This window comes from Mesorhizobium sp. M1A.T.Ca.IN.004.03.1.1, assembly GCF_003997555.1.
Taxonomy (GTDB): Bacteria; Pseudomonadota; Alphaproteobacteria; order Rhizobiales; family Rhizobiaceae; genus Mesorhizobium.
In genome coordinates, this window is record NZ_RZTV01000001.1 from 114,641 (window position 1) to 170,679 (window position 56,039).

Annotated in this window: 52 protein-coding genes and 2 tRNA genes (2 of these 54 running past the window's edge); 31 read left to right on the top strand and 23 right to left on the bottom strand. The window is 63.7% G+C overall.

Features of this window, described 5'->3' with window-relative positions; all coding sequences use genetic code 11:
- Window positions 1-1,159: the 5' portion of a cytochrome c peroxidase gene (locus tag EOD29_RS00560; RefSeq protein ID WP_127245687.1), read on the bottom strand. Its footprint begins 50 nt before the window's first position; the window shows 1,159 of its 1,209 coding nt (coding positions 1-1,159); it begins with the start codon at window positions 1,157-1,159; its stop codon lies beyond the left edge, outside the window.
- A 7-nt stretch (window positions 1,160-1,166) separates the two neighbouring features.
- A complete protein-coding gene (locus tag EOD29_RS00565) occupies window positions 1,167-1,610 on the bottom strand; it encodes a FixH family protein (RefSeq protein ID WP_095802017.1) in 444 nt (147 codons plus the stop codon).
- 154 nt (window positions 1,611-1,764) lie between these two features.
- On the opposite strand from EOD29_RS00565, the gene EOD29_RS00570 reads away from it, so the two are divergent.
- Window positions 1,765-2,685 (top strand): sugar kinase, encoded by a 921-nt coding sequence (locus EOD29_RS00570; protein ID WP_067329424.1) that lies wholly within the window; start codon window positions 1,765-1,767, stop codon window positions 2,683-2,685.
- Here EOD29_RS00570 and EOD29_RS00575 read toward each other — a convergent pair.
- The 3 genes from EOD29_RS00575 to EOD29_RS00585 form a co-directional block, all read right to left on the bottom strand.
- Entirely contained in the window at window positions 2,682-3,704 is a 1,023-nt protein-coding gene (locus tag EOD29_RS00575) for an aldose epimerase family protein (protein ID WP_127245688.1), read from the bottom strand. The two genes, EOD29_RS00570 and EOD29_RS00575, sit on opposite strands and share 4 nt — an antisense overlap.
- Before the next feature lie 95 nt (window positions 3,705-3,799).
- Window positions 3,800-5,257 (bottom strand): NAD-dependent succinate-semialdehyde dehydrogenase, encoded by a 1,458-nt coding sequence (locus EOD29_RS00580; protein WP_127245689.1) that lies wholly within the window; start codon window positions 5,255-5,257, stop codon window positions 3,800-3,802.
- Window positions 5,258-5,409: 152 nt separating this feature from the next.
- On the bottom strand, window positions 5,410-6,360 hold the full coding sequence (locus tag EOD29_RS00585; protein WP_127245690.1) for an AEC family transporter: 951 nt from the start codon (window positions 6,358-6,360) through the stop codon (window positions 5,410-5,412).
- A gap of 164 nt (window positions 6,361-6,524) precedes the next feature.
- Here EOD29_RS00585 and EOD29_RS00590 point away from each other — a divergent pair, with 164 nt between their 5' ends.
- The 9 genes from EOD29_RS00590 (at window position 6,525) to EOD29_RS00630 (ending at window position 13,979) form a co-directional block, all read left to right on the top strand.
- Window positions 6,525-7,073 carry a histidine phosphatase family protein gene (locus EOD29_RS00590; protein ID WP_066999807.1) on the top strand — a complete coding sequence of 183 codons (549 nt, stop codon included), beginning with the start codon at window positions 6,525-6,527 and terminating at the stop codon, window positions 7,071-7,073.
- A 220-nt stretch (window positions 7,074-7,293) separates the two neighbouring features.
- Window positions 7,294-7,364, top strand: a tRNA-OTHER gene (locus EOD29_RS00595).
- Window positions 7,365-7,433: transfer RNA gene (locus tag EOD29_RS00600), tRNA-Met, on the top strand.
- 354 nt (window positions 7,434-7,787) lie between these two features.
- On the top strand, window positions 7,788-8,933 hold the full coding sequence (locus EOD29_RS00605) for a slipin family protein (RefSeq protein WP_127245691.1): 1,146 nt from the start codon (window positions 7,788-7,790) through the stop codon (window positions 8,931-8,933).
- 177 nt (window positions 8,934-9,110) lie between these two features.
- Complete coding sequence (locus tag EOD29_RS00610; protein ID WP_066999801.1) at window positions 9,111-9,392, top strand: acyl carrier protein; 282 nt, start codon at window positions 9,111-9,113, stop codon at window positions 9,390-9,392.
- A gap of 46 nt (window positions 9,393-9,438) precedes the next feature.
- Window positions 9,439-10,629: a beta-ketoacyl-ACP synthase gene (locus tag EOD29_RS00615; RefSeq protein ID WP_127245692.1), complete on the top strand. Its 1,191-nt coding sequence runs from the start codon at window positions 9,439-9,441 to the stop codon at window positions 10,627-10,629.
- Window positions 10,630-10,646: 17 nt separating this feature from the next.
- Window positions 10,647-11,918, top strand: coding sequence for a beta-ketoacyl-ACP synthase (locus tag EOD29_RS00620; protein WP_066999795.1), 1,272 nt, complete (start codon window positions 10,647-10,649; stop codon window positions 11,916-11,918).
- Between the two features lie 39 nt (window positions 11,919-11,957).
- Window positions 11,958-12,986: a zinc-binding dehydrogenase gene (locus EOD29_RS00625; protein WP_127245693.1), complete on the top strand. Its 1,029-nt coding sequence runs from the start codon at window positions 11,958-11,960 to the stop codon at window positions 12,984-12,986.
- Window positions 12,987-12,992: 6 nt separating this feature from the next.
- On the top strand, window positions 12,993-13,979 hold the full coding sequence (locus tag EOD29_RS00630) for a lipid A biosynthesis lauroyl acyltransferase (RefSeq protein WP_127245694.1): 987 nt from the start codon (window positions 12,993-12,995) through the stop codon (window positions 13,977-13,979).
- 141 nt (window positions 13,980-14,120) lie between these two features.
- On the opposite strand, the gene EOD29_RS00635 is transcribed toward EOD29_RS00630, so the two are convergent.
- Entirely contained in the window at window positions 14,121-14,966 is an 846-nt protein-coding gene (locus tag EOD29_RS00635) for a hypothetical protein (protein WP_127245695.1), read from the bottom strand.
- Between the two features lie 188 nt (window positions 14,967-15,154).
- Entirely contained in the window at window positions 15,155-15,586 is a 432-nt protein-coding gene (locus EOD29_RS00640; RefSeq protein ID WP_127245696.1) for a L,D-transpeptidase, read from the bottom strand.
- A 255-nt stretch (window positions 15,587-15,841) separates the two neighbouring features.
- Between EOD29_RS00640 and EOD29_RS00645 the strand changes: the two genes are divergently transcribed.
- From EOD29_RS00645 to EOD29_RS00665, 5 genes are all read left to right on the top strand, one after another.
- On the top strand, window positions 15,842-17,119 hold the full coding sequence (locus tag EOD29_RS00645) for an acetylornithine deacetylase/succinyl-diaminopimelate desuccinylase family protein (protein WP_127245697.1): 1,278 nt from the start codon (window positions 15,842-15,844) through the stop codon (window positions 17,117-17,119).
- 115 nt (window positions 17,120-17,234) lie between these two features.
- Window positions 17,235-18,713 carry an ABC transporter substrate-binding protein gene (locus EOD29_RS00650; RefSeq protein WP_127245698.1) on the top strand — a complete coding sequence of 493 codons (1,479 nt, stop codon included), beginning with the start codon at window positions 17,235-17,237 and terminating at the stop codon, window positions 18,711-18,713.
- 29 nt (window positions 18,714-18,742) lie between these two features.
- On the top strand, window positions 18,743-19,690 hold the full coding sequence (locus EOD29_RS00655; protein ID WP_067329389.1) for an ABC transporter permease: 948 nt from the start codon (window positions 18,743-18,745) through the stop codon (window positions 19,688-19,690).
- Window positions 19,687-20,556, top strand: a complete 870-nt coding sequence (locus tag EOD29_RS00660) for an ABC transporter permease (RefSeq protein WP_095825655.1) — start codon at window positions 19,687-19,689, stop codon at window positions 20,554-20,556. Before EOD29_RS00655 ends, EOD29_RS00660 begins: the two co-directional genes overlap by 4 nt.
- Window positions 20,553-22,175, top strand: a complete 1,623-nt coding sequence (locus tag EOD29_RS00665; RefSeq protein WP_095825656.1) for a dipeptide ABC transporter ATP-binding protein — start codon at window positions 20,553-20,555, stop codon at window positions 22,173-22,175. The genes EOD29_RS00660 and EOD29_RS00665 overlap by 4 nt, the downstream gene beginning before the upstream one ends.
- Window positions 22,176-22,190: 15 nt before the next feature.
- Here the strand turns inward: EOD29_RS00665 and EOD29_RS00670 are convergent, their stop codons facing one another.
- On the bottom strand, window positions 22,191-22,616 hold the full coding sequence (locus tag EOD29_RS00670) for a TerB family tellurite resistance protein (RefSeq protein ID WP_066999766.1): 426 nt from the start codon (window positions 22,614-22,616) through the stop codon (window positions 22,191-22,193).
- 112 nt (window positions 22,617-22,728) lie between these two features.
- On the opposite strand from EOD29_RS00670, the gene EOD29_RS00675 reads away from it, so the two are divergent.
- From EOD29_RS00675 to EOD29_RS00690, 4 genes are all read left to right on the top strand, one after another.
- A complete protein-coding gene (locus EOD29_RS00675) occupies window positions 22,729-23,514 on the top strand; it encodes a TSUP family transporter (RefSeq protein WP_127245699.1) in 786 nt (261 codons plus the stop codon).
- Between the two features lie 52 nt (window positions 23,515-23,566).
- Window positions 23,567-23,737 carry a hypothetical protein gene (locus tag EOD29_RS00680; protein WP_082954093.1) on the top strand — a complete coding sequence of 57 codons (171 nt, stop codon included), beginning with the start codon at window positions 23,567-23,569 and terminating at the stop codon, window positions 23,735-23,737.
- 91 nt (window positions 23,738-23,828) lie between these two features.
- Window positions 23,829-24,662 carry a helix-turn-helix transcriptional regulator gene (locus EOD29_RS00685; protein WP_095825658.1) on the top strand — a complete coding sequence of 278 codons (834 nt, stop codon included), beginning with the start codon at window positions 23,829-23,831 and terminating at the stop codon, window positions 24,660-24,662.
- A gap of 86 nt (window positions 24,663-24,748) precedes the next feature.
- Entirely contained in the window at window positions 24,749-25,168 is a 420-nt protein-coding gene (locus EOD29_RS00690) for a VOC family protein (RefSeq protein ID WP_095801926.1), read from the top strand.
- 278 nt (window positions 25,169-25,446) lie between these two features.
- Here the strand turns inward: EOD29_RS00690 and EOD29_RS00695 are convergent, their stop codons facing one another.
- On the bottom strand, window positions 25,447-26,922 hold the full coding sequence (locus tag EOD29_RS00695) for a cobyric acid synthase (protein ID WP_095801927.1): 1,476 nt from the start codon (window positions 26,920-26,922) through the stop codon (window positions 25,447-25,449).
- Window positions 26,922-27,527, bottom strand: coding sequence for a dimethylsulfonioproprionate lyase family protein (locus EOD29_RS00700; protein ID WP_127245700.1), 606 nt, complete (start codon window positions 27,525-27,527; stop codon window positions 26,922-26,924). The genes EOD29_RS00695 and EOD29_RS00700 overlap by 1 nt, the downstream gene beginning before the upstream one ends.
- A gap of 138 nt (window positions 27,528-27,665) precedes the next feature.
- Here EOD29_RS00700 and EOD29_RS00705 point away from each other — a divergent pair, with 138 nt between their 5' ends.
- Together EOD29_RS00705 and mmsB are read left to right on the top strand one after the other, a co-directional pair.
- Window positions 27,666-28,832 carry an isobutyryl-CoA dehydrogenase gene (locus EOD29_RS00705; RefSeq protein ID WP_127245701.1) on the top strand — a complete coding sequence of 389 codons (1,167 nt, stop codon included), beginning with the start codon at window positions 27,666-27,668 and terminating at the stop codon, window positions 28,830-28,832.
- Between the two features lie 24 nt (window positions 28,833-28,856).
- Window positions 28,857-29,741, top strand: a complete 885-nt coding sequence (mmsB, locus tag EOD29_RS00710; protein ID WP_127245702.1) for a 3-hydroxyisobutyrate dehydrogenase — start codon at window positions 28,857-28,859, stop codon at window positions 29,739-29,741.
- Window positions 29,742-30,062: 321 nt separating this feature from the next.
- Here mmsB and EOD29_RS00715 read toward each other — a convergent pair whose 3' ends face one another.
- The 4 genes from EOD29_RS00715 to EOD29_RS00730 all read right to left on the bottom strand — a co-directional run bounded on the left by EOD29_RS00715 (window position 30,063) and on the right by EOD29_RS00730 (window position 34,967).
- Window positions 30,063-31,442, bottom strand: coding sequence for an aspartate aminotransferase family protein (locus tag EOD29_RS00715; protein WP_127245703.1), 1,380 nt, complete (start codon window positions 31,440-31,442; stop codon window positions 30,063-30,065).
- A 50-nt stretch (window positions 31,443-31,492) separates the two neighbouring features.
- Window positions 31,493-31,615 (bottom strand): capsid protein, encoded by a 123-nt coding sequence (locus EOD29_RS00720; RefSeq protein ID WP_066999731.1) that lies wholly within the window; start codon window positions 31,613-31,615, stop codon window positions 31,493-31,495.
- 32 nt (window positions 31,616-31,647) lie between these two features.
- Complete coding sequence (locus EOD29_RS00725; protein ID WP_127245704.1) at window positions 31,648-33,717, bottom strand: prolyl oligopeptidase family protein; 2,070 nt, start codon at window positions 33,715-33,717, stop codon at window positions 31,648-31,650.
- A gap of 89 nt (window positions 33,718-33,806) precedes the next feature.
- Entirely contained in the window at window positions 33,807-34,967 is a 1,161-nt protein-coding gene (locus EOD29_RS00730) for an MFS transporter (protein ID WP_067329632.1), read from the bottom strand.
- A 255-nt stretch (window positions 34,968-35,222) separates the two neighbouring features.
- Between EOD29_RS00730 and EOD29_RS00735 the strand changes: the two genes are divergently transcribed.
- The 4 genes from EOD29_RS00735 (at window position 35,223) to EOD29_RS00750 (ending at window position 42,390) form a co-directional block, all read left to right on the top strand.
- Window positions 35,223-36,800, top strand: a complete 1,578-nt coding sequence (locus tag EOD29_RS00735; protein WP_127245705.1) for a trimethylamine methyltransferase family protein — start codon at window positions 35,223-35,225, stop codon at window positions 36,798-36,800.
- A gap of 53 nt (window positions 36,801-36,853) precedes the next feature.
- Entirely contained in the window at window positions 36,854-39,424 is a 2,571-nt protein-coding gene (locus EOD29_RS00740) for an FAD-dependent oxidoreductase (protein WP_127245706.1), read from the top strand.
- Between the two features lie 92 nt (window positions 39,425-39,516).
- Window positions 39,517-41,025: a glycosyltransferase family 39 protein gene (locus tag EOD29_RS00745; RefSeq protein WP_164763675.1), complete on the top strand. Its 1,509-nt coding sequence runs from the start codon at window positions 39,517-39,519 to the stop codon at window positions 41,023-41,025.
- A gap of 18 nt (window positions 41,026-41,043) precedes the next feature.
- Window positions 41,044-42,390: a Xaa-Pro peptidase family protein gene (locus EOD29_RS00750; RefSeq protein WP_127245708.1), complete on the top strand. Its 1,347-nt coding sequence runs from the start codon at window positions 41,044-41,046 to the stop codon at window positions 42,388-42,390.
- On the opposite strand, the gene EOD29_RS00755 is transcribed toward EOD29_RS00750, so the two are convergent.
- Together EOD29_RS00755 and EOD29_RS00760 are read right to left on the bottom strand one after the other, a co-directional pair.
- On the bottom strand, window positions 42,352-43,197 hold the full coding sequence (locus EOD29_RS00755) for a PhnD/SsuA/transferrin family substrate-binding protein (protein WP_067329338.1): 846 nt from the start codon (window positions 43,195-43,197) through the stop codon (window positions 42,352-42,354). The two genes, EOD29_RS00750 and EOD29_RS00755, sit on opposite strands and share 39 nt — an antisense overlap.
- Window positions 43,198-43,272: 75 nt before the next feature.
- Entirely contained in the window at window positions 43,273-44,283 is a 1,011-nt protein-coding gene (locus tag EOD29_RS00760; RefSeq protein ID WP_095801937.1) for a fatty acid desaturase, read from the bottom strand.
- Between the two features lie 228 nt (window positions 44,284-44,511).
- On the opposite strand from EOD29_RS00760, the gene EOD29_RS00765 reads away from it, so the two are divergent.
- Complete coding sequence (locus tag EOD29_RS00765; protein WP_095778490.1) at window positions 44,512-45,369, top strand: helix-turn-helix transcriptional regulator; 858 nt, start codon at window positions 44,512-44,514, stop codon at window positions 45,367-45,369.
- Between the two features lie 152 nt (window positions 45,370-45,521).
- Window positions 45,522-46,538, top strand: coding sequence for a betaine--homocysteine S-methyltransferase (gene bmt, locus EOD29_RS00770; protein WP_066999705.1), 1,017 nt, complete (start codon window positions 45,522-45,524; stop codon window positions 46,536-46,538).
- Window positions 46,539-46,550: 12 nt separating this feature from the next.
- On the opposite strand, the gene EOD29_RS00775 is transcribed toward bmt, so the two are convergent.
- The 6 genes from EOD29_RS00775 to EOD29_RS00800 form a co-directional block, all read right to left on the bottom strand.
- The gene (locus EOD29_RS00775) at window positions 46,551-46,952 is read right to left on the bottom strand and encodes a hypothetical protein (protein ID WP_245433184.1); all 402 of its coding nucleotides are present in this window, start codon (window positions 46,950-46,952) and stop codon (window positions 46,551-46,553) included.
- 14 nt (window positions 46,953-46,966) lie between these two features.
- Entirely contained in the window at window positions 46,967-49,135 is a 2,169-nt protein-coding gene (locus EOD29_RS00780; protein WP_127245709.1) for a VWA domain-containing protein, read from the bottom strand.
- A 2-nt stretch (window positions 49,136-49,137) separates the two neighbouring features.
- Window positions 49,138-49,701, bottom strand: coding sequence for an RNA polymerase sigma factor (locus EOD29_RS00785; RefSeq protein ID WP_067329326.1), 564 nt, complete (start codon window positions 49,699-49,701; stop codon window positions 49,138-49,140).
- Between the two features lie 73 nt (window positions 49,702-49,774).
- Window positions 49,775-50,506 (bottom strand): dienelactone hydrolase family protein, encoded by a 732-nt coding sequence (locus EOD29_RS00790; protein WP_127245710.1) that lies wholly within the window; start codon window positions 50,504-50,506, stop codon window positions 49,775-49,777.
- Between the two features lie 104 nt (window positions 50,507-50,610).
- On the bottom strand, window positions 50,611-51,300 hold the full coding sequence (locus EOD29_RS00795) for a hypothetical protein (protein WP_127245711.1): 690 nt from the start codon (window positions 51,298-51,300) through the stop codon (window positions 50,611-50,613).
- Between the two features lie 89 nt (window positions 51,301-51,389).
- Entirely contained in the window at window positions 51,390-52,964 is a 1,575-nt protein-coding gene (locus EOD29_RS00800; RefSeq protein WP_127245712.1) for a trimethylamine methyltransferase family protein, read from the bottom strand.
- Window positions 52,965-53,245: 281 nt separating this feature from the next.
- Between EOD29_RS00800 and EOD29_RS00805 the strand changes: the two genes are divergently transcribed.
- Window positions 53,246-53,944, top strand: coding sequence for a B12-binding domain-containing protein (locus tag EOD29_RS00805; RefSeq protein WP_066999684.1), 699 nt, complete (start codon window positions 53,246-53,248; stop codon window positions 53,942-53,944).
- A gap of 83 nt (window positions 53,945-54,027) precedes the next feature.
- Here EOD29_RS00805 and EOD29_RS00810 read toward each other — a convergent pair whose 3' ends face one another.
- The gene (locus EOD29_RS00810; RefSeq protein WP_019858698.1) at window positions 54,028-54,165 is read right to left on the bottom strand and encodes an entericidin A/B family lipoprotein; all 138 of its coding nucleotides are present in this window, start codon (window positions 54,163-54,165) and stop codon (window positions 54,028-54,030) included.
- Between the two features lie 56 nt (window positions 54,166-54,221).
- Between EOD29_RS00810 and EOD29_RS00815 the strand changes: the two genes are divergently transcribed.
- The 3 genes from EOD29_RS00815 to EOD29_RS00825 form a co-directional block, all read left to right on the top strand.
- A complete protein-coding gene (locus EOD29_RS00815) occupies window positions 54,222-54,851 on the top strand; it encodes a DUF1638 domain-containing protein (protein ID WP_095801944.1) in 630 nt (209 codons plus the stop codon).
- Between the two features lie 167 nt (window positions 54,852-55,018).
- Window positions 55,019-55,594 carry a DUF4893 domain-containing protein gene (locus tag EOD29_RS00820; protein ID WP_095829808.1) on the top strand — a complete coding sequence of 192 codons (576 nt, stop codon included), beginning with the start codon at window positions 55,019-55,021 and terminating at the stop codon, window positions 55,592-55,594.
- Between the two features lie 114 nt (window positions 55,595-55,708).
- Window positions 55,709-56,039: the 5' end (the start) of a formyl transferase gene (locus tag EOD29_RS00825; RefSeq protein WP_127245713.1), read on the top strand. Its footprint extends 452 nt past the window's final position; the window shows 331 of its 783 coding nt (coding positions 1-331); it begins with the start codon at window positions 55,709-55,711; its stop codon lies beyond the right edge, outside the window.

Consider the following 56,039-nt stretch of genomic DNA (forward strand, 5'->3'; position numbering starts at 1 on the left):
CGGAGAGCTCGAGCGGGTGGATCTCCGAAACGCCTTCAACGCTGGACGCCGCTTTCGAATAATGCGCCACCACCTCGTCGAGGGTCGAGAACTGCCCGGCATGCATGTAGGGCGCACGCGTAGCTGCCCCCCTGAGCGACGGCGTCTTGTAGGCGCGCACGAGTTGCTGCCCGTCCTTCACCATGAAGCGCAATTCGCGGCAGGCGCTTTCATCGCCGTCGCGGAACTTGCCGAAGCAGTTGAACGGGTCCGCCTGCACTTGAGCCACGGCATCGACCCGGCCGCGGTCGGGCGGCAGATCCTTGACCGGCGGCACGCCGGTGTTGTGGAACGAATTGTCGGTGAAGCGCGGCCCGTTATGGCAGGTCACGCAATTGGCCTTGCCGATGAACAGCTTCAGCCCGAGGATCTCTTCCGGCGAGAAGGCAGCATCGCCTTGCGGCTTGGTGCCGGTCGCGAGGTCGATCGCGAAGCGGTCGAAACGCGTCTGCCCAGGTTCGATCGAGCGCTCGAAGGCCGCGATTGCCTTGCCGATATTGGCAAAGACGCGGTTGACGTCTTCGGCCTGCCTGGCGGGCATGGCGTTCCATGCCGCCTTTTCGGCCTCGGTGCCGAGCGGGCTGGCATTGGCCGGCACGGTGGAAAGATCGGGCAGCCGCCCGAAAATGCGCTCATAGCGCTCGCCGAACCGCTCCTTGATGTAATGCGCGAAGGCCGCGCGGTTGCCGGCCTGCTCCAGCGGGTTTTCGAGCGGCGTCAGCGCTTGCGCCCACAAACTGTCGCGGCGTCCGTCCCAGAAGAACCAAGGATCGCGCGCCACGCCGGCCAGCGGCATGGTTCGGCGATTGGTGTGGCCGACGCCGACCGCCCGCGGCAGGTCGTCCTGGAACTGACGGTCGATCTTGTGGCAGGTCGAGCAGGACACGGTGCCGCCGCGGCTCATACCGACATCGAAGAACAGCGTCGATCCGAGCGCCGCAGCGGCCGGCACATCGGCATACTGGTTCGTCGTGTCCGCTTTGAGAGCCGGCAGCGTGTTCAACGCCAGCGAGGCGATGGTCTTCTTCTCGGCGTCGCTGAGCTCGGGCTCGCCGCAACCGCCAAGCCAAGCGAGCGCAGCCAGAGCGGACAGGCTTGCCAGGCGGAGAAGACGCTTCATCGGCCGCTCACAACACGATGTTGAAGACGACGGAATCGGAACCCGCCGCCGCGGAGATCGCGAAGCGCAATTGCCACCAGCCGCTCATGGTGAATTTCACGCCGTCGATGCGGTAGCGTCCCGCCCCCATATAGTCGGTCGCCTGCGGGCTGGTCGGCAGGCCGTGATTGTGCTGCGGCATGCCGCCGGAAACGGTGATCGCGGCGCCCTCCACCGGAGCGCCGGCGGAGGTCTTCAGTGTCAGCAGCCAGGATTGCAGCTCGCCCTGCCGGATGACGCCGCGCTCCGGCTCGAAGCTCGCAACGAACAGGCCGCTCGCCGTCTTTTTCGAACGCGACGTATCGGGGCCCGGTGCCGAATGCGGCGCCGTCAGGTAGACGACAGTCAGAATGCCGACCAGCAGGGCAGCAAGACCGAGACCCGCAAGAATGTAACGCCATATCGATGCCAAACCGGCTCCTCTTCGGCTGATAACGTCACGGGCTGCGCGCAGCATCCCTCCCGCCTGTGGGAAATCGCTTCTGGCGCAAAAATCGGCCTGCGCCAAGCATGGCGCTGCCGGCTGCAAAAAGCTACAGCACCAAAGCTTTAGGAGGACAAGTCATATGGAAGCCAATGGTGTCGCGTCGATCGGCGAATGCATGCTCGAACTGTCGGGCCAGGCAGGACCGAACTGGCGTATGGGCTTTGCCGGCGACACCTTCAATACGCTATGGGCGCTGCATGCGCTCAGCCCCGGCCGGCCCGCGACCTATGTCTCGGCCTTCGGCGACGACCCTTTTTCCCGCGATCAGATCGCGTTCTTAGCCCAGAACGGCATCGGTATCGGCAGCAGCCCGGTCATTGCCGGCGCAAGACCGGGCCTTTACGCCATCACGCTCACTGGAGCCGAGCGCGCCTTCACTTACTGGCGAAGCGATGCTGCCGCGCGCCAGCTTGCCTCCGATGCAGCGGCACTGGCGAAAAGTCTTGAAAACCAGGCGCTTGTCTATTTTTCCGGAATCACTTTGGCAATTCTGGATGATGCCGCGCGCAAAACCCTGCTTTCGGCCGTCGCGACAGCACGCGCGGCGGGTTCGCTGGTCGCCTTTGACCCGAATTACCGTCCCAGGCTGTGGCCGAGCCGTGAAACCGCGCAGGCTGCGATCTTGGAAGCGCTCGCCGTCGCGGATATCGCATTGCCCACTTTTCCGGATGAGCAGATGCTGTTTGGCGATGAGGCGCCGGAAACAACTGCCAGGCGTCTCGGAGGAGTGGTCGGCGAGGTTGTCGTCAAGAACGGCGAGCAGCCGGCATTGATTGCCATGGACGGCGCCTCGGAAACAATCGAGGCAGTGCATGTCGCCTCGCCTGTCGATACAACCGGCGCCGGCGATTCCTTCAACGGCGGCTATCTCGCCGCCCGGCTTGCCGGTCACGCCCCAGTCGACGCGGTTCGGCGCGCGCATCGGGTGGCTGCGGCCGTCGTACAGGTGCGCGGCGCGCTCGCGCCGTTCGAGATTCTAAGAACAGCCTTTGGGATCTAGCTAGGGAGCCGGAACCTGTATTCCGTCACCTGATGGTAGATCTGGCCCGGCCAAAGCGTGGCCTGTGGGAAATAGGGCCGGTTCGGCGCGTCGGGCCAGGTCTGAGCTTCGAGGCAGAGGCCTGAAAAGGCTTTGTAGCCGCGCCCGTCCAGCCCAGGGGAGGACGGCGCGACATACTGGCCGATATAGAGCTGCAGGCCGGGCTCGGTGGTCCAGACTTCCATTTCGACGCCGGAACTGGCGCCCTGCACCCAGGCTGCCTGGTGCAGCGGTCCACGGCTGGAGGCGAGGCAGTAATTCAGATCGTAGGGAAGCTGCTCGCCTTCCGATTCCATGCGCAGCGGCCGCGCCTGGCGGAAGTCATAGGGCGTGCCGTCGACGGGCTTCACCGCGCCGGTCGGGATCATCTCTGCGTCGACGGGCGTATAAGCGCCGGCATTGAGCATCAGCCGGTGGTCGAGAGTGTCGCCCGCGCCCCCGTCGTCGAGATTGAAGTAGGAGTGCTGCGCAAGATTACAGAGCGTCGGCTCCTCGCATGTGGCGGTCAGTTCCATGCTGAGCGTGCCGGGGATCTTCAGCCGATAGGTGCAGGTGACGTCCAGCGCGCCTGGAAAGCCCATCGTGCCGTCGGGATCGTGCAGTGTCAGCGTCACGAAATCGCGCCCGTGCAGCGAGACCGACCATGGCCGGTGGAAATAGCCCTGCGAGCCGCCATGCAGCGTGTGTTTCCCTAGAAAATTGCGCTCGGTCTGGTAGCGCTTGCCGGCGATGGTGAAGCGACCGTCGCGAATGCGGTTGGCGAAGCGGCCGACGACGGCGCCGAAATAGGCGCGGTCGGTCTCATAGGGCTCGAACTGGTCGTAGCCCAACACCAGCGGCGCATCATGGCCGGCGAGCCGCAGATCCTGGATGATCGCGCCAACCCCGATGATGTTGGCCGTGAGACCACCGCCACGGATGGTGAAGCGGCGAACAGCCTCGCCCGCCTGCGTCGTGCCGAAGACCTCGCCGTCCTTCATCGCTGTGCCCGAAAACGTCAGTTCATGATCTGTGGACTACGCCGGCCGTCTCCGGCAAGGGCAGGCCTGATGCCTGCCTCACCAGTCGAGCGGTGTCAGAGGCCGAGGCCGCCGAGGCAGACATATTTGGTGTCGAGATAGTCCTCGATGCCCTGATGTCCGCCTTCCTTGCCGAGGCCCGATTCCTTGACGCCGCCGAACGGCGCCTCGGGCGTGGTGATCAGGCCTTCATTGACGCCGACCATGCCGTATTTCAGCCCTTCCATGACGCGGAAGGCGCGGCCGAGATCGCCGGTGTAGAAATAGCAGGCGAGGCCGAACTCGGTGTCGTTGGCCAATGCGATTGCTTCTTCCTCGGTCTCGAACTTGAACACGGGGGCGACCGGCCCGAAGATCTCTTCCTTCATGAAGCGCATCTTGGGCGTGGCGTCGGCGATGACCGTCGGCTGGAAGAACGAGCCGCCGAGCGCATGGCGATTGCCGCCGGCAACGACCTTGCCGCCCTTCGAGGTGGCATCGGCGATCAGTTCCTCGACCTTCTCGACCGCTTTCTCGTCGATCAGCGGCCCCTGCTGCACGCCTTCTTCCAGGCCGGAGCCGACCTTCAGACTGTTGCTGGCAGCGGCGAGCTTCTCGACGAACTTGTCATAGATACCCGCCTGGACGAGGAAGCGGTTGGTGCAGACGCAGGTCTGGCCGGAATTGCGGTACTTCGCGGTGATGGCGCCGGTGACGGCGCGATCGATGTCGGCATCGTCGAAGACCAGGAACGGCGCATTGCCGCCGAGTTCCATCGACACTTTCTTGACCGTCGTCGACGACTTCTGAATCAGGATCTTGCCGACCTCGGTCGAGCCGGTGAAAGTGATCTTCTTGACCAGCGGGTTGGCGCAGATCTCGTCGCCGATCTCGCCGGCCGAACCGGTCAGGATGTTGATGACGCCCTTGGGGAAGCCGACCTCTTCGGCGAGCGCGCCCCAGGCGAGACCCGAATAAGGCGTCTGCGAGGCCGGTTTGACCACGGCCGTGCAGCCCGCGGCCAGCGCCGGTCCGAGCTTGCGGGCGAGCATCGAGGACGGGAAGTTCCATGGCGTGATGGCGGCAATGACGCCGACCGGCTCCTTCGTCACCAGGATGCGGCGGTCGCCCCAGGGCGACGGCACGATGTCGCCATAGGTGCGGCGGCCTTCCTCGGCGAACCAGAGGATATAGCTCGCGGCCGAGCCGATCTCGCCCTTGGATTCGAACAGCGACTTGCCCTGCTCGATGGTGAGCAACTCGGCCAGCACGTCCTGATTGTCCATCATTGCGTCGTGCAGCTGGCGCAGAAGCTTCGAGCGCTCGAGCGCGGTGGTCTTGCGCCAGCTCTTGAAGGCTTCATCGGCGGCCTCGATGGCGCGGCGGGTTTCGGTCTTGCCGGCCTTCGGCACGGTGCCGATCTTCAGGCCGGTCGCCGGATTGTTGACGTCGATGGTCTGGCCGCTGTCGGCCTGCACCCATTCGCCGTTGATGAGATTGGCCTGGCGCATGAAATGACTGGTTTTCTGAAGCATGGTCTGGCCTCCGTTTCGGCGCGCTGATCGGCCGTTTTTCTGGATATTCGGGGGCGTGCAAGGCTGCACGCTGGCGCATTGCTCTTACCTAGGGAAAGCCCGGCAAGCAATCACAAGATGGCATATAGGGGTTGGGCCAGCAAAGACGAGCGCTAGCCGAACACATGCAGGACCACCGTCAGCCAGAAGGATGTGGTGAGCACCGCGCTGGCCGTGGCGATCGTCATCTGGTTGGACGCCAGCGCTTGTCCGGTGTTGAACTGAACGGCGATGAGATAGGAATTGATGCCGGAAGGCAGCGCCGCCACGACCACGGCGACCTTTGCCGTCAGCGGCGGCAGGTCGAGCAGCCAGACCGCGAGCAGCACCAAGGCCGGCATCAGGAAGAGTTTCAGCGCCGACAGCGCGAGCGCCGGGCGGATGTTGCCGGATATGCCGAAGCGGCACAGGCTGAGCCCCATCGCAAACAGCGCCACCGGCCCGGCCGTATCGGCCAGCGCGTCGACCAGCCGCCCGATCAGCGGCGGCATCGGCGCGCCGGTGAAGCGCCAGGCGAGCCCCGCGAGAATGCCAATGATAAGCGGGTTGACGAACAGCCGCCTGAGGAAATTCCGGATGACGCGCAACTGATGCACGGACTGCTCGCCGCGACGGCCGAACATCTCGAACAGCACGATTGACGCCATCATCATGACAGGCAGGTGGATCGAGACCAGCAGCGACAGCACCTCGAAGCCGCTGGTGCCGAATATGCCTAGGATGAAGGGCGCGCCAAGCAGCACGACATTGGAATAGGCCGAGGACACGCCGCCGACGATGCCGGCGCGGGCATCGCGGCCGAAGAGGCGCGTCATGACCAAGTGCCCGGCGGACCAGGTGACGGCAACCGCCGCAAAATAGGCGCTCCACAGCGACCACGGCGCCACGCCATGGAAATCGGAGTTCACCATCGTCTGGAACAAGAGCAGCGGCATAGCCACGTTGACGGCGAATTCGGATATGCCCTCACCACTTGCCGGCTTCAGATAGCCGGTAAGGCCGGCGAGATAGCCGAGCGCAACGAGACTGAAGACGAAGAGGACGGTTTCGGTGAGCGGCGTCATTGTTCGGGCGGAGACATCTTTACCGTGATAGGCAAGCCTCGAGCGCCGTGCAATCGGCCGTTCTCCGGCCGACCGTTGGTCCTCTGCTTGTTTTTCAGCCGGCTTTGCGGTCCCTATATGCCGATCATGGCCCCGGCCTCTCCCGGCCGCCATAAGGACTTCACATGCTGCGACTTGCCCTGGCGCTTTTCCTGCTTGCCGTTCCCACCCTCGCCCACGCAACCGACGCCGGCTGGGCGCTGCTGCGCGATGGCGGCCATATCGTCCTGCTTAGGCATGCCTTCGTCACCGGGACCACCGATCCGGCGAATTTCGACATCGGCAATTGCGCCACCCAGCTCAACCTGTCCGAGCGCGGCAAGCAGCAGTCAAGCCGCATCGGGGCGCTGTTTGCGGCGCGCGCGGCGCCCATCGAGCGTGTGCTCTCCAGCCGCTACTGCCGCTGCCTTGATACCGCCCGCATCGCTTTCGAGGCCGAACCGAAACCATTTGCGCCGCTCGACTTGCTCAAGACCGATTCGGCTGAGAAGGCCGCTCAGATGGAGGCGGTGATGAAGGAGATCCGGGGCTATTCCGGCTCTGACAATCTGGTGCTGGTCACGCATCTGGAAAACATCCAGGCGCTCACCGGCGTCTCGCCGCGCGAGGGCGAGGCCGTGGTCGTGGCGCCTAATGGAGACGGCCTCAAAGTGCTCGGCCGCGTCACCTTCTGACGGCATAGGTCTGCCCAGCTCAGCACTGTGTCCGAAATGCCACAGCCGCAAGAAGCCGCAAGCCCCCGCGATAATGCCGCTTGCGACAAGCCGTCGCAGGGTCTATAGGCGCGCTCCCGGTCACGAAAAACGAAGCGAGCACAACGGTTGGAGCTTTCGTCTCCGCCCGCGCAGCCGGCTTGCCGCGCTGTGTACGGCGCCGTTTCGGAGTGTTGGGATCGCCGATGTAGCTCAGAGGAAGAGCGCCGGATTTGGGTCCGGAGGTCAGGGGTTCGAGTCCCTTCATCAGCACGGATAGCTCAGTTTGGTTAGAGCGTCAGACTCATAATCTGATTGTCGAAGGTTCGATTCCTTCTCCAACGGCCTGTTAAGCCGACACCTTTGGGTGGTGTTATCCAAAACGGTCCGGGGACCGGAATGCAGAAGACCTGACAGAGGGCTAAGCCTTCGGGCCGAGGCCGTATCGAACGGTCCGATGCCATCGGCTCGCGGCCAGGCTCGCGGTGACGATCAAGGCGTGGCAATGCCGGCAAAGGAGCCTTCGGGCGCCGGCGCCCGCCTTGCCGCCCCGCGATCCGCTCCCGAAGGCCCGCCGCCTGGCGATGCCACCGGTCTCCGGATCATCCGTGCCGGGAAACGAAACGAGAAACGAAAGGACGATCGACGCATGACGTGACGCCTCGCACGGGGCCATGCCCGACAGGAGTAACGACAATGAAGACCATTCTCGAAAAGGTTCTGGGACGCCAGCGCGTCCTCGTGAAGGAAAATGAACGTGCCGTCGCCCTCTACAAGGGCGAGATCCAGGCTGTCCTGATGCCGGGCGAACATTGGCTCGACAACCGGCGCGGAAACCTGGAAATCTCCAGGCACGACCTGAAGAACCCGGAATTCGTTTCGGCCTACGAGAAGGCATTGTTCGACAAGCTCCCGGATGTGGCCGCGCGTCACTTCACCGTGGTTCGCACCGGGCGCACCGACATTGCCGTGATCGAGCGCGACGGCGCCCTTCATGCCGTTCTCGCTCCGGATCGCAAGCTCGTGCTGTGGACGGATGCCGGCCCGTGGGCGGTGACCTCCGTCGACGCGGCGGCCGATCTGGCCGTCGATCCGGCCTTGATGCGCTGGATCGGCCAGGCCCGAAAGACGGAACACATGTTCCTGCATCCGGTCGTGGACGGTCAGGTCGGTCTGCTGTTCGTGGACGGCGTCTACACCCGCACGCTTGCCGCGGGGCTGCACGCCTTCTGGAATGTCGGGCGCATGGTCCAGGTGAAGGTCGTCGATCTCAAGCGGCAGTCGCTTGATGTCGCCGGGCAGGAAGTGCTGACCAAGGATCGCGTGACGATCCGCGTCAACATCGCCGCCGAATACCGGGTCGTCGATCCGGTGACGGCGGTGGGCACGGTGAAGGACTTCTCCGAAGCCCTCTACCGCGCCCTGCAGTACGCCTTCCGGAAGACGCTCGGCGCGCTCACCCTCGACCAGATCCTCGACAAGAAGATCACGGTCGATGAGGAGGCAGCCGCCAAGGTGCGTTCCGACATGGCCGCGATCGGTCTCGAGGTCAGCGATATCGCGCTCAAGGATGTGATCCTGCCGGGCGAGATGCGCGAGATCCTCAACCAGGTGGTTTCGGCCGAGAAGCAGGCCGAAGCCAACGTCATCCGCCGCCGCGAGGAGACGAACGCCACGCGTTCGCTGCTCAACACGGCCAAGGTGATGGCCGAGAACCCGGTGATGCTGCGGCTGAAGGAACTCGAGGCTCTCGAGGCCATCGCCGGCAAGGTCGAGCGCCTGACTGTCCACAACGGGACGGGCGGGCTGCTCAACGATCTGGTCAAGCTCCGCGAAGGCTGAGCTTACGCCACGTAAAATGGGAAGGGCCGCCGGTTGCCCGGCGGCCCTTCTTGCGTCCACAAAGCCGGCATCCCATCTGCGCCCGGCGTGTCAGGCCTTTTCCTGCCCGGAAAAACCGATTAGACAGCGGCAAAACAAGATGCGGACAGATTCCGCCCGCAACCGAAGGAAGAGCCCTTGTCCACCACGTTCGAGAAAGTCGCCAAGATCATTGCCGACACCAGCGAGATCGATATCGACACCATCACGCCCGAAAGCCATACCATCGACGATCTCGGCATCGACAGCCTCGATTTCCTCGACATCGTCTTTGCCATCGACAAGGAATTCGGCATCAAGGTGCCGCTCGAGAAGTGGACGCAAGAGGTCAATGACGGCAAGGCTTCGACCGACGACTACTTCGTCATGCAGAACCTGTGCGCCAAGATCGACGCGCTGGTCGCGGCCAAGGCCGCCTGAAGAGCGCGACCTTGCCCCGCCTCCAGCCTGACCAGCAAAGCCGCTCATGAGCAGCCCGCGCGACGTCGTCATCACCGGCATCGGCCTTGTCTCTTCGCTGGGAGAAGGACCGGACGCGCATTGGCAGAAGCTGACCCGGCCGGGCGTTGAGCCGGTGCTCGATGCGACGCGCTTTGCGCCCTACACAATTCATCCCCTGCCCGAGATCGACTGGAACCTGCAGATCGCCAAGCGCGGCGACCAGCGCCAGATGGAGACCTGGCAGCGGCTCGGCACCTATGTCGCCGGCCTGGCGCTGGACGACGCCGGCATCAAGGGCAATGACGAGCTTTGCGCGACCATGGACATGGTTGTGGCGGCCGGCGGCGGCGAGCGCGACGAGGCCGTGGACAGCGCGATCCTGGCGGCGTCCGAGAGCCGCAACGACCGCGACGTGCTGCTCAACGAGAAGCTGACCACGGAATTGCGGCCGACGCTGTTCCTCGCCCAGCTTTCCAATCTGCTCGCCGGCAACATCTCCATCGTGCACAAGGTCACCGGCTCGTCTCGTACCTTCATGGGCGAGGAAGGCGCCGGCGTCTCTGCCGTTGAGACGGCCGCCGCGCGCATCCGCTCCGGCCAGTCGACCCATGTGCTGGTCGGCGGCGCCTTCCAGACCGAGCATTCAGACATGCTGCTCGGCTATGAGCTCGCCGGTTATCTGCATCGCGGCCCGTGGAGACCGGTCTGGCAAAGACAGGGCGCGGAAGGCGGCGGCGTGGTGACGGGCTCGGGCGGCGCTTTCTTGGTGCTCGAACAGCGCGAGCATGCGCAGAGCCGGGGTCGCAAGATCTATGCTGAGCTCGGTCCTGTGGTTTCCGGCCGGGCGAGGCGCCGGCGCGGCGAGCTGAATGCCGAAATCGCCGCTTCGCTGAAGCAGGCGGCGCTGCCCGCCGGCGAATTGCTGACGATTTCCGGTGCCTCCGGCGCCCATGCCGCCACGGCGGCCGAAAAGGCGGCACTCGATGCCGACCCGGCGCTTGCAGTGCGCGCCTTCTCGACGCTCACCGGCCACATGAAGGAAGCCCAGTTCCCCTTCGCCGTGGCGCTTGCCGCGCTCGCCGTCGACCGCAAGGCCCCCTACCCTGTCTTCGATGCCACAGTGGAGCAGCCATTCGTAGGCGTCCCCAGCTCCGTCCTTGCAACGGCGATCGGCTATCACCAATTCGAGGGCCTGGGGCTGATCAAGGCCGCTTAGAGCGAGACAGACAGAACATGGCCAATCTCCGCGATCACATGGGCAGGCCTATCGTCGCCGTGACCGGCATCGGCGTGGTGACTTCGCTTGGCGTCGGCAAGGCCGACAACTGGGCGGCGCTGACCTCAGGCAAATCCGGCATCCATCCGATCACCCGTTTTCCCGTCGATCATCTGAACACCCGCATCTCCGGCATGGTCGATTTCCTGCCGTCGAGCTCCAAGGGTGCCAGTCCCCTCACCTACGAGCTGGCCGAGACGGCCGCCCAGGAAGCGGTGTCGGAGGCCGGCCTCGATTCCGGCGATTTCGGCGGCCCGCTCTTTCTCGCCTCGCCGCCGGTCGAGCTCGATTGGGCCGACCGCTTCTCGCTCTACAATTCCGACAAGAAGGAAAGCGGTTCCGAGAGATTGCTGCGCGTGGCGCGCGGACTGAAGGAGCTCGGCATTTTCGAGACCACCCAGTTCGGCTCGATCGCCGATCGCCTGGCCGATCGTTTTGGCACGCGCGGCCTGCCGATCACGCTGTCGACAGCCTGCGCGTCAGGCGCCACCGCCATCCAGCTCGGTGTCGAGGCGATCCGCCGCGGCGAATGCGACAAGGCGCTGTCGATCGGCGCTGACGGCTCCGCCACGGCCGAAGCCCTGATCCGCTTCTCGCTGCTCTCGGCGCTTTCCACCCACAACGACATTCCCGAAAAGGCCTCGAAACCCTTCTCCAAGGACCGCGACGGTTTTGTCCTTGCCGAAGGTTCCGGCGCGCTGGTGCTGGAATCGCTGGAGGCGGCACTTACCCGGGGAGCCACCATCCTCGGCATCATGCGCGGCTGCGGCGAGCGCGCCGACGACTTCCACCGCACCCGCTCCAAGCCTGACGGTTCGCCGGCCATCGCCGCGGTACGCGCCGCCCTTGCGGATGCCGGCTTGAGCGAGGACGAGATCGACTACGTCAACGCGCACGGCACCTCGACGCCGGAAAACGACAAGATGGAGCATCTGTCGCTGTCGACCGTGTTCGGCGAGCGGATCGGCTCGATGCCGATCTCGTCGAACAAGTCGATGATCGGCCACACGCTGTCCGCTGCCGGCGCGGTCGAGGCCGCGTTCTCGCTGATGACCATGCGCGAAAGCGTCATCCCGCCGACCATCAATTACGACAATCCTGATCCGGCAATCGTGCTCGACGTGGTGCCAAACAAGAAGCGCAACGCAGAGGTCGGCACGGTTCTGTCGAATTCCTTCGGCTTCGGCGGCCAGAACACCTGCCTTGTCATGGCGCGGGAACCGGTCTAAGCGGACGTTTTTCCCGCTTCCAAAGTACCGACAGGCCAAATGCGCGCATTGCAACTTATCGAGGACCGCCGCCTTGAAACGGTGGACCTTCCGCCTCCCCCGCCGCCTTCGCAAGGTGAAGTGACGCTCCGCATCAAGGCGGTGGCGCTCAACCATATCGACGTCTGGGGCTGGCGCGGCATGGCCTTCGCCAAGCGCAAGCTGCCGCTGGTCGTCGGCGCCGAAGCCTCGGGCGAGGTCGAGGCTGTCGGGCCAGGCGTCTCCACCCTCCTGCCGGGGCAACTGGTGTCGATCTACGGCGCGCGAACCTGCGGGCTCTGCCGTGCCTGCCGCGAGGGCCGCGACAATCTTTGCGAGCACGTCTCCGGCGTCCACGGTTTTCATCTCGACGGCTTCGCGCAGGAAAAGATCAACCTGCCTGCCCGTCTCCTGGTGCCTGCGCCGCCCGGTGTCTCAGAGATCGGCGCTGCCGTCGCACCCGTCACCTTCGGCACGGTCGAGCATATGCTGTTCGACAACGCGAAACTGGAGCCCGGTGAGACCATCCTCGTCCATGCCGGCGGCTCCGGCATCGGCTCCGCAGCCATCCAATTGGCGAAGCGCATGGGCTGCACGGTCATCACTACGGTCGGCTCGAACGACAAGATCGACAAGGCGAAGGCGCTTGGCGCCGACCATGTCATCAACTATCGCGAGGATCGCTTCGAAGGCGTGGTGCGCAAGCTAACGAAGAAGAAGGGCGTCGATGTCGTGTTCGAACATGTCGGCGCCGACACTTTTGCAGGTTCGATGCTATGCCTGAAGCGCGGCGGCCGCCTCGTCACCTGCGGCTCGACCTCCGGCGTCTCGACGCAGGTCAACCTGATGCAGCTTTTCCAGCAACAGCTGAAGCTGCTCGGCTCCTTCGGCTGCCGCATGGAGAACATGGCCGATGCCATGCAGAAAATGGCGGCCGGTCTCGTCGCGCCCGTGATCGACACCGAAGTCGGCTTCGACGACATCGACGACGCGCTGAAGCGCATGGAAGGCCGCGACGTCTTCGGCAAGATCATTCTTCGCGTTTCCTAAGACAAGATGGTCGGCAAGGTGCTCAAGAAAGCCCGCCGGGACTTCATGTTCCGCTATGCCCGGCGGCTACGCCAAATGGAGCACTGGCTGGTGGCGCGGCTTGCCATGGCGGTCATCGGCCTGCTGCGCCTTTTGCCGCCTGACAGCGCGCTCAACTTCGCCGACCGCGTCGCCCGCCGCATCGGGCCGATGGTCGGACGGCACAGGGTAGCCGTCAACAATCTGCGCCTTGCCTATCCGCAAAAGAGCGATGCCGAAATCGAGGCCATCGCGTCCGACATGTGGGGCAACATGGCCCGGCTTGCCGCCGAATACATCTTCCTCGATGCACTCTTCGATTTTGATCCGAATGCCGCCAAGCCGGGCCGGGTCGAGGTCAGCGGTATCGAGCATTTCGTCGAAATCGCAGGCGAAAAGAAGCCGCACATCCTGTTCACCGGCCATCTCGGCAATTTCGAGCTTTTGCCGGTCGCCGCCGCCACCTTCGGCATGAACATCACGGCACTGTTCCGCCCGCCCAACAATCCCTACCTTGCCGACTACATCCACTCGACACGCCGCTCGAGCATGGGAGGCCTGCTGCCGTCCTCGACCGGCGCATCGTTCGCCCTTGCCGCCATCCTGGAAAACGGCGGCAATATCGGCGTGCTGGTCGATCAGAAATTCACGAACGGCGTCGAGACGACCTTCTTTGGTCGCCCCTGCCAGAGCAATCCCGTGCTGGGCATGCTCGCCCGCCACTATGACTGCGATGTCTATCCGGCGCGCTGCGTCAGGCTGCCGGGAAACCGTTTCCGATTGGAAATCGAAGACAAGCTCGACTTGCCGCGCACCGAAACCGGCAGCGTCGATGTTCACGCCACCACGCAGCTGCTCGCCGACGTCGTTGAGCGCTGGGTGCGCGAGGATCCCGGACAGTGGATGTGGTTCCACAAGCGCTGGGAGATGAGCGGCCGGCGACGTAAGCGGCGTGAGCGGGCCAAGATCAGCTAAAGCGGCCCAGAACGTTCAGATCGCTTTCGTCTGGATCAAACGCTAAACCGCTAGGAGATAGCTTTCTGCTGGCCGTGTTGCGTGCCATGCGCAACGAAGGGCCGCGAGGACTAAGTCCACGCGGCTCCAGGTTCTGCTGTCTCAAAGCGGAGCGGGGATGGTGAAGTTCGGCCGGAACGTATCCATCGTGGCACCGTTGCGATCCTCGGAAAGCAGTGTGTCCGAGCCGAAGCTTGCCCGCAGGCCAACCACGTATTTGTGGATGTTCACGGTGCCTGAAGCTTCCGAGAAGGTTAGGTGATCCAGCTGATAGCGGCCAAATACCGACCAAGGGGTCCCTGAGAACCGATAAGTAGCCTGCAAGGCCGCCGTTACCGTATCGAAATGTCCGCCAAAACCGGACAGCCGCGAGAAGCCGAGTTCACCGTCGAAGCGGAGATTGTCTTGCGCGAAATACCGCACGACACCCCGGCCGCCCCAATTGTCGAAATGTTCGGACTCGCCGCTGGCCCGCAACTGCCCGTAGTAGGCCTGCCCGTAGATCGTCACGTTGCCGAAATAGGCCTGAGCCTCTGGACCGACAGTGAAGGTATAAAGGTCTAAGTCACCGATGCCGTTATCGCCGCCAAATCCGTTTATCGTCGCAAATCCACCCAGCGCATATGAGCTCGGATCGCGCCAGTAACCGTGGATCGCACCGCCGTAGCTGTAGATGTTCGTGCCTTCGACCCAAAGCGAATCGATCACCCCGTCAGTCTGGATGTTCCAGCGGGCGTCGATCGGGAAATTCACCCGAACAGCGCCGCCGGCAGTCGTGCCATCCGAGTCGTCCCCAGGGGTCGCGAAATAGAGACCTCCGAGATAGATTTCGCCATAACCTGATATATGCGGCTGCGCGAGTTCCTGGTCCAGAAGAACGGGTGCATCGGCAGCAAAAGCCGAGGTTGCGGTTGCCGCGATCGCAGCGCTCAATAGAAATCGATACATTAAAGTCCCCAAGCAGCCAGAACAACGCTTCGTACTTACCACTGCGCCGTCATGCAAACCAGCTCCGGCGATGCTCACGCTAGTATAAGCTGCTTGTTTTTGAAGCATGTGCGGCATTGCTGCAACGCTCCGAGCAGGCGCAGCCATCAAATGCTGCCTGCGGCCTAGGCAGCCCTCTCCGGCCCGTTTCAATCGGTGACGACGATTCGCGTGTTGCCGTAGCCGGCTTCCTTCACCATCGAATAGAAAGTCGCGGCATTGGCCGTATGCAGGCGCACGCAGCCATGCGAGGCCGGACGCCCGAGATATTTCACGGCGCCGGTGCCGTGAATGGCGTAGCCGCCGCGGAAGAACACCGAATACGGCATCGGCGAATTGTCATACTTGCGCGAGTACCACATCCGCGCGGTCCATTGCGGCCGGTAGCTGCCGCGCGGTGTGAAGTAGCCCCTTCGGGCCGTCGATACATTCCAGCGATACAGCACCTGGCCGTATCTGCTGACGGTCATCGTCTGCGTCGAGACGTCGATATTGGCGACCAGCGAAGCCGCCCGGCTTGCGATCGACGTGCCGAGCAACGTGGTTGCCAGCACGGCCGCCATGAGGCTGGAGTTTTTCATGCGATGAACCCCTTCGATTGCCCCCTGCCATCACGTGGTCTCTTTTCCATCATTTTCGCCGGCAGGTGCGTTAAGTACCACACACTCCTTGACAAATTCGCCAATTCGATTTCGCGAATTTGAATGATTTCCCGTCATAGTTGCTGGGCCGCTGCCCACTCTCAACGGTTTAAGCGCGAGCCTGCCCTCAATCATTGTCCGGCAACCGCGAAAGGCAGCTTGCAAAAGCGCCGCGTTGCTTCTTCAATCAGCAGGATGAATGAACGACTCCTCCGGGCCGTCGATGACCGGGTCGACGACCTGATCGCGCTGACCGCCGAGCTCATCCGCTTTCCGACCGTCAATCCGCCCGGCGAGGCCTACCGGCCATGTGCCGAGTATCTTGGCGCACGCCTCAAGAAGCTCGGCTTCGAAACCGAATTCATTCGCGCAGAAGGCACGCCCGGCGACACCGACCGCTACCCGCGCGTCAATGTCGTCGCCCGCTTCGACGGCCGCTCGCCCGGTGCCTGCGTCCATTTCAACTCGCATATCGACGTGGTCGAGGCCGGCGAAGGCTGGACCGTCGATCCTTTCGCCGGCCTGGTGAAGGAAGGTAAGGTCTACGGCCGCGGCGCCTGCGACATGAAAGGCGGGCTGGCGGCTTCTGTCATTGCCGCCGAAGCCTTCATGGAGGTCTATCCCGACTTTCCCGGCACCATAGAGATATCCGGCACGGTCGACGAGGAATCCGGCGGGTTCGGCGGCGTCGCCCATCTGGCGAAGCTCGGCTATTTCTCGAAGCCGAAGGTCGACCACGTCATCATTCCCGAGCCGCTGAACAAGGACCGCATCTGCCTTGGCCATCGCGGGGTCTGGTGGGCCGAGATCGAGACCAAGGGCGAGATCGCGCATGGCTCGATGCCGTTCCTCGGCGACAACGCGGTGCGCCATATGGGTGCCGTCGTGCAGGCCTTCGAGGACGAGCTTTTCCCGGCGCTCGACGGCAAGGTGACGCGCATGCCGGTGGTGCCCGAGGGCGCCCGGCGCTCGACCATGAACATCAATTCCGTCCATGGCGGCCAGACCGAGGATTTCCGGCCGGGACTGCCCTCGCCCAACGTGCCGGATTCCTGCCGGCTGACCATCGACCGCCGCTTCCTGCTCGAGGAAGACCTCGCCACCGTCAAGGGTGAAGTCACCGGCATCCTCGACCGGCTGAAGCGCGAGCGAGAAAAGTTCGACTACGAGATCCGCGACCTGATGGAGGTGCTGCCGCTGATGACCGAGCGCGACGCGCCGGTGGTGAAAGCCGTCGCCAAGGGCATCATGGAAATCTTCGACCGCGAGCCGGAATACGTCATTTCGCCCGGTACCTACGACCAGAAGCATGTTGCCCGCATTGGCCAGATCTACGACTGCATCGCTTATGGCCCCGGCATCCTCGATCTCGCGCATCGGCCGGACGAATGGGTGGGCATCGCCGACATGGTGGACTCGGCCAAGGTAATGGCGATCGGCCTCAACGTGCTGCTGCGCGGTACGACCGGCTGATCGGGAAAAACATTTCCCTTGGCGCCACCCGGCAGCACGAAACGCAATTTACTCACAGGCCAAATCACGCTTCTATCCGCTGGGCTTGTCCGTTTGACCGTATGGGAGTTCGGCAATGAAATTGTGGAAGACCATTTTGGCCGCCGCTGTGCTTACTTTCGCGGCCGCCACGTCGGCATTTTCGGCCCGTACCGACCTCGTCATCGGCATTCCGCTCGAACCCCCGCATCTCGATCCGACCGCGGGCGCCGCCGCCGCCATCGACGAGGTGCTCTACGCCAATGTCTTCGAAGGTCTCACCCGCATCGGTCCGAACGGCGAGGTGATCCCCGACCTTGCCGAAAGCTGGACCATCTCGGATGACGGCAAGATCTACACTTTCAAGCTGCACACCGGCGTGAAATTCCACGACGGCAGCGATTTCAGCGCCGACGACGTGAAATTCTCTCTCGACCGTGCCCGGGCCGACAATTCGGTCAACGCCCAAAAGGGGCTGTTCGCGCAGATCGACAAGGTCGATGTCGTCGATCCGGCGACGGTGAAGGTCACGCTGAAAAACCCGCAAGGCTCCTTCCTGTACAATATGGGCTGGGGCGACGCGGTGATGGTGTCGCCGAAATCGGCCGACACCAACAAGGAAAAGCCGGTCGGCACCGGCCCCTTCAAGTTCCAGAACTGGGCCAAGGGCTCGTCGATCACGCTTGTGAAGTCGGATAATTACTGGGGTGCCCCGGTTGCGCTCGACAAGGTCGAGTTCCGCATCGTACCCGACGCCGCCGCCGCCGTGCCGGCGCTGCTTTCGGGCGACATCCAGGCCTTCCCCTTCTTCGATCCCGACAGCGTCTCTCAGGTCAAGGACGATCCGCGTTTCAAAGTGGTGATCGGCTCCACCGAAGGCGAGACGATTCTTTCGATCAACAACAAGAAGCCGCCCTTCGACAAGCTCCAGGTGCGCCAGGCCATCTCCTTCGCGCTCGACCGCAAGGCGATCATCGACGGCGCCTCGGCGGGCCTGGGAGTGCCGATCGGCTCGCATATATCGCCCGCCAACAAAGATTATGTCGACCTCACCGGCCTCTATCCGCACAATGTCGACAAGGCCAAGGAACTGCTGAAGGAAGCCGGTCTCGAGAAAGGCTTCAAGGCGACGCTGAAGCTGCCGCCGCCGTCCTATGCGCGGCTTGGCGGCGAGATCATCGCGTCCGAGCTGCGCGATGTCGGCATCGATCTGGAGATCATCCCCGTCGAATGGGCGCAATGGCTGGATCAGGTCTTCACCAAGAAGGACTACGACCTCACCATCGTCTCCCACACCGAGCCGAACGACATCGATATCTATTCGCGCAAGGACTATTACTTCAACTACGACAACCCGGCCTTCGACGCCATCATCGCCAAGCTCAACCTGACTTCGGACGAGGCGAAGCGGAAAGAGCTGCTGGCAGAGGCGCAGAAGATCCTGGCCGACGACGCCGTGGTCGGCTTCCTTTACGAGCTGCCGAAGGTCGGGGTCTGGGACGCGAAGCTGCAGGGCCTGTGGGAGAATGCACCGATTCAGGCCAATGACCTTACCAAGGTGAAGTGGACGGATTGACGGCCGGCGCGGTCGCCTGATCGCCTCCCATGGCCACCTATCTCCTCAAGCGCCTCATCATCGCGACCATCACGCTGGTGCTGGCCTCGATGGTGGTGTTTGCGGTGATGGAAATCCTGCCTGGCGACCCGGCGCGCCTGATGCTGGGCTTCAACGCCAGCGCCGACCAGGTCGAGCTGTTGCGCAACCAGATGGGCCTGAACGCGCCGCTTGTCCTGCGCTACCTGCACTGGGCGGGCGGGTTGCTCAGCCTCGATTTCGGTCGCTCCTACACCTATTCGGTTCCCGTCATCGACCTCGTGGGTGAGCGCGTCGTCGTTTCCCTGCCGCTGGCGCTAATCGCGCTGGCGCTGTCGACCGTCATAGCCATTCCGGTCGGGGTGTTTTCCGCCGGCCGCCAGGGCCGGGCCGGCGACACATTCGCCATGGGCGCTGCCCAACTCGGCGTTGCCGTGCCGAATTTCTGGTTCGCGCTGATGCTGATTTATCTCTTCGCCGTATGGCTGCGGCTGGTGCCGGCGGGTGGATTTCCTGGCTGGGACGCCGGGATCTGGCCGGCCGTGAAATCGCTGCTGCTACCGGCCATCGCGCTGGCGCTGCCGCAGGCGGCGATCCTGGCGCGCGTCGCCCGCTCGGCGCTGATCGAGGTGCTCAACGAAGACTATATCCGCACCGCCCGCGCCAAAGGCCTGCCCTACCGCGCCGTGCTCTGGCGCCACGCGCTGCGCAACGCCATGATCCCGGTGCTCACCATTCTCGGCCTGCAATTCGCGTTCCTGCTTGCCGGCACCATCATCATCGAGAATGTCTTCTATCTGCCGGGGCTTGGACGGCTGGTTTTCCAAGCCATCACCCAGCGCGACCTGATCGTCGTCGAGAGCGTCGTCATGCTGCTGGTCGCCGCCGTGATCGCCGTCAATCTGCTGGTCGACTTCTCCTACGCCGTTGTCGATCCGCGGCTCAGGGGCCGGCAATGATAATGCGCGTCGACCTGCCCGAGGAAACGCTTGCCGGGGTTCTGGCCAAAGCCTTCGGCAACCGCTCTTTTCTGATCGGCTTCGCCATCACGCTGCTGGTGGCCGCGATTGCGCTGCTCTCCTTTGCATGGACGCCCTACGACGTCACCAAGCTGGTCATCGCAGACAAGACGCAGGCGCCCTCGTGGACGCATTGGTTCGGCACCGACCATTTCGGTCGCGACATCCTTTCGATGATCATGGTCGGCGCACGCAACTCGATCGCGGTAGCGCTGGTGGCGGTCGGCATCGGCATGGGCATCGGCGTGCCGCTCGGCGCCTTCGCGGCGGCGCGGGGCGGCCTTGCCGACGAGGCGCTGATGCGCATCAACGATCTCGTCTTCGCCTTCCCGGCACTACTGTCGGCGATCATGATCACCGCCATCTTCGGGCCGGGCGCCGTCAACGCCATCATCGCCATTGGCATCTTCAACATCCCGGTCTTCGCGCGCGTCGCCCGCGCCGGCGCCTTGGCGATCTGGCCGCGCGAATTCATCCTCGCCGCGCGCGCTGCCGGCAAGGGCATGACGCAGATTTCTGTCGAGCACATCCTGCCCAACATCGCGACGCTGCTGCTGGTACAGGGCACGATCCAGTTTGCGCTGGGCATCCTCGCCGAAGCGGGGCTTTCCTATGTGGGCCTGGGCGCGCAGCCGCCAATGCCGAGCTGGGGCCGCATGCTGTTCGACGCGCAGACGCGGATGGTGACGGCGCCGTGGATGGCAATCTTTCCCGGCATGGCGATCATCGTGACCGTGCTTGGGCTCAACCTGCTCGGCGACGGCATCGCCGACATCCTCGATCCGAAATCGCGGCGGCGGCGATGAGCCTGCTCCAGATCGAGAACCTATCGCTTGTCATCGGCGGAACGCGGATCCTGAAGCAGGTCGAGCTTGCGATTGCGCCTGGCGAGGTGGTCGGCCTGGTCGGCGAATCCGGTTCCGGGAAATCGATGACGGCGCTGACGATCATGAGCCTGCTGCCGCATCTAGCTCAAACCAGCGGACGCGTCACTTTCGACGGCATCGACCTCCTTGCAGCGAGCGAGGACCAGATGTGCGCGCTGCGCGGCGACGACATCGGCATGGTTTTCCAGGAGCCGATGACGGCGCTCAATCCAGTCAAGACCATCGGCGAGCAGGTGGCCGAGGGCATTCGCTGGCACACCAGGGCGGGCCGCGCCGAGGCCGAGGATCGCGCGCGAAAAATGCTCGACCGTGTCGGCCTGCCGGAAGCCAAGTTCCCACTGTCGCGCTACCCGCATGAGCTCTCCGGCGGGCAGCGCCAGCGCGTCGTCATCGCCATCGCCTGCGCGCTGAAGCCAAAATTGCTGATTGCCGACGAGCCGACCACGGCGCTCGATGTGGTGCTGCAGGCGCAGATCCTCGACCTGCTGCGCGATCTGGTCAGCGAAAACCGCATGGGCCTGCTGCTCATCTCGCACGACCTTGCGGTAGTGACCGAGATGGCCGACCGCCTGACCATCCTGCGCGGTGGCGAAGTGATGGAAGCCGGCGACACCGCGCGCACGCTGTCGGCACAACACCACCCCTACACGCGCGAGCTGGCGCTGGCTTCCATGCATGTGCCGGCGCGGCCCAAAAAACACCTTGCCGGTTCGGCAAAGCCGCTGCTCGAAGTCGAAGGCCTGAGCCGCGACTATCCGGGTCGGCGCAAATCCTTGTTCCGAGCGGCAGAGCCAATCCACGCCGTCGACGATGTATCGCTAACCATCGAGCCGGCCCAGTCGGTAGCCCTCGTTGGCCGTTCCGGCTGTGGCAAATCCACGCTCGCCCGCATGATCCTGGCATTGGACAAGTCGACGGCGGGCTCAATCCGCTTTCGCGGCCAAACCATCACCGGCAAGTCAGAGGCCGAGCTGAAGCCGGCCAGGCGCGACATGCAGGTTGTCTTCCAGGACCCTTACGGCTCCTTCGATCCACGCCAGAAGGTCGAGAAGCTGGTCGCCGAGCCGTTGCATCTTCTCGAGACCCAGCCGTCGAAAGCCGAGCGGCGCGAGATGGTCGCGCATGCGCTGCATGAGGTCGGACTCGGCCCGCGCGACATGGACAAATATCCGCATGAATTCTCGGGCGGCCAGCGCCAGCGCCTATCGATCGCCCGCGCCATCATCACCCGCCCGAAACTGGTCGTCGCCGACGAGCCGGTCTCGGCGCTGGATGTCTCGATCCGCGCCCAGATCCTCGACCTCTTCGCCGAGCTTAACCAGAAGCTCGGCATCGCCTATCTGTTCATCACCCATGACCTGACGGTTGCCCGCGCCATGTCGGACGAAGTGCTGGTCATGCATGAGGGCAAGATAGTCGAGCGCGGCAGGACGGCCGATGTGCTCGACAGCCCGCGCTCGGAAGCCGCGCAGGCGCTGGTCGCGGCGGCGCCGGACCTTCACCGTGCGATCGCGCGACGCATGCAGGAACAAGGGTAAGCCGCGAGCCCGCGCTCAGCCCTCCGGTTTGACCAAATCCACCGGGCTGATGTCGAGCAAGTCGAGCGTGCGACGCAGCAGCTTCACCTCGCTCTCGGCAAGCTTGGAATCCGCCTTCGCGATCTCGGCCATGTGGCGCGCAAGCAGCTTTCGCCGCTCGACATCGAGGTCGCGGAACAGCGCGATCGCTTGTGAGCCGTTGGTCTCGTAGCCGTAGTCGTTGAGATATTCGACGACGCTGTCGATCGAGGCTTCGGGAATGCCGAAGGCTTCCTTGCAGATGTGCCGGAAGGCGACCATCTCGCTCTCCGACACCGCGCCGTCGGCCAGGATCATCCGGAACAGCATCAGAAGCTCGGCCGACAGCACCGGATCGTCCGCTACCTTGCGCACGCCCGGGTCGCCGTCGAAGATCGAACGTATCTGGTCGAGCAGCGCCATCGCCGTAAGCCTCCCCTTGCGATTCCGTTGAAATTGTTAGCGTGGAATCGGTCTTGCGCAAACTGTCTAAGCATGATGGAAGCAGCCGTCCCCCGCCTTGACCCACAGCCCGATGATCGACCTTACCTTGCAGACTGTCTTCATGCTCACCGCTGCCGCTTTCGCGGCGGGCTTCGTCGATTCGATCGCCGGCGGTGGCGGCCTGATCACCATCCCGGCGCTGCTCCTGGCGGGCTTCTCTCCGGTGGCAGCGCTCGGCACCAACAAGCTGCAGGGCATGTTCGGGTCCGGCTCGGCCACGATCCACTATGCCGCGAACGGCCAGGTCGATTTGCGCCGACAATTGCCTTCCGCGCTGCTGGCCCTTGTTGGCGGCGCCATCGGCGCCCTGCTGGCGACGATCGTGCCCGGCGACTTCCTGCGTGCCCTTTTGCCGGTTCTCTTGATCGCGATCGCTCTATACTTCGTGTTCAAACCCAACATGAACGACGTTGACCGCGCAGAGCGTCTGTCACCGCTCCTATTCGGCCTAACGGTTGTGCCTGCCATCGGCTTGTACGACGGTCTGTTCGGCCCAGGCACGGGCTCGTTCCTTATGCTCGCCTTCGTCAGCCTTGCCGGCTATGGTCTGCTCAAGGCGACCGCGCACACCAAGCTGCTCAATTTCGCCTCCAACATCGGCGGCTTCGTCGTCTTCGCCGCCGTCGGCGTCATCGACTGGAAGATCGGTCTGATGATGGGTGTCGCCCAGTTTCTGGGCGCCCGCCTCGGCGCAGGCCTCGCCATCAAAATCGGCGCAAGACTGATCAAGCCGCTGCTGGTGATCGTGTGTGTAGCGCTGGCGGTGAAGCTGCTTGCCGACCCGGCCAATCCCCTACGCCAACTCATTGGTGTGTGACTGTCCTGCTGGTAGAATTCGGGTGTTGCGAATCATGTTGGAGGGACCAGACATGAATCTTAGTGCGCCCACGCAGATCGTGTTCATTATTTCGTTGGTCATCGCCGCCATCGGCCTTCTCGCCGCTCTCGGCCTTCTTGCGTTCATTCCTCTCGCGTCGGTGTGGATCATGCTCATCGCCTATGTCGTGCTCGCCGGCGGCTGCCTGATGCGCGGCGCCTAAAGCAATCCAGGAAAAGTGTGGAGCAACTCGGAGCGCCCGGCCCTGCCGGGCGCTTTTGATTTTTGCGAGCGTGTTCTGCTAGGCTTGCGGCATGTCCGACGAGACGGAGCGCCATCGGGAGGATACTCGCTCTCCCGCCCTCCATTCCGAGATGGTGCGGCGCAAACCCGCCGCCCCGCTCGCAGGCATCGTCACGGATATCTGCGGCTATCGGGAAATATTGCCCGGCCATTTCCGCATGGTCGAATATGCCTCGCTGACCGTACCCCTGGTGATCAGCTTCGCCGAAGCCTTCGCCATCGGGCTCGGCCGCAGCCCGGGCGACAACGATCGCTACGCCAGCTTCGCCGCCGGTCTCTATGCCGGCCCGGTCATGATCGAATCCTTCGGCGCCGCCTGCTGTGTCCAGGTCAATTTCACGCCGCTTGGCGCCAGGCAATTCTTCGGCCTGCCGATGAGTGAGTTGCGCGACCGCATGGTCGGGTTGGACGATGCGATGGGCTTTGATGGCATCGCGCTGCGCGAACAGCTCGGCGAAGCGTCGGATTGGGACAAGCGCTTCGACATTGCCGAGGGTTTCATCGCAGGCCGACTCGCGGACGCGCATGCGCTTTCGCCCGAAATCGCCTGGGCCTACCGGACGGTCATCGCATCGGGCGGCCGCACCCGCATTTCGGCGCTCGCCAGCGAGATCGGCTGGAGCCGCAAGCATCTGGCGGCGAAATTCACCGACGCGACCGGCATCGGCCCGAAGACATTGTCACGCATCGTGCGCTTCAACCGCGCGCTGTCGCTGTCGAAGCGGCAGGACGACAACTGGGCCGGCATTGCCGCCGATTGCGGCTACGCCGACCAGGCGCATCTGGTGCGCGAATTCCGTCAGCTTGCCGGCGAAACGCCATCCGGGCTCGCCACGTGGATCTAAGCTTCAGGCGAGGTAACATTTCTTCAAGACGTGGAAACCGCCTTCGCACAGACTGGCATCCATTCAACCAGCACAGGGATATTGTCATGCCAGCAACAAACGAAGCACCCCGTCTCTATCCAGCCCTGCGATACAGGAACGCCGCTAGGATGATCGACTGGCTCAGCGAGGCCTTCGGCTTCGAACTGCGCGCCCGTTATGGCGATGGCGACATCGTTCACCACGCGGAACTGACCTTTCGGTCCTCGATGATCATGCTGGGCACCGCGCGCGACGACGATTACGGCAAGATGGTCGGCGAGCCCGGCGGTGGCGGCGGCAAGTCCATCTACATTGCCGTCGATGACGCCGATGCCGCCTATGCCAAGGCGAAGAAGGCCGGCGCCAGGATCACCCAGGAACTGGTCGACCGCGACTATGGCAGTCGCGAGTTCATCTGCCTCGACCCCGAAGGCAATGTCTGGTCCTTCGGCACCTACTGGCCGAAGGCGGGCGAGAAGGCGTAGTTGCTATCCGCGCCGGCATTTGCGGCTGGCGAAAACGCCTGAACTTCGTCATCCACGGGCGGAGCGGGAGCGAAGCGGACGCGAAGACCCGAGGATCCATTCCGTGACCTCGATCGAAGGGCGCAGAGGAGCAGAATTCTGCACGGTAGCAACGCCTTACCGTCACGGAATGGATCCTCGGGTCTGCGCCGCGTCGCTTCGCTCCTTGCTCCGCCCGTGGATGACGATGCGGCGGAAGCTTTCGCTAATGGCAAGCGTATGCGCATCGACGGGAGGACCTACCGCGCCAGCCCGAAAATCGCATCGCAGTCGAGATGCTTCTCCAGCTCGGCCGCGACCTCGTCCAGCGCCTTCTCGACCTCGGCGCGATAGTCGATGCCCCCATCCTTGACCCCGAGGCTCGCAAGGTAGGCCGCGCGAAAAGCGTCCGCTGCAAACAGCCCATGCAGATAGGTACCGATAACCTTGCCATCGGCGGAGACCGCGCCGTCCTCGAGGCCGTTGATGATCGCCGAAGGCCGCGCGGCGTCCGGGCCGGTGGTGCGGCCAAGATGGATCTCGTAGCCTTCGAGCGGCAGGCCGAATTGCACCGAATGAGCGCTCGAGTTGCGCACCGTCTTTTCCGGTTCCATCACCGTCTCGATGTCGAGCAGGCCAAGGCCCTCCGTCTCGATGACGCTGCCTTCGATGCCATCGGGGTCGCGAACCTTGCGGCCGAGCATCTGATATCCGCCGCAGATGCCGACGACATGGCCGCCGCGTTTGCGGTGCGCGGCAAGGTCGCGATCCCAGCCATTCTCGCGGAATTTTATCAGATCGCCGATGGTCGATTTCGAGCCCGGAATGACCACCAGCCCGGCATCTTCCGGGAGCGGCTTTCCCGGCGGCACGAACACCACCTCGACCTGCGGCTCGGCCTTGAGCGGATCGAGATCGTCGAAGTTGGCGATCCGCGCCAGCATGGGCACCGCCACCTTCAGCGCCCGCCTTTCGCCCGAGGCAAGTCGCTCGAGCACAACCGAATCTTCGGACGGCAGCCTTGCCGCGGACTTCAGCCAGGGCACGACGCCGAAACAGCGCCAGCCGGTAAACTTGCCGATGGCGCTGACCCCATCGTCGAACAGCGAGACATCGCCGCGGAACTTGTTGATGAGATAGCCGGCGATCATGCGCCGGTCTTCCTCCGGCAGGATCAGATGCGTGCCGGCGACGGAAGCAATGACGCCGCCGCGGTCGATGTCGCCGATAAGCACCACCGGGACGTTGGCACGCGTGGCAAAGCCCATATTGGCGATGTCGCGGCTTCTAAGGTTGATCTCGGCCGGCGAGCCGGCGCCCTCGACGATGACGAGGTCGGCGTCCTCGCCGACCTTCGCCCAGGAATCGAGCACCGCATCCATCAGCCTGGCCTTCATTGCCTGATAGTCGCGCGCCCGCGCCTCGCCAAAAACCTTGCCCTGCACCACCACTTGCGAGCCGATGTCGCTTTGCGGCTTGAGCAGCACCGGGTTCATGTGCACGGTCGGCCTCACCCCGCAGGCCAGCGCCTGCAGCCACTGCCCGCGGCCGATCTCGCCGCCGCCGGTCTTGTTGTTGCCGGGGATGTCGGCGACGGCGGCGTTGTTGGACATGTTCTGCGGCTTGAACGGCCTGACCTTCAGTCCGCGTTTTTTTGCTGCCCGGCAGAGCCCCGCCACCAGCACCGTCTTGCCGACATCCGAGCCGGTGCCTTGCAGCATGATCGCCCTGGCCATCAGCCCCTGCCCTCCGCGCCGATGATCGATTTCTGCGCGAGCGGTCCACCTCGCCAGATATAGAGCGCCATCAGTGGCTCCTTGCCGGTACGCATGGCGTGATTGACGTTGGACGCATGGTGGATGATTTCGCCCGCCGCTCGAACCCGAAAGCCGGCCCCGCCCATTCGCCACTCGGTGCTGCCGGTCAGCGGAATGTAGATCTCCTCGGCGGTGTGGTGGTGGTCTGGGTAGACACTGTCGGGCCCGAGGATCAGCAGGCCGCCCGCGACCTCGTCATTGGCGAAATGCCCCCGCGTGCCGAACACCTCCAGCCAGCCGTAATTGTCGATGAAGAGCTGTCCGAAATCGGCAGCGGTATAAGTCTGGCCCCAGCACAGCTCATTGCGATGGTCCGCGATGAACCGCGTCAGCGCCCCGGCGTCCCGCGGCGCAAGCTCCGCAATCCGATCGAGATGGCGAAGGCAACGAAGCGCACGTGGTTCGCGCGAACGAGAGGGCATGTGCCAATCGATGCGCGCGACGGCGTCCGCAACCAGATCGCTGTCGATGCCGGCGAGATAGAAGTGGAACCGGTCCAGCAGCTGATCGAAAATTGTCGGCACGCAAGACTCCGTTGATCAATCCATGCACAGCCGGTCCGCGGCGGGCTGGGTTGCGCGGCGGCATCATTGGTCTAGATTGATCGCTGCGCAAAGCCAAAAACGACAGGCCACAAGGCCTGAAACGACAGGGAGCACGCCATGGACGCGGCAGTCGATGCGGGCACTGGCCAATTCGAACTCACCGAGCAACAGCGCGCCATGAAGGAGATGGCTGAGGCCTTCGCGGCCGATCGGGTCGCGCCGAACGCGCTCGACTGGGACCGGGCAAAGCACTTTCCGGCCGACGTGATCCGCGAGACCGGGCCGCTCGGCCTGGGCGGCATCTATGTCCGCGACGATGTCGGCGGCTCGGCGCTCGGTCGGCTGGATGCGGTGCTGATCTTCGAGGCGCTGGCGCATGCCGATCCGGCCTTCTCCTCCTTCATCTCCATCCACAACATGGCGGCGTCGATGATCGACCGCTTCGGCAGCGACGAGCAACGCCGGCGCTTCCTGCCGAAGCTGACCTCCATGGAATGGCTGGCGAGCTATTGCCTGACCGAGCCCGGCTCCGGCTCCGATGCCGCCGCCTTGAAGACGAGAGCGGTGAGGAGCGGCGGCGACTATGTCTTGAACGGCGCCAAGCAGTTCATCTCCGGCGCTGGCGACAGCGACCTCTATGTCGTCATGGCGCGCACCGGCGGCGACGGGCCCAAAGGCATTTCGACCCTGGTGGTGCCCAAGGATGCGCCCGGCCTCTCCTTCGGCGCCAATGAGCACAAGATGGGTTGGCATATGCAGTCGACCCGCCAGGTCATCTTCGAGGATTGCAAGGTGCCGGCCGAGAACCTGCTTGCCACCGAAGGCGCGGGCTTCGGCATCGCCATGGCCGGGCTCGACGGCGGCCGGCTCAACATCGCCGCCTGCTCGCTGGGCGGCGCGCAGTCGGCGCTCGACAAGGCGCTCGCCTACACGAGCGAGCGCAAGGCCTTCGGATCGAAGATCAACCAGTTCCAGGCCCTGCAGTTCAGGCTGGCCGACATGGAGACGGAGCTGCAGGCGGCCCGCATCTTCCTCTATGCCGCCGCCTCGAAGCTCGATCGCAAGGCGCCGGATGCCGGCAAATGGTCGGCGATGGCCAAGCGCTTCGTCACCGACATCGGCTTCGACATCGCCAACGAGGCGCTGCAGTTGCATGGCGGCTACGGCTATCTGCACGATTACGGCATCGAGAAGCTGGTGCGTGATCTGCGCGTCCACCAGATCCTCGAAGGCACCAACGAGATCATGCGCGTCATCATCGCGCGAACGCTGATCGGCCGCTGAAGCAGCAAATTTCGGGAGACAACGATGGCAACGATCGCCTTCATCGGCCTTGGCAATATGGGCAGCCCAATGGCTGCCAACCTCGTAAAGGCGGGGTATGCGGTGCAAGGCTTCGACCTCGTGCCGGAGAACCTCACGATCGCAAAAGAGCATGGCGTCACCGTCATGGCCAATGCCGTCGCCGCGGTGAAGGACGCCGACGTGGTGATCACCATGCTTCCCGCCGGCAAGCATGTGTTGTCGGTCTACGAGGACATCGCGCCCAAGGCGAAGAAAGGCGCCTTGCTGATCGATTCCTCGACCATCGATGTCGAAGCGGCACGCAAGGCTCACGCCATTGCCGCCAGGCACGGCTTGCCTTCGATCGACGCGCCTGTGTCCGGCGGCACCGGCGGCGCCACCGCCGGCACGCTCACTTTCATGGCCGGCGGGTCGGATGCAGCATTCGCCTCTGCCGAGCCGATCCTGAAGCCGATGGCCGGCCGCATCGTTCATTGCGGCGGTGACGGCGCCGGCCAGGCCGCCAAGATCTGCAACAACATGATTCTCGGCATTTCGATGATCGGCGTCGCCGAAGCCTTTGTGCTCGCCGAGAAACTCGGCCTGTCGCACCAGGCGCTGTTCGACGTCGCCTCCACCTCCTCCGGCCAGTGCTGGTCACTGACCACTTACTGCCCGGTGCCCGGCCCTGTTCCGGCGTCGCCCGCCAACCGCGACTACAAGCCGGGTTTTGCTGCCGCCCTCATGCTCAAGGACCTGAAATTGTCGCAGGAAGCCGCGCAAAGCGCCGGCGCCGTGACGCCTCTGGGCGCCGAGGCGACGCAGCTCTACGCTCTGTTCAATGCGCAGGGCAACGCAGGCGCCGACTTTTCCGGCATCATAAATTTCCTGCGCGGCGATCAAACCTAAGCAGCTGCTTGCAAAGGGTTATTAGCAAATTTTTTCGACAGAAATCCGGCAAATTTAGATTTGCTTAAGGTCTCGCTAACTCACCGGTAACGATGTGCCTTTAAAACGGACTGCGAGGCGGACATCGCAACCGCCCGGCGCTCCGGATCAGGTCTCGCGTACCGGAGCCCGAAAGTTTCGCAGGTCTCGAGTAGCGAAACGCCATGCGTATCTGGCAAAGCCGCGTTCCCTTCTGGGACGCGGTTTTTGCGTCTGGGCAAGTCTTCGCTGCAGATTCGGGTCGCCGGGCACCCTCCAGCAAGGGCGCCCGGCTGTGTTTTCTCAGCGCTTCCGCAAATCCGCCTCCGCAAGGTCGAGCGCCTTGGCGATGCGCTCGCAGGCCATGTCGATGGTGTCGCGCGTCCAGATCAGCGGCGGCGACAGTATCATCGTGTCGCCGGTGGCGCGCAGCATCATGCCCTGCGAGATCGCGTGATCGCGCACGACGACCGCCGCACTTCCCGACGGCAGGTATCGTTCCTTGGTCGCCTTGTCCTTGACGATCTCTATCGCACCCATAAGACCGATCGAGCGCACCTCGCCGACCAGCCTGTGGCCGGCGATGCGCTCCTGCAGCGCCTGCGCGAAATAGGGACCGGTGTCGGTCCTGACGCGCTCGACCAGACCTTCCCGTTCAATGATCTCGAGGTTCTTCAGGGCCACCGCGCACGCGACCGGGTGACCGGAATAGGTGTAGCCGTGGTAGAACTCGCCGCCCTTTTCGACGAGCGTCCTGCTGATGCGGTCGCCGACCAGGAGCGCCGACAGCGGCTGGTAGCCGGAGGTCAGCGCCTTGGCGGTGGTGATGGTGTCGGGCTCAACGTCGAAGGTCTGCGCCGCGAACCATTCGCCGGTGCGGCCATAGCCGGTAATCACCTCGTCGAGCATCAAGAGCACATCGTATTTGCGGCAGATGCGCTGCACCTCCGGCCAGTAGCTGATCGGCGGGATTTTCACACCGCCCGCACCCATCACCGGCTCGCCGATAAAGGCGGCGACCTTGTCGGCGCCGGCTTCGAGGATGGCGTCCTCGACGGCCTTGGCGGCGCGCAGGCCGAAATCGTGGTCGCTTTCGCCGGGCAGCGCGAGCTCATAGGCATAGGGCATCATCGCATGGACGATGTTCGGCACCGCGCCGCCGAGCTGCTTGTGCATGGGCTCCATGCCGCCGAGCGAGGTGCCGGCGATCGTCGAGCCGTGATAGGCCATCTTGCGCGAGATGATCCGATTCTTCTCAGGCTTGCCTTCGAGCGCCCAATAGTGGCGCACGAGCCGCAGCGCTGTGTCGTTGGCCTCGGAGCCGGACGAGCCGTAGAAGACCTGACCGACATGCTCCGGCGCCAGTTCCGCCAGCTTCTGCGACAGCAGCACCGGTGTAGGCGTCGAACACTTGAAGAAGGAGTTGTAGTAGGGCAGCTCCTTCATCTGGGCGTAGGCGGCCTCCGCCAGTTCGTCGCGGCCGTAGCCGACATTGACGCACCAGAGGCCCGCCATGCCGTCGAGGATTTCCGTTCCGTCGGAATCATAGATGAACGGCCCTTTGGCGTGGGTGATGATGCGAGAGCCCGCTTCACGCAGTTCCTTATGGTCGGTGAAGGGATGAAGGTGATGCGCGGCATCGATCTGCTGAAGCTGCTTCAGCGAATAGTTCTGATAGGTCATGGGTTTGTCTTTCCTCTTGAATCAATCCGGCGGTGGCCGGGGCGGATTCGTCAGAGGAAACGGGGCGGCGAATAGCCGATGCGGGCGCACAGCCGCAAAAGCTCGGCGCGCAGCGTGCGCGGTGACGGCGTCACCGCGACCCCGAAGGCGCCTGATGTGCTGATGCGGACCATGGCGGCACCTTAAGCCGCCAACGGCCAGCAATTCAAGCTGGACCGGCAAGCGTGCGCTGCAGAAAGACGTAGCGCATCGCCGTTTGCGCGGCCTGGGGCCGGCGATCGCCGCGCCCGCCATGGCCGCCTTCGGTCTCCTCGAAGAACAGCGTCTTGCCGTGACCGGCGGCCTGCAGCCGCGCCGCCATCTTGCGCGCATGCCCCGGATGGACGCGGTCGTCCGCGGTCGAGGTCATCAGCAGCACCGGCGGATAAACGGCACTGGTCGCCACACGCTGATAGGGTGAATAGGCGGCGAGCCATGCCGCCTCCTCCGGCTTTGACGGATCGCCATATTCCGCCATCCACGAGGCACCGGGCGGCAGTTCGGTGTAGCGCAGCATGTCGAGCAGCGGCACGTCGATGATGACGGCGCCGAACAGCTCCGGACGCTGCGTCAGCGAGACGCCGGTCAGCAGGCCGCCATTCGAGCCGCCCTGGATGCCGAGTTGTGACGCCGTGGTGATGCCGCGCCTGACGATATCCTCGGCGACCGCGGCGAAATCATCGAACGCTTTCTGGCGCTTGCCCTTGAGCGCCGCCTGATGCCACGCCGGGCCGAACTCGCCGCCGCCGCGGATATTGGCCTGCACATAGGCATTGCCCTTGTCCAGCCAGAGCCTGCCGCGGATGCCGGCATAGCCGGGCAAGAGCGGCACTTCGAAGCCGCCATAGCCATAGAGCAGCGCCGGCACCGGTCCCGTCTGGTCGCGCCGCCTGACGACGAAATACGGGATCATCGTGCCGTCCTTCGAGCGCGCCTCGAACTGCTCCGAAACATAGGGCGATGCATCGAAGCGCGCCGGCTGCGATTTCACGGTTTGAAGCGAGTCGCCATTGTCGTCCGACCAAATGATCGAGCTCGGCGTCAGGAAATCGGTGAAGGAGAAGGAGACGCTGGAGCCGAAATGCTCGGCATGGCTGATGCCGACATTGCCGTTGTCGGGCAGGTCGACCGGCTTCACCGACCAGCCATTGCCGGTGCGGTCGCAAACGACGACCTTGCCGCGCACATTGTCCATCAGGTTGATGAACAGCCGGTCCTGCGTCCTCGCGAGACCTGCGATTGAAACGCGGTGCTCCGGTTTGAGCAGCGTCTCGACCGGCTCGAACGAACCGGTTTCAATCCAGCGGTCGAAATCCACGGAATAGAGCCCATCCGGCAGGCAGCGCGTGCCGTCCGGCGCCGTCCACGGGCTGCGGACGCCAAAGACGAGCTCTCCCTTGAAGATCGCGGTGCCGGTCGCGTCGTCGGGCAGCGGGATGCGCCGGTTCTCGCCCGAAGCCAGCCGGAGAAAACTGTGCGAGGTGAAGAAGTCGATGGTCTTGCCGAGCATGACATGTTTCTTGTCGCCATCGAACTCCACGCCGCCGCCGACCGCGAGATGATTTTTTTCGCCCTCGAAGATCGGCGTCGCCTCCTCCAGCTTCGTGCCGCGCCGCCAGAGCTTGATCACCCGCGGATAGCCTGAGTGAGTTTTGTCCTCGTCCTCGAAAGCCGCCGAGACGATCACCGTATCCCTGTCCAGCCAGGAAAACCCCGACTTCGAAGCCGGTGCCCGAAACCCGTCCTCGACGAAGGATTTGGTCGCAATGTCGAACTCGCGCATCTCGCTGGCGTCGCCGCCGTCCGGCGACATGAACAGCAGGCAGCGGTCGAAATCGGGATAGAGCCGGGTCGCGCCGCCGAACACCCATTTCACGCCTTCCTTGGCCGAGAGCTGATCGAAATCGAGGATCGTTTCCCATTCCGGCTTGTCGGTCTTGTAGGAGGCGACCGTCGTGCGGCGCCACAAGCCCAGCGCGTTGGTCTTGTCCTGCCAAAAATTGTAGACGTAACCGGCGAGCGCCGATCCGACCGGGATATTGTCCTCGGCCGTCATCAGGTCGAGCGCGGTCTCGAATGCCGCCTGATAGGATGGATCGCCCTGCAGTTCGGCGACAGTCGTCGCATTCTGGCGATGGACCCACTCAAGCGCTTCCTTGCCGTTGCGATCCTCCAGCCACAGGAAAGGATCCTCGACCGGCAATTCAGGCTGGGTTTGGGTCATCGGGCTGGTCATGCTGGTCTCCGGGTCTGGCGGCCCTGCCTACATCGCGTTCGCCGTGCCAACATTCAAGAGCAGCGCTGCCTGCGCTCAGCCAGCCGGCCCTACATCACCCGCCGGCGAATGACGGTGGCTACAGCCAGCGCCGCGCAGATCGCGCCGAGCGTCACCGGAAGCCCTGCGGCGCCGATCAGGTCCATCACACCGCCGGTCAGCGGCGGCACGAGGATGCCACCGACGCCCCACATCAAGGAGAAGGAGGCATTGCCCGCGACCAGCGCCGAGCCGGTAAAACGCTCGCCGAGCTCGATGATCGACATCGTATAGATCCCGTAGGACACCGCGCCCCAGATGAAGACGCAAGGCCAGATCAGCGGCGTCTCGATGAGCGCCGGCAAGAGCGCGCAGCCAAGAACCGTCACCGAGACACAGCCGAATCGCACGAGGCGCGCCGTCAGTCTTTCGGCGAGCAGGCCGAGCGGCACCTGCATGGCGATGTTGCCGGCGATCATCGTCGACAGCAGCGCCGACATGCGCGTCTCGGGAATGTCGAAGTGGGTGCCATAGACGGGAAGCAGCGCCAGCACCGACTGCTCGAAACCGGCGGCGGCGACGACCGCCGACAGGAGCAGCCAGGCGAGCGGCATGAAGCCCAGCACAGAAACTTTTTCACCTGCCTCGTCGACCCTAGGCAGACGTTTCACCACGACCGCCAGGCAGGCGCCGCAGAAAAGAAAAGCAAAGATGCCGACCAGAAAAGGCGGCCAACCCTCCGTGCCGACCGCCAGCAGGCAGAGCGGTCCGGCCGCGAACCCAGCCGAGATGATGGTCGAATAGATGCCCATGACGCGCCCGCGCCGCGACGGCGGCGCCAGCGCGATCACCCAGATTTCGCTGAGCACATAAAGCGGATTGGTGACCACGCCGACCAGGAAGCGCAGTGGGAACCACAAATAGACGTCCTGGGTCCAGCCGATCAGCGCCAGCACCAGGGCCGAGAGCCCGGCGCAGATGAGCGCAGTCCGCCCGGCTCCGAACCGGCGCGCCAGCCCCGGGATCAGCGGCGAGGACAGGATGAAACCGACCGGCGTCATCGCGGCCGACAGGCCGATCACCGCCGGCGACACGCCCTGACGCTGCAGGATGAAGCTCAGCAGCGGATAGGAAAGCCCCTGCGCGATGGCGAACACCGACACGGTCGCGATCACGCCGGTAATCGCGGCCCACTGCACCGTCTCGCCGGTCTCTGATTTCGCCAGAGCCATCATTCCTGCTCCATTCAACGCAGGCTTAGCCGCTGCCGGCGACAGCCGTAAGGGCCAACTGACGGCAAGGGCGCATGTTCCAGCCAATCCTTGTCAGGAACGCCGGCAGGGAATGCTTTGGCGGCGGCAATTCGGCGGGCCAATCTGCCCTTCCGTCATGTCGCTTCCCTCGCCCTAGTGGTCGCCGCCTCCTTACCGGCAGCATTGCCGCCGGTCCATTATGCCGACCACTTTCGCATCCCCACGAGGCCTCTCATGACTGCCGCCCTTCATCCCGCCGAACCGGCATTGGCAACAGATCGCGCCCGCCGCGGCGGCCGTGCTGGCAAACGCGCCGGCGGATCGGCAGCCTTCGAGCAGCCGCCGTTCCGGCAGCTTAAGAACCCGCTGGTGCCCACCAGGCTGGTGTCCGACGACGAACTGGAATCGATCCACCTCGCCTCGCTGCGCGTTTTGAAGGAGATCGGAGTCGACGTGCTGCATGAGGAAGCCCGCCGCATCATGAAGGCGCATGGCGCCGACGTTCGCGAAGGCAGCGAGCGCGTTCGCTTCGACAGCGACATGATCCTCGAGCTCATCGCGTACTGTCCGCCGGAGTTCACGCTGCACGCCCGCAACCCGGCGCACAATCTGCGCTTCGGCGGCAACAACGTCATCCTGTCGATGATGGCCTCGGCGCCGAACTGCTCCGACCTCGACCGCGGCCGCCGCCCCGGCAACCAGGTCGACTACCGCAATTTCCTGCGCCTGGCGCAGATGCACAACATACTGCAGTGCACCGGCGGCTATCCGGTCGAGCCGATCGACATCCATCCCTCGGTCCGGCATCTCGAGTGCATCCGCGACCTCGCCACGCTGACCGACAAGGTCTTCCACATCTATTCGCTCGGCAAGGAACGCAATGTCGACGGCATCGAGATCGCCCGCATCGCGCGCGGCGTCAGCCGCGAGCAGCTGATGGAGGAGCCGTCGGTCTTCACCATCATCAACACCAATTCGCCGCTCAAGCTCGACGTGCCGATGATGGAAGGCATCATCCAGATGGCCAGCATGGGCCAGGCGGTGATCGTCACGCCGTTCACGCTCTCCGGCGCCATGGCGCCCGTCACCATCGCCGGCGCGCTGGTGCAGCAGAATGCCGAGGCGCTCTCCGGCATCGCCTTTGCCCAGATGGTGAAGAAGGGCGCGCCGGTCGGCTATGGCGGCTTCACCTCCAATGTCGACATGAAGTCGGGCGCACCGGCCTTCGGCACGCCCGAATACATGAAGGCGCAGCTCGCCGGCGGCCAGCTCGCCCGCCGTTACAATATCCCCTACCGCACCTCAAACACCTGCGCCGCCAACACGGTCGACGCGCAGGCCGCCTATGAAAGCGTCTTTTCGCTGTGGGGCGCCATCCAGGGCGGCGGCAATCTGATGATGCACGGCGCCGGCTGGCTGGAAGGCGGCCTGCGCTGCTCCTACGAAAAGACCATCCTCGACATCGACCTCCTGCAGATGGTGGCCGAATTTCTCACCCCGCTCGATCTCTCCGAAGACGCGCTCGGCTTCGACGCCATCCAGTCGGTCGGCCCGGGCGGCCATTTCTTCGGCACCCAGCACACGCAGGAGCGCTACAAGACCGCCTTCTACTCGCCGATCGTCTCCGACTGGCGCAATTTCGAGACCTGGACCGAGGCGGGTTCGCCGACGGCGCTGGAACGCACCAACAAGGTATGGAAGGAGCGCCTCGCAGCCTACGAAGAGCCGTATATGGACCCGGCCATCCGCGAGGAGCTCAACGACTTCGTCGAGAAGCGCCGCGCCGAAGGCGGCGCGCCGACCGATTTTTGATCTTTCACGCCCCGCTCACCCGATTCAGTCTCTGCAAAAACGGACCTATCTTCATGAAATCCCATGTTAAAGCGGTTGTCATCGGCGGCGGTGTCGTCGGCTGCTCGGTGCTCTACCACCTCGCCAAGGCCGGCTGGACCGACATCATGCTGATCGAGCGCTCGGAGCTGACCTCCGGCTCGTCCTGGCACGCGGCGGGCGGCTTCCACACCCTGAACGGCGACCCGAACGTCGCCAAGCTGCAGGCTTATACCGTCCAGCTCTACAAGGAGATCGAGGAGCTTTCCGGCCAGTCCTGCTCGCTGCATCTGACCGGCGGCGTGATGATGGCCGATACCCCCGAGCGCATGGATTTCCTGCGGCTCGCCCACGCCAAGGGCCGCTATCTCGGCATGGATACCGAGCTGATTACGCCGTCCGAAGCCAAGGCGATGTTCCCGCTGATGGACGAGAAGAATTTCGTCGGCGCCATGTGGGATCCCGTCGAAGGCCATCTCGACCCCTCCGGCACGACCCACGCCTACGCCAAGGCCGCGCGAAAACTCGGCGCTGAGATCGTGCTGCGCAACCGCGTCGTCGAGCTGACGCAGGAAGCCGACGGCACCTGGAACGTCGTCACCGAGCAAGGCACGGTGAAAGCCGAGCATGTCGCCAATTGCGGCGGGCTGTGGGCGCGCGAGATCGGCCGCATGGTCGGCGTCGAGCTGCCGGTGCTGGCGATGGAGCACATGTACCTGCTCACCGAGCCGATGCCGGAGGTCGAGGAATTCAACAGATCGACCGGCCGCGAGATGATCGGCGTGCTCGACTTCAAGGGCGAGATTTACACCCGCCAGGAGCGCAACGGCATCCTGCTCGGCACCTATGAAAAAGCCTGCAAGCCATGGTCGCCGGTCAACACGCCCTGGGATTTCGGTCATGAACTCTTGCCACCCGACATCGACCGCATCGCGCCGTCGCTGGAGATCGGCTTCAAGCATTTCCCCGGCATCGAGAAGGCCGGCATCAAACAGATCATCAACGGCCCCTTCACCTTCGCGCTCGACGGCAACCCGCTGGTCGGCCCAGTCCAGGGCCTGACCAACTTCTGGTGTGCCTGCGCCGTCATGGCCGGCTTCAGCCAGGGCGGCGGCGTTGGCCTGGCGCTGTCCAACTGGATGGTGCACGGCGATCCGGGCTTCGACGTCTGGGGCATGGATGTCGCCCGCTTCGGCGAATGGGCGACGCTGCGCTACACCAACGCCAAGGTGCGCGAGAATTATTCGCGGCGCTTCTCGATCCGCTTCCCGAACGAGGAACTGCCGGCCGCCCGGCCGGCGCAGACGACGCCGCTCTACGACACGATGCTCGCCAACAATGCGGTCATGGGCGACTCGTGGGGACTGGAAACCCCGCTCTGGTTCGCGCCAAAGGGCACCGAGCCAAAGGACATCGTCTCCTTCCACCGCTCCAACGATTTCGGCCCGATCGGCGAGGAAGTTCGCGCGACGCGCGAACGGGTCGGCGTCACCGAGATCGCCAACTTTGCCAAGTACGAAGTTTCCGGGCCGGGCGCCGAGGATTTCCTCAACCGGCTGATGACCAACCGGATGCCGAAGACCGGCCGCATTGTGCTCACCCCGATGGTCAACGAGTTCGGCAGGCTGATCGGCGACTTCACCATCGCCAAGACCGGTGAGGACCGTTTCATGATCTGGGGCTCTTCGGCCGCGCAGAAATACCATATGCGCTGGTTCGAGAAGCACCTGCCCAAGGATGGTTCTGTGCGCATCCACCGCTTCGACCAGACGCTGGTCGGCCTGTCCATCGCCGGACCGAGCTCGCGGGATTTGCTGCAGAAACTCGTGGACGTCGACGTCTCGACCAAGGCCTTCCGCTTCATGGACTTCCGCGAGATGGCGGTCGGCGGCGCGCCCTGCATGGTCAACCGCATCACCTATACCGGCGACCTCGGCTACGAGATCTGGATGGCCCCCGCCTATCAGCGCCTCGTCTACAAGGCGATCAAGGAAGCAGGCGAGGAATTCGGCCTCGTCGATTTCGGCATGCGCGCGCTGCTGTCGATGCGTCTCGAAAAGAACTTCCCAACCTGGTTCCGCGAGTTGCGTCCGATCTACGGGCCGTTCGAAGGCTCGATGGACCGCTTCATCAAGCTGGAGAAGAACGACTTCATTGGCCGCGAGGCGGCTGCCAGGGAGCAGGCGCAAGGGCCGAAGCTGCGCCGCGTCTCCTTCATCGTCGATGCTGCGGACGCCGACGTGATGGGCGACGAGCCGATCTGGGCCAAGGTCAGCAAGGATTATGGCACGGTGGAGAAACCGCATGGCTACGGCGCGCCGCGCTTCGACGAGACGGGCAAGGAAGTGCGCGGCTCCGAAGCCGCCGAAGGCGCTTCGGCCGTGCGCGGCATCGTCGATGGCGAGTGGCGCGTTGTCGGCTGGGTGACCTCGGGCGGCTATGCGCACTACGTGCAAAAGTCGATGGCGCAGGGCTATGTGCCGGCGGCCCTTGCCGAGGACGAGAGCGCCGGCCTGTTCGAGATCGAGATCCTCGGCCACCGCCGCCCGGCCCGCATCAACGTCGAACCGCCCTTCGACCCGAGCGGCGAGAAGATGCGCACCTGATTCCAGGAAGCCGCAATGTACCGCTTTCGGATCGTGTTGGTGGCCGGCTATATAGCAACCGGCCACCAACGCATCAGATGAGAAGACGACCCTTGCGGCAGCTGGAGAAATGGACCGACTGGCTCTGCGATGAACGGGTCGGCCCTTTCAGTGCCGCAATCGCGTTTGCACTTGCCTATTGCCTGGTCCAGATCGTGGTTATGCCGCTCTCGTCCCATTTCGTGGGCACCGGCGTCGGCGTCGACGACGCCGAACAGTTGATGGCGATGCGCTTCCTCGCGGCCGGCTATGGCGGCTCGCAGCCGCCTTTATACACCTGGTTCGGCATCCTCACGGCCTCGCTGGTTGGAACCAGCATTCTCGCGCTCAAGATCGTCAAATACACGCTGCTGGCCGGTGGATTGGTCGCGTCCTTCGCCACAGTGCGCCGCCTGGGCTACTCAGCCCGCGCGGCGACCGCCGCCATGTTCGGCCTGCTGCTGTTTCCACAGATCGTATGGGAGATGCAGCATGCCCTCACCCACTCGGTCGCGGTTTTTTGCTTTTCATCGCTGCTGCTCCTGGCAGTCGCCGAGTTGCAGAAACGGCGCTCGACTGCCGCGTATGTGCTGCTTGGCTTGGCGACCGCCGCCGCAATGCTGTCGAAATACAATGAGGTGATCTTTCTCGCTGCGCTGTTCCTTGCGGCGCTGTCCGTCCGCGAAACACGTGAGGCGATCTTCGATCGCCGTTTCCTGATCAGTGTGGTTGTGGCGATCCTCGCCTGCCTGCCCACATTCTACTGGAGCCTCACGCATCTGGGAGACCTGCTGGCGCACAGCGGTGGCCTGGGCGTCGCCGAGGGGGGCAGCGCGGCAAAGACCCTGTCTCGCGGCATCCGCGGCTTGGGCAATGCGATACTCAATTTCGCCGGGCTGCCGGCCACGATCTTTGCCGTCGCGTTTTTCCTGGCGCGCAAGCAATCCGCACCACCGCCCGAGGCCGCACCGTGGCCAGAGACGCTGGTCTGGCGAGCGATAGGCTTCGCCTTGCTGATCACGCTCGTGGTGGTGCTGGCGGGAGGCATCACACAGTTTCGCGATCGCTGGATGCTGCCCGTATTCGTGCTGTTGCCGGTCGCCATTGCCATGCGGCTGGACGCGATGGGGGAAAGGGGCAGGAAGACGCAGGCTACAATCGTCTTCGTCGGCGCCGTGATGGCCATCCTGGTGCTTCCGGTAAGCTGGTACATGCAGGTCCACGGCGGCGACAACCGCGGCAGCATCGTGCGCATGGACTACGCTTCGCTCCATCGTCAGCTGACAGTCGACGGACCGGTCGGCACTGTGGTCTCAAGCTGGTTCTGGATCGGCAATCTCCGCCTCGTCGATCCCGATCTCATCGTGCTCGACGACGAGATACCCGATTTCGCCAAATCGATCCGCGAGCCCGCGGTGCTTGTGCTCGCGGATGACGAGGAGCCGGCTTCCGTCATCTTCAAGAGGATCACCGAGGCCGGCTATGTGATGGACACCGTCCATCGGCGCATCGCGGTGCCGCAGTTGGGGAACGCACCGCGCCAGGTCACGATCACCAGGCTGCACAAGATGACGCCGCAATAGACAGCAAGGGGGACCCGCATGGACACACAACGTTTCGGCCGCCACCGCAAGATCATGCCGTTCGAACCCGGCTCCGTCGAGGCGCTGCGCGCCGCCTCCCGCGAGAAGGCTGCCGCGCTCAGCCAGCACGCTCTGGGCTATGGCGCGGTAGCCGAAGCCGAATGGGCGGCGGCAGGCATCGCCGCTCCAGACCTGCCTGCCATGCGAACCTATCGGCTCGAGCGCATCCGCGCCGAGCTCAGGCGCCGCGACTATGCGGGCGCCCTGCTCTACGACCCGGTCAACATCCGCTACGCGACGGATTCGACCAACATGCAGCTCTGGGTCGCGCACAATCCGACCCGCCACTGTTTCGTCGCCACAGAAGGTCCTGTGGTGCTGTTCGACTATTTCTCCTGCGAGCATTTGTCGGATCACGCCGGCGTCGTCGACGAGGTGCGGCCGGCGGTGTCGTGGATGTATCTTTATAGCGGCGAGCTGACCGACAAGAAGGTCCGTCGCTGGGCAGCCGGCATCGCCGAGCTCCTTGCAGAGCACGGCGGCGGCAATCGGCTGATCGCCGTCGACCACGTCAACCCGGAAGGCGTCGAAGAGCTTGCCCGCCACGGCATCACGGTCGGCAATGGCGAGGCTGTGATGGAGAATGCGCGCCTCATAAAGTCGCCCGACGAGATCCTCGCCATGCGCTGCGCCATTGTCGCCTGCGAGGCGGCGATGGGCGAGATGGAAGCGGCGCTGAAGGCGGGCATTTCCGAGAACGAACTCTGGGCGGAACTGCATCGCGGCAACATCGCGCGCGGCGGCGAATGGATCGAGACCCGGCTTCTGTCGTCCGGGCCGCGCACCAACCCCTGGTTCCAGGAATGCTCGTCGCGCATCGTCGAGGATGGCGATCTCGTCGCCTTCGACACCGACCTCATCGGTCCCTATGGATTCTGCGCCGACCTCTCGCGCACCTGGCTCTGCGGCAATGGCCGGCCGTCCGACGAGCAGCGTGATCTGTTCCGCATCGCCGCCGACCAGATCGCCCACAACACGGTATTGATGCGGCCGGGCATTTCCTTCCGCGATCTCGTCGAACGCTCCGCCGTGCCGCCGGGAGACTGCTTCCCGGCGCGCTACGGCGTGCTCTACCACGGCGTCGGTCTGGCGGACGAATATCCAACTCTGCCGCATGCCAGCGACTGGACGGACGACACGCCGGATGGCGTCCTGGAACCCGGCATGGTGCTGTGCGTGGAAAGCTATATCGGTAGGCTCGGCGGCCGCGAGGGCGTCAAGATCGAGGAGCAGATCCTCATCACCGAGACCGGCAACGAAAAACTCTCAGCCTACCCGCTCGACGAAAAGCTGCTTGGCAACTGACCCGTCCAAGCCAAGCTCGGCGATGGCCTCGCGCATGGACGCAACGACGTCCGCCGATGTGGCCCTGGCCGATATAAACGGCAATCCCTTCCGCCTGGTCGTCCAGCCGACCACTTTCACGCGCCGCGCCGCCGGCTCGAATCGCTGCGCCAATGCCCAGCTCTGGCAGTCGATGGCGGCGATATCGGCCCTGCCCTCGGCGATGGCGACGATCGACGACCGGTGGCCGCCGCTTTCGCCGCACGAGGCGAAGACGCCCAGACTTTCGCCGATCGCCTCCAGGTCGCGCGTCAGCCCGAGCAGCCCGGACATCGAATCCGGATTGTTGAAGATGAAGCGCTTGCCGCGGATGAGATCGAGCGGGATGACGGCCTTGCCATCCTCGGGCGAGCCAACCGACGTCCCGCCATCAGCCGGCATCACCAGCGCGCTGGAATAGAGCTCGCCCTGCCCGCCCTCGAAGGCGTCATAGCTTGGCTGAGCGACCACCTGCACATGCCTGGCAAGGCCGAGCTCCATCGGCCCCCAGCAGGTCTGTCCGAAAAGCAGCGCCGGGCTCAGCCAGAGCTGGTGAAAGTCGAACTCGTCCGGGGGCAATGTCGCGGGGTCGGGCGCTATCAGCTTCCCGGCGCCGTCTTGGATGCCGCCGGACACCGGCGGCAGGTCGCGATTGCTGCGCGCCATTCTTTCCGGCGCGTCGATACCCCTCCGTCGAAAAGCGTCGCGGAGCTGCGCCCATTGCGCGTCGATCTCGCCGCGAACTTCCGGCCAGTCATACATCGGCAGAGCCGCAATCAACTTGCTCATGACGAACAGCTTTCAAAACAGGCGGTCATCGGCGCCTGAATTCCGCGGCGATAAAGCAGTCGCGAAAGTTCGAACTTACTCTTTCGGCGGCTCAGCCGGCACCGGAGCCGTGCCAAGTCCACTCACATTACGCGCTCTGATGCGCGGCTTGAAGGCACGGCCGGGTTCGGGCGCGCGGCGCAGCACCGGATGCACCACCGGCTCCTTGGCCTTGAAGGCAAATGATTTGATCAGCGCGAAATAATTCGGATAGACGTAGCCGTTGTTCATCCGCAGCCATTCTTCGCGGCGATCGCGAAACATCTTCGGCAGTCTGTACCAGGCGACGGTCGGGCTCTTGTGGTGCACGAAATGCAGGTTGTTGTTGAGGAACAGGAAGGAGAGCGGCGACCGCTCGACGATGATCGTGCGGCCCTCCGGGTGTTCCGACCACTGATGCTCGGCATAGGTGCGCACCGAAATCAAAGACTGGCCGAGCCACACCGGCCCCAGTATGTAGAGCCAGAGCGGGATGCCGAAGCCGAAGGTCACGATCGGCACGACCACTGCAAGTCCGACCGCATGCAGCAGCCAGGCTTTGCGGATCGCCTTGTCGCCGGCGGCCATCTGTCTGGCGTCTTCGAGGAAGAAGCCGATCGACGACAGCCAAGGTCCGAGAACGAAGCGGCCGACCATTGTGTTGTTGATCTTGAGCAGGACCTTCATCGCCGGCGGCATTTCCGCATGCATCCAGAGCGCCTGGTAATAGCTTTCCGGATCGTCGAGCGGGTCGGTCAGCCGCTCGTCGGCGTGGTGGCGAAGATGGATCGCCTTGAAACGGCGGAACGGCCAGACCAGCCCGATCGGCAGGATGACGAAGGCTTCGTTGATGCTGGCGTTGCGGGTCGGATGGCCATGCAGCACTTCGTGCATCAGCGAGGATTGCAGGGCCAGTATCAAGGCCAAGGCGACAAGGGCCAGCAGCGGATAGGAAGGCCAAAGCAGGAAGCCGGTGGCAAGCCAGGCGCCATAACAGAACAGTGTGAGGAATACTGTCGGCCATTCCACGGCCGGTGTGCTGCTGTGTCTCTTGCGTATGCCAGTCATGCTATCGACCACTGCCTTCCAGTCGCCGGAACCACTTTGATTCCTGACAGCATTGTGTCAGGAGCCTGTCGTTGTCGCAACGCGACAAAGTGAACAATCTGTTGCGAATGCGCATTTTTGGCTGCATATGTTATATATTGTAAACAGATTTGGGGATTCATTTGCGCCTGAGCACCTAACCAGCAGGCCTGGGCGCAAATTTTTCCTCCACTGGAAAGGGGCGGCGTGATGGACAAGCGTGATCTGTCGACGGTTTTCCGAGAGCGCCTGAAATTGCTCTTGACACGCTCGGACTTGAACCAGTCGGCCTTCGCGAGCGCCGTCGGTATCGATCGTTCGGCGCTGTCGCAGCTCCTGTCGGGCGCCTCGACGCGCCTGCCCCGCGCCGAGACGCTTCTCAACATCGCCGCCGAGTTCAAGGTATCGCTCGATTGGCTGCTGGGCCTTAGCCAGGACGAAGGCGTCACCGGCGAGATTCGCGAAAGCCTCGAGATCGAGGAGGCGCCGGACGGCTTTGACCGCACGCTACTTGCCAAATGGCACGCCGAGGCGGTCGGCACCAAGATCCGCTACGTGCCGGCGGGCATTCCGGACCTCCTGCGCACCGAGGCCCTTGTCGAATACGAGGCCGGCATTACCAACAAGAGCCGCGAGGCGCAGGCCGGCGAAACGCAATACCGCATCGACTACAACAGGCGGCCCGAGACCGACATGGAGGTCTGCATGCCGCGCCATACGCTGGAGATTTTCGCACGCGGGCTCGGCGTCTGGGACCGGTTCCCGGAAGCCGAGCGCCGCCGGCAATTGCTGCACATGGCAACGCTCCTCGACGACCTTTACCCGACCTTCCGCCTGTTCCTCTATGACGGCCGCATGCGCTATTCGATCCCTTATACGATCTTCGGGCCGTACCGCGCCGCAATCTATGTCGGCGACATGTATCTGGTGCTGAACGCCACCCAGCCGGTCCGTACCCTGACCAGCCACTTCGACAATCTGATCCGAGCCGCCGATGTCAACGCGCATGAGGCTGCGAGCTTCACGCAGAAACTGGCCGGCATCTCCTTCACCTCAGGCTCTGTCTGAACGCGGCCGCTATCGCCATGCTGGCATGCGGCGACCAACCTGGCCGACCGTCGTTTTAGGAAACTCACGCAAGAGCGGGCCTCATATTCGTTGACTAGATATAAAGACTTCTTTATATCGTTATTTGAATTCAGGATACGAAAGCCAGAGCCATGACCGCCACCAATCCGATCGACGCATTGCTTGCCGAAAAAGGCGTGCTGCTGGCCGACGGCGCCACCGGCACCAATTTATTCGCGATGGGACTTGAGGCCGGCGAAGCCCCCGAGCTGCTCAACGAGACGGCGCCCGACACCATCGCCGCGCTGCATCAGAATTTCGTCGATGCCGGCGCCGACATCATCCTGACCAATTCCTTCGGCGGCACCCGTCATCGGCTGAAGCTGCATCACGCTCAGGACCGCGTGCATGACTTGAACAAGCGCGCCGCCGAAATTGCCCGTTCGGTGTCCGACAAGGCAGGCCGCAAGGTGATCGTTGCCGGCTCCGTCGGCCCGACCGGCGAGCTTTTGGTGCCGCTCGGCGCTATGTCCTATGAGGAAGCGGTCGATGCCTTTGCCGAGCAGATCGAGGGCTTGAAGGCCGGCGGAGCCGAAGTCGCATGGATCGAGACCATGTCGGCGCCGGATGAGATCCGCGCCGCGGCCGAAGCCGCGATCCGCGTCGGCCTGCCCTACACCTATACCGGTTCCTTCGATACGGCCGGCCGCACCATGATGGGGCTGTTGCCCAAGGATATCCACGGCGTTGCGGATGGACTGTCGCAGGCTCCGCTTGGGGTGGGCGCCAATTGCGGCGTCGGCGCAGCCGACATCCTGGCCTCGCTGCTCGACATGACCGACGCGAAGCCGGAAGCCACCGTGATCGTCAAGGGCAATTGCGGCATTCCGGAATTCCGCGGCAGCGAGATCCACTATTCCGGCACGCCCGAACTGATGGCCGACTATGTCCGGCTGGCAGTCGATGCGGGCGCCAAGATCGTCGGCGGCTGCTGCGGCACCTCGTTCGCTCACCTTGCCGCGATGCGCAAGGCGCTCGACGCGCACACCAAGTCGGCGCGTCCGACGGTCGAGTCCATCGTCGAGCGCATCGGGCCGATGCGCAACAAGATAGCGAGCGCTGCCGAGGCAGGCGAAGGCCGTCGCGAACGCCGGCGCAGCCGCGCCTGAAGTTGGCCTGCTCTATTCGCTGTTTTCAGCGTAGCGCGACAGCGCCGTACCGAGATCGGTGGCGGCGCTGTTCTTGCCGTCGCCGCCCATCGTCATCAACGCGCCGGACGCGCGCGGGTCGCTGATCTGCTCCAGCATCACGCGAAAGCGGTCGTTGTTGAGCGCAGAGAGCGCCGTGTCGCGGGCCGCATCGACATTATTCCTGATCCGCGCGGATTCCGCCGACGGAGCGGACGGTGCTCGCGTCTGAAGATTGCCCGCAGTCGGCGTCACGTTCCCGGTGATATGCAATTCCAGCCCCTCACTCCTATCAGCTTTGACTAACAGGAGGGCATTGCGATCAAGTTCCGGAAAAGCCGCGCAATTTAACGATCGGCAAAAGCCGGCAGGTCCTCCGCCGGCTTTTTGTTCCATGGACGGCACCCGCCCTATCTGTTGGTGCCCAGCGACGAGGCTAGCCGCACCAGCGACAGGAATTCCGCCCTGTAGCCGAACGGATCAGCGCCGCGCGCGGCGTTGGCGATCTCCAGGATCCGGTCGTAGCCGAAATTCGCCGTCTGATCCGCGTCGCGCAGCTTCTGCCCGAAAGCCGCGACCGCGACCGAAAAGCGCTGGTCGACGCCGGCTTCATCGAAGGACGGCACCTCGTTGGCCGCGGTCACCGGTGTCGTGATCAGTTTCGAGACATTCTCGTTCGGCAGCTTGTAGCGGATTTTTACGAAGGCATATTCGCCCGCATTGGCAACGCCGCCATTGTCGACCTTCGCCTCGCCATAGCGCAACGGATCGACCTGCTCGGCGCCGCCTCCCTTGGGCGTGACCTCGTAGATCGCCGTCACCGAATGGCCGGAACCGATATCGCCGGCGTCGACGCGGTCATTGTTGAAATCCTCGCGCTTGAGCGCCCGCGTCTCATAGCCGACCAGCCGGTATTCCGAGACCTTGGCCGGGTTGAACTCGACTTGGATTTTCACATCCTTGGCAATGGTGAACAGCGTCGAGGACGCGTCCTCGACCAACACCTTCTCGGCCTCGGCAAGCGTGTCGATATAGGCGGCCGTGCCATTGCCGTTCTGGGCGATGGTCTGCATCATCTGGTCGTTGAGATTGCCGCGGCCGAAGCCGAACACCGAGAGAAACACGCCGGTCTTGCGCTCCTTCTCGATCAACCGTTTGAGGTCGTCGTCATCGGTCTGGCCGACGTTGAAATCGCCGTCGGTGGCAAGCATCACGCGGTTGATGCCGTCCTTGACGAAAGACTGCTGCGCAAGTTTGTAGGCTTCCTTGATGCCTGCCTCGCCGGCGGTCGAACCGCCTGGCTCCAGATTGTCTATCGCTGCAAGAATCTTCTGCCTTTCCGCGGCCTTTGTCGGCATCAGCACCGTGCCGGCATTGCCGGCATAGGTGACGATGGAGACGGTGTCGTCGGCCTTGAGCTTGCTGACCAGCAACCGGAACGCCGACTTCAAGAGCGGCAGCTTGTCCGGCTCGTCCATCGAACCCGAAACATCGATCAGGAACACCAGGTTTGCCTTCGGCGCCTCGACCGGCTTCACGTCAAAACCCTTGATCGCAACATGCATCAGCTTGGTGCGCTCGTTCCAGGGCGTCGGCATGACGGTGACAGTCGAATTGAACGGCGTCGCGGCCGAGTCTGGCCCCTTCCAGTCATAAGGGAAGTAGTTGATCATCTCTTCGACCCGGACCGTGCCTGGGTCGGGCAGAATACCTTCCTTCAGCGAGCGGCGGACGAAGGAATAGGACGCCGTGTCGACATCGATCGAGAAGGTCGACACCGGATCCTGGGCAGCTTGGTGCACCGAATTGGTCTTGAAGGTCTCGATGCGGTCGCGGTTTTGCTCTTGCGGCTGCATTTGATCGGCCGGCATGGGCGCCGGCTGAACCATCGGCCCGAAACCAGCGACGGCGCCAGCCGGCATCTCTGCAGGCTGCATGGCGGTTGCCGGCGCCTGGGCATTCGCGCGTCCGCCGGCGGCCAGCTGGTCAACCTCCGCAGGTGCAGGCGGCGGCGCAGGCAGCGCCTGTGGTATTTGCTTGGCAAAGTCCTTCAACGCCCCGTATTCCTGCCTGGTCCGATCATCGGATCGGCTCAATTCAGTTTTCGGCGGCGATGCCGGTGCGACCTGCGCCTCGTCTTCGACACGCCTCTCGCTGTCGGCGCCGGTCTTCTTCTCCTTGGCAGGCGCGGCCGCCAGCGGCTCGCTGATCGCGGGCTGGTTCGGTATCGGCTTCTGCGCAACCGGCTTGTCGGCCACCGTTTCGGTGACCTTCCCGTTTGAAATAACGGGCGGCTGCTCCCTCAGCATCTCAAAAGCGGCATAGCCGGCGATAGGCAGCGCGACCAGCGCGGTCAGGGCCGGGGTGGCAATGAGTTTCCGTTGCATGATCTCTCTCCAGAGCCTTTGTGCTCGCTCCGTGAGACGAAGACCTGCCGGCGATCCTTGGGGGGCGGTCGAAATTTTTTCGTTCAAGTCGAAGGCGTGCATCGCGGCGGCCAACGCACGCGTTTGCGCTTCGCGGTCCGGCGCCGGAACTGCCAGATTGCGCAGCCTTTCGAGTTCGTTGTCGTCGACCATGGTCACACTTCCCCGGCTGAGCGCATGAGCAGCTTCAGCCGTTTCTTCGCTTCATGGATGTGCCAGGAAACCGTCGCCTCCGAGATCGCCATCACCTCGGCCGCAGCCGCGTGGCTCAACCCTTCGCCATAGACGAGCAGCACCGCGTCGCGCTGCTTGTCCGGCAGCATGCGCACCGCCGCCCACAGCGCCTCGGCCGGGTCCTGGGCTTCCGCCGAGCCCTCCCCCGCGATCAGCGCATACGTGCCGAAGGCCTCGGTCTTGGCGCTGTCGCGGGCGCGCTTGCGCATCATGTCGCGCGAAGCGTTCAGTGTCATGGCGTAGAGCCAGGTCGTGAACGCGCCATTGCCCTGATAGTCGCGGATTGCCCGGCCGAGCCGCACGCAGACATCCTGGGCGATGTCTTCGGCATCGGCCTTGCGGCCGCACCAGCGATAGGCGGCGCGATAGACGAAGCCATAGTGCCTTTCGAGCAGTTTGCCGAAAGCCCCCCTGTCTCCACCCCTCGCCCGCCCGATCAATTCGGCATCGGAGGCTTCGCTGTCGTCCAGCATCATCGCCGTCATTTGCCTGTTGGACGAAGGCTAATGGCGATTCCTTGGGACGATGGAAAGATTTTTTTGCGGCGGCCTCCGCACCCTACCCTAAGGTTTCGGCGAACAGCGTGATCAGCCGCTTCCAATGGCGCTCGGCGCCCGCTTCGTCATAGACGCTGTGGTCCTTGACGCACCAGCCATGACCGACGCCGACATAGTTCTCGATCGTGTGGTCGACTTCGGCGACCCTGAGCGCCTCTGCCAGCCGGGCTGATTGCTCCGGCGGAAAGCTACGGTCCACGCCGGCGACCCCGACGTAGATGCGTGCCTTGATCGACGCCGCCTTCCGGTGCGGGCTGTCGGGCGCGTCGCTTGCCAGATTGCCGCCGTGGAAGCTGGCGGCGGCAGCAATGCGGTCGGGATAGGCCGCGGCGGCGTTAAGAGCCCGTGCGCCGCCCATGCAATAGCCGACGACGCCGACCGGCCCGTCTAGGCCTTCGGCAGTGAGCGCATCGAGGAAGGCCACGCTATCGCGGATGGTCATCTCTTGCGTGGTGCCACCGCTCAGCGCCGTCAGTTGAGCCCTGGTCTTATCCTCAGCAAACGCAGTCTTAGGGTCGAACGGTCCATAGGGCACGCTGCGATAGAAGAGATCGGGCACCAGCACGGCATAGCCACGCTCTGCGAGGCGTTCGGCCATCTGGTCGAGCGTCGGCCGCGGGCCGAAAATATCCATGTAGAGGATGACGCCGGCCCTGGCCGCCGCCGCCGGTCGGAACAGCCCGGCCTTGGCCTTCCCGTCCCGGGTTTCGATCTCGATCTCTTGCTTGGCCATGCTGCGCTCCGTCGTCTGTCCGCGCGATAGATATCCGGCTGGAGCAGCCCGGCAAGACAATCCCGGAGCCTGGCGTTCAAGATTTCGTGCGGTTGGCCTTCATCTTACAGCCGAGCAAAGGCCACCATATGAAAGGCCTGCACCTCTGGCGGATAGCGATAGTCCGCCCCGTAGGGACATGCGTTGCGGTCGAGGCAGCCGCTCGTGCGGCACAGGCCGCCTCCGGGGCCGCGCACATGCCCAAGACAGGCTTCATGGGCAAAACCCTGCTCGGAATAGGCATGGACCGGACAGGAATTCATGCAGGGTTTTTCGACGCATGTGTCGCAGAGATGAATCGCTTCTCGAGGCTCGGGGAGGAAAATCTCTTCCTCGAACAGCAGCGCGCCGCGATAGGCATGCCACAACCCATACTGCGGATGCATGAGGATGCCGAGCGGCGACGGCTTCAACCCTTCCGCCCGCATCGCCCATTGCTGGAACGGCAGATAGGGCCTGTCGGAGGGCGACACGACGCGAGCGCCGAACGCTTGCGCCACCGCGCCGATCACCTCCCGCGACCAGGTGTCGAGCGGGTTGACGATCCCGCTGGCCCGCTGCCCGAGCCAGCGCTGGAAGTGCGGCCAGGGTGCGGCGCCGGCCTGCCCAACCAAGAGGGCGGACTTCGCAGGCGCGCCTGAAAGCCCCGCAGGCACGGCTTCACCACTAGCGAAGCGAAAGCCGCCCCGAAGGATCAGGCCGTGGGCGGCAAGCGCGGCCGCGGTCCCTTCGATCGTGCCGCGCGAAAAAGTCATCCCTTCTTGTCCGGGTCGGAGAACGCGCTCCGCCAGACTTCCTTATGGATGATGTTGGCGACTTTAGCCCGGCCTGACTCGGGCTCCTTTCAAGTGAAGGCGTCGGCCATCGAGGCCTTCTTCCTGTCGATGAAATCCTTCAGTGCCTCGTCGATCGCCGGATCGAGATGCGGTGCCTCGTAGCTTTCCAGCCAGCGGCGGGCGAGCTCGTTGGCGCGCTGCGGCGCTGTCTTTTCGCCTTCGGCCAGCCACTGCTCATAGGAATTGTTGTCGGCGATGTTGGAGCGGTAGAAGGCGGTCTGGAAATTCGCCTGCGTGTGGTCGCAGCCGAGATAGTGGCTGCCCGGACCGACCTGGCGGATGGCGCCCATCGCCTGGCCGTTCTCCGACAGGTCGACGCCCTCGGCGAATTTCTGCGTCATGCCGAGCTGGTCGATGTCCATCATGAATTTCTCGTAGCAGGAGGCGAGACCGCCCTCGAGCCAGCCGGCCGAATGCAGCACGAAGTTGGTGCCGGCAAGGATGGTCGAGTTCAGCGTGTTGGCGCTCTCATAGGCCGCCTGCGCATCCGGGACCTTCGAGGCGCAGAGCGAGCCACCGGTGCGGAACGGCAGGCCGAGCCGGCGCGCGAGCTGCGCTGCGCCATAGGAAACCAGCGATGGTTCCGGCGTGCCGAAAGTCGGCGCGCCCGACTGCATCGAGATCGACGAGGCGAAAGTGCCGAACAGCACCGGCGCGCCGGGCCTGATCAGCTGCGTGAACGAGGCGCCGGCAAGCACCTCGGCCAGGATCTGCGTCAGCGTTCCGGCAACCGTCACCGGGCTCATAGCGCCGGCCAGGATGAACGGCGTGACAATGCAGGCCTGGTTGTGGCGCGAATAGACTTTCAGCGCCCCGAGCATGGTCTCGTCGAACACCATCGGCGAGTTGGCGTTGATCAGGCTGGTCAGCACCGTGTTGTTCTCGACGAAATCCTCGCCGAACACGATCTTGGCCATCGCCACGGTGTCCTCGGCCCGCTCCGGCGCCGTCACCGAGCCCATGAACGGTTTGTCCGAATAGCGGATATGCGAATAGACCATATCCAGATGGCGCTTATTGACCGGCACGTCGACCGGCTCGCATACCGTGCCGCCCGAATGGTGGATCGACGGCGCCATATAGGCGAGCTTCACGAAATTCTGGAAATCCTCGAGCGTTGCGTAGCGGCGGTTGCCGTCGAGGTCGCGCACGAAGGGCGGGCCATAGACCGGCGCGAACACCGTTCCTTTGCCGCCGATCTGCACCGAACGCTCCGGATTGCGCGCATGCTGGGTGTAGATCGAAGGCGCGGTCTTGAGCAGCGAGCGGCAAAGCCCCTTGGGAAAATGCACGCGCTCGCCTTTCACATCGGCGCCGGCCTCTTTCCACAGCGCGAGCGCCTCGGCGTCGTCGCGGAAGATGATGCCGATCTCTTCCAGCACCGTGTCTGTGTTCTTCTCGATCAGCGCCAGGCCTTCCTCGTCGAGGACCTCGTAGACGTTAATCTTGCGCTTGATATAGGTGAGCTGGGTGCCCGGACCGCCGCCTGCGCGCGCCGCGCGCCTGGCCGCCGCGCCGCCGCTGGCGCCGCGTCCGCGTCGTCCGCCCGACGCTTCCTGCTCGACTGCCGCGTTATCGCTCATGATCGTTCTTCCTATAGATTTTAGATTTGGGCCTGAATTGGCTCGCGGCCGGTTCGCCGCCGCTTCTTTCCGGATCGTAGCCATGCACCCTATTGGAAACGGCCCGCCAGCGCCAACGCCTGTCGCAAAATCGACAAGAAAACCGCCAACTTTTCAGTCGCTTTCCTTTTGCGGGAAGTCGCAAATCAGCTATGGCTACCTTGCCCTCGCGGGTTAGGTATTGGCGCATCGATTTTTGAGCTGCAGCAAGCATTCCGAGCAGCAAGGAGCCCGAGGAAAAAATGTCCGACGACGAGATCATCCTTTCCGAGCTTTCCGACGAGGAACTCGTGCAGCAGATGCATGACGACCTTTATGACGGGCTGAAGGAAGAGATCGAGGAAGGCACGCATATCCTTCTTGAGCGCGGCTGGCAGCCCTACACGGTGCTGACCGAGGCGCTGGTCGAAGGCATGCGCATCGTCGGCGAAGATTTCCGCGACGGCATCCTGTTCGTGCCGGAAGTGCTGCTCTCGGCCAATGCCATGAAGGCCGGCATGGCCATCCTGCGCCCGCTGCTTGCCGCCACCGGCGCGCCCAAGCAGGGCAAGATGGTGATCGGCACCGTCAAGGGCGACATCCACGACATCGGCAAGAACCTCGTCGGCATGATGATGGAAGGCGCCGGCTTCGATGTCATCGACCTCGGCATCAACAATGCGGTCGAGAAATATCTGGAAGCGATCGAGCAGCATCAGCCCGACATCATCGGCATGTCGGCGCTGCTCACCACGACCATGCCCTATATGAAGGTCGTCATCGACACGATGAAGGAAAAGGGCATTCGCGACGATTACGTCGTGCTGGTCGGCGGGGCGCCGCTCAACGAGGAATTCGGCAAGGCCGTCGGCGCCGACGCTTATTGCCGCGATGCCGCGGTGGCGGTCGAGACCGCCAAGGACTTCATGAAGCGCAAGCACAACGTTCGCGCTTCCGCCTGATCCCAGGGCATCAGGATGGATCGAAAAAAGCCGCGCCTTGCAGCGCGGCTTTTTTGTTCCCAGATGATGATGAGGCTGAACGATCAGTTGGCGACAGTGTCTTTGACCGCCCTCGCCGTCGATTTGACGTCCTTGCCGACGCCTCGAATGGTGTTGGCGCAGGCGGTGAGTGCAAGCGCGCAGGCAAGGATGGCAATCGGCGCGATGCGTAGCAGTTTCATGGGTGTCTCCCTCAACAGATAATTAGCCCCGCAGCGAAAACCGGCTCGACTGGTTCATGGTCAAAACGCAAAAAACGAAACCGAATCAAACAGACAGGCTGCTCGTCATCGCCTGCGGGATGATTGCGCGCGAAGTTTTGGCCGTCAAGCAACAGCTAAAGCTCGATCACCTTGAGTTGACCTGCCTGCCGGCCGAGTTCCACTTCTATCCGGACCGCATCGCGCCGGCCATGGACAAGGCCATCGAAAAGGCCAAGGCGGAAGGCTACAAACACATCTTCGTCGGCTATGCCGATTGCGGCACCGGCGGCATGCTCGACCGCGTGATCGAGAAGCATGGCGTGGAGCGCATGGCCGGCCCGCATTGCTTCGCCTTCTACCAGGGCATGGACCTCTACGCGAAGGTCGCCGACGGCGACATGATGTCGTTCTACATGACCGACTTCCTCTGCCGCCAATTCGACGCCTTTTTCATCAAGCCGCTCGGGCTCGACAGGCATCCCGAGCTTATCAAGGACTATTTCGGCAATTACGAGAAGCTGATCTATCTCGCGCAAACCGACGATCCGGATCTCGACAAGATTGCCGAGAAAGCCGCCGCCATGCTCGGCCTCGCCTACGAGCGCCGCTCGACCGGTTATGGCGATCTGACGAGCGAACTGGCGCGGGCGGCAGCCAACGCTTGAGGCTCGAGCAGGGCTGCTTCAACGGCGGCCAGCGGAACGGACGATCGACTTGCAGACGAAGCCCCCTCGCCTCCGCTGGCAAGCCGGATGACAGCGGCCTGCGAACGGGTAAGTTGTGCCCCAAGCAGACTAAACAGCTATTCCAGCCACCGATTCGGGAAACGCCCATGATCCCTCGCCTGCTGCTTGCCGCCCTTTGCCTTATCGGCTTCGCCCTGCCCGCCTATGCCGACGGCGAGTTGCAGAAGCTGATCACCGCCGCAGACAAGGCGCGACTGGATAAATATGGCGAAACGCGCAAGGCGGCTCTCGAAGAGGCAAAGGCCGGCGATCCGGCTGAGGTCAAGCAACTCGATGCGCTGCTCGCCAAGCCGCTGGTCGCTTTCTCCGACAAGGATCTGACCGGCAACTGGAAATGTCGCACCATCAAGGCCGGCGGCTTGAGCCCGCTAGTTATCTATGGCTGGTTCAAGTGTAAGGTCACCGGGGACGGCTCGGGTTGGCGGCTGCAGAAGATCAGCGGCTCGCAGCGCACCACCGGTCGCTTCTTCGACGACGGTGAGAAGCGCGCCATCTATCTCGGCTCGTTTTCGGTCAATGACGAAAAGGCCAAACCCTATGGCAGCGGCGCCGAAAGCGACCAAGTGGGCTATGCCTTCCGCAACAGTGCCACCGAGTGGCGCATCGAATTCCCCGCGCCCTATTATGAATCGAAGCTCGACATCATGGAATTCAAGCGCTGACTGAGCCCGAAAAGTTGCAGAGTTTTCGGACCAGGATCATGCGCGACCATTGGCTCACTAAGGGTTAACCCGCTCTCCCTAGCATGCGCCCGACTTTGAGAGCGGGTGCTTGCCATGGCAACGTCGGAATCCGGTCCGCGGCGGACTGTTGTCGTCACCGAAGGCGGTCCGCATATCTGGGCAATCGTTAACGCCATCGCCGATCGCGTCGGCCCTGTGAGTGTCATCCTCGAAACCCCTGAATCAAAAAAGCGTTTGCTGCTCGGCCGCGCCCGCCGCCAGGGCTGGATCTCGGCCATCGGCCAGCTCGGCACGATGGTGCTGACCAGGCTTGGCAAGCGGTTCTTTGCCGGCCATGCTGCACGGCTGATTGCCGAGGAAAAGCTCGAGACAGAACCTCGCCCGACCCAGACGATCATCCATGTGCCTTCCGCCAACGGTCCGG

What these genes read in the sequence shown, in the direction of transcription:
- EOD29_RS00675 (WP_127245699.1), top strand. Translation starts at nt 22,729, where the DNA reads ATGATCGACCTTACCTTGCAGACTGTCTTCATGCTCACCGCTGCCGCT.
- EOD29_RS00750 (WP_127245708.1), top strand. Translation starts at nt 41,044, where the DNA reads ATGGACACACAACGTTTCGGCCGCCACCGCAAGATCATGCCGTTCGAA.
- EOD29_RS00725 (WP_127245704.1), bottom strand. Translation starts at nt 33,717, where the DNA reads ATGACCAGCCCGATGACCCAAACCCAGCCTGAATTGCCGGTCGAGGAT.
- EOD29_RS00760 (WP_095801937.1), bottom strand. Translation starts at nt 44,283, where the DNA reads ATGACTGGCATACGCAAGAGACACAGCAGCACACCGGCCGTGGAATGG.
- EOD29_RS00805 (WP_066999684.1), top strand. Translation starts at nt 53,246, where the DNA reads ATGTCCGACGACGAGATCATCCTTTCCGAGCTTTCCGACGAGGAACTC.
- EOD29_RS00820 (WP_095829808.1), top strand. Translation starts at nt 55,019, where the DNA reads ATGATCCCTCGCCTGCTGCTTGCCGCCCTTTGCCTTATCGGCTTCGCC.
- EOD29_RS00680 (WP_082954093.1), top strand. Translation starts at nt 23,567, where the DNA reads ATGAATCTTAGTGCGCCCACGCAGATCGTGTTCATTATTTCGTTGGTC.
- EOD29_RS00765 (WP_095778490.1), top strand. Translation starts at nt 44,512, where the DNA reads ATGGACAAGCGTGATCTGTCGACGGTTTTCCGAGAGCGCCTGAAATTG.
- EOD29_RS00785 (WP_067329326.1), bottom strand. Translation starts at nt 49,701, where the DNA reads ATGACGGCGATGATGCTGGACGACAGCGAAGCCTCCGATGCCGAATTG.
- EOD29_RS00730 (WP_067329632.1), bottom strand. Translation starts at nt 34,967, where the DNA reads ATGGCTCTGGCGAAATCAGAGACCGGCGAGACGGTGCAGTGGGCCGCG.
- EOD29_RS00605 (WP_127245691.1), top strand. Translation starts at nt 7,788, where the DNA reads ATGAAGACCATTCTCGAAAAGGTTCTGGGACGCCAGCGCGTCCTCGTG.
- EOD29_RS00630 (WP_127245694.1), top strand. Translation starts at nt 12,993, where the DNA reads ATGGTCGGCAAGGTGCTCAAGAAAGCCCGCCGGGACTTCATGTTCCGC.
- EOD29_RS00670 (WP_066999766.1), bottom strand. Translation starts at nt 22,616, where the DNA reads ATGGCGCTGCTCGACCAGATACGTTCGATCTTCGACGGCGACCCGGGC.
- EOD29_RS00615 (WP_127245692.1), top strand. Translation starts at nt 9,439, where the DNA reads ATGAGCAGCCCGCGCGACGTCGTCATCACCGGCATCGGCCTTGTCTCT.
- EOD29_RS00665 (WP_095825656.1), top strand. Translation starts at nt 20,553, where the DNA reads ATGAGCCTGCTCCAGATCGAGAACCTATCGCTTGTCATCGGCGGAACG.
- mmsB (WP_127245702.1), top strand. Translation starts at nt 28,857, where the DNA reads ATGGCAACGATCGCCTTCATCGGCCTTGGCAATATGGGCAGCCCAATG.
- EOD29_RS00590 (WP_066999807.1), top strand. Translation starts at nt 6,525, where the DNA reads ATGCTGCGACTTGCCCTGGCGCTTTTCCTGCTTGCCGTTCCCACCCTC.
- bmt (WP_066999705.1), top strand. Translation starts at nt 45,522, where the DNA reads ATGACCGCCACCAATCCGATCGACGCATTGCTTGCCGAAAAAGGCGTG.
- EOD29_RS00740 (WP_127245706.1), top strand. Translation starts at nt 36,854, where the DNA reads ATGAAATCCCATGTTAAAGCGGTTGTCATCGGCGGCGGTGTCGTCGGC.
- EOD29_RS00685 (WP_095825658.1), top strand. Translation starts at nt 23,829, where the DNA reads ATGTCCGACGAGACGGAGCGCCATCGGGAGGATACTCGCTCTCCCGCC.
- EOD29_RS00810 (WP_019858698.1), bottom strand. Translation starts at nt 54,165, where the DNA reads ATGAAACTGCTACGCATCGCGCCGATTGCCATCCTTGCCTGCGCGCTT.
- EOD29_RS00575 (WP_127245688.1), bottom strand. Translation starts at nt 3,704, where the DNA reads ATGAAGGACGGCGAGGTCTTCGGCACGACGCAGGCGGGCGAGGCTGTT.
- EOD29_RS00755 (WP_067329338.1), bottom strand. Translation starts at nt 43,197, where the DNA reads ATGAGCAAGTTGATTGCGGCTCTGCCGATGTATGACTGGCCGGAAGTT.
- EOD29_RS00815 (WP_095801944.1), top strand. Translation starts at nt 54,222, where the DNA reads ATGGTCAAAACGCAAAAAACGAAACCGAATCAAACAGACAGGCTGCTC.
- EOD29_RS00800 (WP_127245712.1), bottom strand. Translation starts at nt 52,964, where the DNA reads ATGAGCGATAACGCGGCAGTCGAGCAGGAAGCGTCGGGCGGACGACGC.
- EOD29_RS00775 (WP_245433184.1), bottom strand. Translation starts at nt 46,952, where the DNA reads ATGGAACAAAAAGCCGGCGGAGGACCTGCCGGCTTTTGCCGATCGTTA.
- EOD29_RS00580 (WP_127245689.1), bottom strand. Translation starts at nt 5,257, where the DNA reads ATGCTTCAGAAAACCAGTCATTTCATGCGCCAGGCCAATCTCATCAAC.
- EOD29_RS00655 (WP_067329389.1), top strand. Translation starts at nt 18,743, where the DNA reads ATGGCCACCTATCTCCTCAAGCGCCTCATCATCGCGACCATCACGCTG.
- EOD29_RS00570 (WP_067329424.1), top strand. Translation starts at nt 1,765, where the DNA reads ATGGAAGCCAATGGTGTCGCGTCGATCGGCGAATGCATGCTCGAACTG.
- EOD29_RS00645 (WP_127245697.1), top strand. Translation starts at nt 15,842, where the DNA reads ATGAATGAACGACTCCTCCGGGCCGTCGATGACCGGGTCGACGACCTG.
- EOD29_RS00715 (WP_127245703.1), bottom strand. Translation starts at nt 31,442, where the DNA reads ATGACCTATCAGAACTATTCGCTGAAGCAGCTTCAGCAGATCGATGCC.
- EOD29_RS00720 (WP_066999731.1), bottom strand. Translation starts at nt 31,615, where the DNA reads ATGGTCCGCATCAGCACATCAGGCGCCTTCGGGGTCGCGGTGACGCCG.
- EOD29_RS00795 (WP_127245711.1), bottom strand. Translation starts at nt 51,300, where the DNA reads ATGACTTTTTCGCGCGGCACGATCGAAGGGACCGCGGCCGCGCTTGCC.
- EOD29_RS00660 (WP_095825655.1), top strand. Translation starts at nt 19,687, where the DNA reads ATGATAATGCGCGTCGACCTGCCCGAGGAAACGCTTGCCGGGGTTCTG.
- EOD29_RS00625 (WP_127245693.1), top strand. Translation starts at nt 11,958, where the DNA reads ATGCGCGCATTGCAACTTATCGAGGACCGCCGCCTTGAAACGGTGGAC.
- EOD29_RS00695 (WP_095801927.1), bottom strand. Translation starts at nt 26,922, where the DNA reads ATGGCCAGGGCGATCATGCTGCAAGGCACCGGCTCGGATGTCGGCAAG.
- EOD29_RS00640 (WP_127245696.1), bottom strand. Translation starts at nt 15,586, where the DNA reads ATGAAAAACTCCAGCCTCATGGCGGCCGTGCTGGCAACCACGTTGCTC.
- EOD29_RS00705 (WP_127245701.1), top strand. Translation starts at nt 27,666, where the DNA reads ATGGACGCGGCAGTCGATGCGGGCACTGGCCAATTCGAACTCACCGAG.
- EOD29_RS00735 (WP_127245705.1), top strand. Translation starts at nt 35,223, where the DNA reads ATGACTGCCGCCCTTCATCCCGCCGAACCGGCATTGGCAACAGATCGC.
- EOD29_RS00635 (WP_127245695.1), bottom strand. Translation starts at nt 14,966, where the DNA reads ATGTATCGATTTCTATTGAGCGCTGCGATCGCGGCAACCGCAACCTCG.
- EOD29_RS00650 (WP_127245698.1), top strand. Translation starts at nt 17,235, where the DNA reads ATGAAATTGTGGAAGACCATTTTGGCCGCCGCTGTGCTTACTTTCGCG.
- EOD29_RS00780 (WP_127245709.1), bottom strand. Translation starts at nt 49,135, where the DNA reads ATGGTCGACGACAACGAACTCGAAAGGCTGCGCAATCTGGCAGTTCCG.
- EOD29_RS00790 (WP_127245710.1), bottom strand. Translation starts at nt 50,506, where the DNA reads ATGGCCAAGCAAGAGATCGAGATCGAAACCCGGGACGGGAAGGCCAAG.
- EOD29_RS00620 (WP_066999795.1), top strand. Translation starts at nt 10,647, where the DNA reads ATGGCCAATCTCCGCGATCACATGGGCAGGCCTATCGTCGCCGTGACC.
- EOD29_RS00585 (WP_127245690.1), bottom strand. Translation starts at nt 6,360, where the DNA reads ATGACGCCGCTCACCGAAACCGTCCTCTTCGTCTTCAGTCTCGTTGCG.
- EOD29_RS00690 (WP_095801926.1), top strand. Translation starts at nt 24,749, where the DNA reads ATGCCAGCAACAAACGAAGCACCCCGTCTCTATCCAGCCCTGCGATAC.